Source organism: Aliiroseovarius zhejiangensis (genome assembly GCF_014656375.1).
GTDB classification, from domain to species: Bacteria; Pseudomonadota; Alphaproteobacteria; order Rhodobacterales; family Rhodobacteraceae; genus Aliiroseovarius; species Aliiroseovarius zhejiangensis.
In genome coordinates, this window is sequence record NZ_BNCH01000007.1 from 1 (window position 1) to 54723 (window position 54723).

Here is a 54723-nt window from a genome sequence, read left to right on the forward strand (position 1 = left end):
GCTCCACACGACCGGTCACAACCGTGCCACGGCCCGAGATCGAGAACACGTCCTCGATCGGCAAGAGGAACGCACCGTCAACCGGACGGGCCGGCGTCGGGATGAACTCGTCCACAGCCGCCATCAGCTCGCGGATCTTGTCTTCGCCGATATTGGCGTCACGGCCTTCCAGAGCGGCCAGGGCCGACCCTGCGATGATCGGAATGTCGTCGCCGGGATAGCCGTATTCGGTCAGCAGTTCGCGGACTTCCATTTCCACCAGCTCAAGCAGCTCTTCGTCGTCCACCTGGTCAACCTTGTTCATGAACACGACCATGGTCGGAATACCAACCTGGCGGCCCAGAAGGATGTGCTCGCGGGTCTGCGGCATCGGGCCGTCAGCGGCGTTCACAACCAGGATCGCGCCGTCCATCTGCGCCGCACCGGTGATCATGTTCTTCACATAGTCAGCGTGGCCGGGGCAGTCGACATGCGCATAGTGGCGCGCGTCGGTTTCATATTCCACATGCGCCGTCGAGATCGTGATCCCACGCGCTTTCTCTTCCGGTGCGCCGTCAATCTGGTCATACGCCTGGAAATCACCGAAATACTTGGTGATCGCAGCGGTCAGCGTCGTCTTGCCGTGGTCAACGTGGCCAATCGTGCCGATGTTGACGTGCGGTTTGGAGCGTTCAAACTTTTCCTTAGCCATGTGCCATAAGCCTTGTATCTGATGGGGTTGCGCCGAACCCGGATTTATTATCGCGCGCTCACTACTCGGTCGCGCCGGGAAAATCAAGGCTTGCGTGACCCGGATCGCGCGGAAAGCCAAGATTGTTTCATTTGGGAATGTCCGCCCCGGGAAACGCGCCGCGACCTTCCTCTAGTCTCCGTCAGGCCAGGCCTTCTTGTCTGGCAGGTTCGTGTCGGGTTGCACGGCCGCTCCGTTCTGGCACACCGTTTGCAACGACCGCCAGGCTTCCGGCTCCAGCACCGCGCCATAGCTTCGCCCTTCGACAACAGCGTCCTGCGCCGCCGCGATCCGTTTGCCCATCTGCGGATGCGACATGAAATGCGCCACGATCCCTTCCGCATCGCCATGTTCCGCCAGCAGACGTTCAAACATCGTGCCCAGCGCAGCAGGCGATACACCCGCCTTGTCCAGCAACTCATGGGCATAAACATCTGCCGCAGCTTCGGCGGACTGACTGTAGGAGGCATTGATCAGTTGGTTGGCCAGAAACAGCGCAATCGTCCCTCCGGCGAAATCACCGAACAGAAGGCCCAACACACCCAGCGACCCCGCCGAGCGAAGCGCGTCACGGGTCGGGTCGCGATTGACCACATGGCCGATTTCATGCGCCAGCACGGCGGCAATCTCTTCAGCGTTTTCGGCCTGCTCGATCAAGCCCCGGAAAAAGACGACGCGCCCGCCAGGCAGGGCAAAGGCGTTGACCATATCATGATCCAGAATGTGGATTTGCACGTCATATGGCAGGTCCGAGGCTGGGTTCAGCTTGTCATACATTGCCTGCATCGCCGCAGTGCCCGCCGGGGCGTCGCAGATCGGCGTGCCGACCAGCCCCGTTTCGTCCAGCGCCATGCGGATCTGTTCAAATGTGGTGTCCCCCAGCGCCTTCTCGCCCTCGGGCGGCAGCATCACGGCCAGTTGGGCTGCCATCATCGGGACCAGCACGAAGATGATCGCTGCGACGGATACGACCGCCCCACCGGCCCAGGCCATCAATTTGGGAAATGTGATCACCCGGTCACGTTTCCCAAGACGTGGCGCGCGGGCGCGCAGTTGCGATTGCAGGGTCTTGTCGCGCAGATAGAGCCGCGAAAGCCTGTCGCCAGAACGGCTGATCACCAGTGTTTCCGTGTCGGCCTGATCGGGTTCGGCCCGCACGTCAGCCCAAGGCCAGATCAACATTTGTTCATCGGGCAGGGAAAGTTCGACCCCTTCGGTTTGCAAGCGCACCGCAACACGGGTCAGGACCGCGCGGTCGCCTGCAACGAAATCCGCGAATACGACGGGGGACGTTGGTGCGCCGGTCATATCGCGGCCCCCACATCCAAGGCTTCGGCGAAGCCCTCTGCTTCGGCAAATTCATCCCGGTCGCGTTGGGTGATCTGGTGCAGGTCATCGGCATTCACGATCCGCGTCACCTCGGCGAAATGTGCGGTGATGGGCAGGGTGATCCAGGCATGTGTCATCGCACGATAGCTCAGGAAGATCGCGAAATAGATCAGGATCATGATCGGGGCGCCTGCGGCCATCATCGCTTCGATCTGATCCGGGTTCTCAAGGTCAAAACTCCCGCCACCGCCGCCGACTGCAGCCAGAACCAGACCCGTGGCGACAAGCACCAATCCGGTGAACACGAGATAAATCAGGAACCAGCCCAGCGCATATATGCCGATGATGGTCCAGGGTCGGGGTGTTGTGCGAAACCGCATGTCGCCCAGTTCTTTGGCTTCTGTCAGTCGCTTGAAGCTGTCGGCCCGCCAATAGGCCAGGCCATAGATGCCCCATGGCACGGTCAGCAGAAACGCCGCGAGCCAGGCCGGGTTGTCAAAGGCGGCGGCCATGCCACCAGCCACCGCTGACAGGACCAGCGGGTAATAGACGTGCTTCATGGATCCAAACAACATCCCGCGCCGCCCACCCTGCACGAACTGCTGGTTGCCGAAATAGGTGTGGTTGGTCTTGTATTTCTCAAGCCAAAGCGTGGTCAGTGGCCAAGCCAGCCCGAGCGTCGCAATGGCAAGACCCCAATGTACCATCGCCCGCCACGCATAACCCCAAGCCCCCGGTTCCAACCCGAACCGGATGCCGCGCCAGCGGGTGCGGGCCAGAATGTATCTGCGCGCGCGGTACTGCGCGAAAAAGATGATGGGGGCGAGACCCGCAAGGCTGAGCAGATAGGCCGCGACATTTCCCTGCAACCAGGCAAAGCTGATATACATCAGGATCAGGTTCACCACGCCGATATAAAACGCCATGAACACAACGGCGACCAAGAAGCCAAGCAGCTTTTCCAACGGGTCGCCCACATATTCCAGCGGGATGCCTCCGGGGCGAATGGCGCTCCAATAATACCGCCGCAAGCGTGTTTTGGCCCAGAAGCGATAGAAGCCAAGCGTCAGGATGGTCAGAAGACCGGTTCGCAGCGCCAATCCCAACATCGGACCTTTGCGCCCGGAATACATGATGTTCAGATCAGTGAGCGGCATCGGTCAGTCAAATTTGTTGTCACGCGGGAAACCATGCGGCGGGGCCTTGCCCACGCCTGCCCGCTTGCCCAGCCAAGGCGACATGTCTGCCTCGGTCCGGGTGCGGTCGCCCGTGGCGGGCCATGACAGACCGGCCTCCCAATCGAAGGTCTTGAGGTCAGATAATCCGCCATCCAGTTCAAGCACACCCTGCTTGCCGCGTGCGCTGTTGTATTTCTGAAGCCGCACACCTTTGCCGCGCGTCATCTCGTTGATCTCGGCCACCGGGAAGACAAGCAGCTTGCGGTTCTCGGATACAATCGCGACATGATCGCCTTCGACCGGCTTGCAAATCTTGGCGCGGGCATCGCCCACGTTCAGCACCTGTTTGCCATTCTTGGTCTGCGCCAGAACGTCATCTTCGCCCACGATAAACCCGTTGCCCGCTGTCGAGGCCACCAGCAAGCGCCGTCCCGGCTGGTGAATGAACAGGTCCACGATCTCGGCCTCGTTCGGCAGATCCACCATCAGGCGCAGGGGTTCGCCCATACCGCGCCCGCCGGGCAGGTTGGCCGCCGACAGCGTGAAGAACTTGCCGTTCGAATCGAAGACCAGCAGCTTGTCGGTGGTTTCAGCGTGGAAGATGAAGCGGGGGCCGTCGCCATCGCGGAACTTCAGTTCGCGCGTCAGGTCGATATGGCCTGACATGGCGCGTATCCACCCCATTTGCGAGCAGACCACGGTGATCGGTTCTTTCTCGATCATCGCTTCCAGCGGCACGTCCTCGACCTCGCCCGCCTCGGCGAACTGGGTGCGCCGGGCGCCGCCTTCGTAATCCTTGCCAAACAGCTTCTTGGTTTCTTTCAACTGCTCGGAAATGCGCGCCCATTGCAGGCTTTCACTGTCCAAAAGATCCTCAAGCCCCGCGCGTTCTTCCATCAACTCGTCGCGTTCGCGGACCAGTTCGATTTCTTCCAAGCGGCGCAGACTGCGCAGGCGCATGTTGAGGATCGCATCGACCTGCACTTCGGACAGTTCGCCCTCGCCGGGGGGCGGGCTGACATAGTCAGACTCGCTCATCGCGCGGACGTGGTCACGGCCCCAATCCTCGCGCATCAGGGCGGGTTTGGGGTCGTCGTCATAGCGAATAATGTCGATCACGCGATCAAGGTTCAGAAAGGCGACAATGAAGCCTTCCAATACCTCAAGCCGGTGGTCGATCTTTTCCATCCGGTGGGTCGAGCGGCGCAGCAGCACGTCACGGCGATGGTCAAGAAAGGCGCGCAGCACCTCTTTCATCGAACAGACCTTCGGCGTCACCCCGTCTATCAGCACGTTCATGTTCAGGCTGAACCGTGTCTCAAGGTCCGAGTTGCGGAACATCAGGTTCATCAGAAGCTCGGCATCCACATTCTTGGATTTCGGCTCCAGCACGATGCGGATATCGTCGGCGCTTTCGTCGCGAATATCGCCAAGGATCGGGACCTTCTTGGTCTGGATCAACTCGGCGATCTTTTCGATCAGCTTCGACTTTTGAACCTGATACGGAATCTCGGTTACAACGACCTGCCACTGGCCACGGCCCAGATCCTCGATCTCCCATTTGCAGCGCAGACGGAAAGACCCGCGCCCGGTGCGATAAGCCTGCGCGATGTTTTCACGCGGCTCGACAATTACGCCGCCGGTTGGGAAATCCGGGCCGGGCACATAGTTCAGAAGCGTGTCGTCTCGCGCATCGGGCACCTTGATCAGATGCAGGCAGGCGTCGATCAGCTCGGCAATGTTGTGCGGCGGAATATTGGTGGCCATGCCGACGGCAATCCCGGACGAGCCATTGGCCAGCAGATTCGGAAACTCGGCGGGCAGAACCACCGGTTCCGTCAGGCGCCCGTCATAGTTGTCACGAAAATCGACCGCGTTTTCGTCCAGCCCTTGCAACATGGCCTCGGCCACGAAGGTCATCCGCGCTTCTGTGTATCTGCTGGCGGCTGGATTATCACCGTCGATATTGCCAAAGTTCCCCTGCCCATCGACCAGCGGATAACGCACCGCGAAATCCTGCGCCAGACGCGCCATCGCGTCATAGATCGCAGCGTCCCCGTGGGGGTGGAAATCCCCCATCGTGTCACCAGAAATCTTGGCGGATTTCAAAAACTTGCCACCAGATGCCAGCTTCAGCCGCGACATCGCGTAAAGGATGCGGCGGTGCACCGGTTTCAGACCATCGCGCGCGTCCGGCAAAGCCCGGTGCATGATGGTCGACAGGGCATAGGTCAGGTAACGATCCCCGATCGCCCGGCGCAACGGCTCGGACAAGGTTGGGGAGTTTTCGTTGCTGTCATCGGTCAATTCGTTCATAATCGTTGTGTATCGAGTGCTGTCGGAAGGGTAAAGCTGCTGCGGGAAAGGTTGACGAACTTTCCCCTGATATTTTTGCAAGACACGGTGTTCATTTTAACACCAAGCTGACGAACTCCTGCTTATACGTTGTCTGCAAGGGCTGACATACGGAACCAAGACAAGGGTCGTGCGTTAAGCGATTGAACAGAAGATCAAAAAGATCTCGCCAAGGGTAAATGGTTTAAAGGGGATTTAAGATGGGGATTATCAAACTAAGCTGCCTGACACTCGGGGCGCTCGGCGTGGCGATGCTGCATTTCGGCCGCGATGACGGTCTGCCCGTTGACCGGATCGGGCGCGAACCAACCATTGCGCAGGACACGATCGTGCCGGTGTCAGCCGCACTCGACCCGGGGATCGCAGGCTCGCCTGAAATTGCCGAAGGTGAAATTATCGCAACCGCAAATGCAACCCCGGCGGCTCAAGCGCCGAAAGCGGCGGCACCTGCGCGCCTTGTGGCGGTGCCAGTTATGCTGGCAAGCGCATCGACGCCACAAACGCCTGCGGAACTTGCCGAAGCTCAGGCGCGAAAGATGGCGTCAAACATCACAACCGCAACCCCGGCTGCGGCCAGCCTGACTACCGACGCCTTTCCTACGGTCTTTGTCAGCGGCACAACCGTGAACATGCGCGCCGGGCCGTCGACCAAACATGGTGTCGTGGCAAAATTGACCTACGGGACCGAGGTTTATGACATGGGCACAACCGCCAGCGGGTGGAGCCAGATCAAAGTGTTGGACACCGGAGCGCGGGGTTTCATGGCAACGCGTTTTCTGGTGTCGCAGCTTTAACCGTCCGGCAAATGCCTGAAATCAGCCCCGAATGACGCGGCCGACCACAGGTACGCGTCATTTTCCGTTGACCCCATCGCGCCAGACCGCCTTAGTGCTGCCTGCGCGAAACAGGGATCACCACATGACCACACCAACAAAATCCATCCTGATCACCGGGTGCTCGTCGGGTATCGGCTATGACGCGGCGCACGCGTTGGCCAAACGCGGCTGGCGGGTCTTTGCGACCTGCCGGAAAGACGCTGACTGCGAACGACTGCGTGCCGAAGGGCTGGAAAGCGTCGTCCTGGATCACGCGGATGCTGCCAGCATGGACGCCGCCATGGCCGAGGTTCTGAACCGCACCGGTGGCACACTGGGCGCGCTGTTCAACAACGGGGCGTTTGCGATTCCCGGTGCTGTCGAAGACCTGCCCACCGATGCTCTGCGGTCGATTTTTGAGACGAACCTGTTTGGTTATCACCACCTGACTCGCCTTGCCCTGCCGGTGATGCGGGCGCAGGGACATGGGCGGGTGGTCAACAACTCGTCCGTTCTGGGGTTTGCGGCCATGCCGTGGCGCGGGGCGTATGTGGCGTCAAAATTCGCGTTGGAGGGCCTGACCGACACGCTGCGGCTTGAGATGCGAAGCACCAACATCAAGGTGATCCTGATCGAGCCCGGCCCGATCACCACGAAAATCCGCCAGAACGCACAACCGCATTTCGAACGCTGGATCGACTGGGAAAACAGCCCGCGCCGCAACCTCTATGCCAAACTGCGCGAGCGGCTTTATGACGACAGCGGCACGCCCGACCGGTTCGAACTGCCGCCATCGGCGGTCACTGATAAGCTGATCCATGCGCTGGAAAGCCAGAATCCAAAGCCGCGCTACTACGTCACCACGGCGACCCGTATCGCAGGGATTGCCCGGCGGGTTCTGTCGACCCGGGTGGGGGATCGCCTGACGCCCAACGGCTAAGCGCGGCCGATTGCCCCTCGCCTTTTTGGCGTCACGGCGCTATCTCATCAGGAACTTAACCCGAGGATATTTCATGTTCGACGACCCGTTATTTCTGATTGTTGCCGTTGCCTGCGGTGCCGTGGTCATCATCCTGATGCTGGGCATCGGATCGTTTGGCATCGGTGGCGAGACGTCGCGGAAATACTCGAACAAGATGATGCGGTGGCGGGTTGCGGCGCAGGCCATCGCCATTGCACTGATCCTTCTGTTTGTCTGGCTGCGCGGAGGAAATGGCTGATGGTAGTTCTGAACAAGATTTACACCCGTACCGGGGATAAGGGCGAAACCGCTTTGGGCGACGGATCGCGCGTGGCCAAGCATTCAGCCCGCGTGGATGCCTATGGCACCGTGGACGAAACCAATGCCACGATCGGTTTGGCGCGGCTGCACGCCGAGGGGGACACAGACGCCGCCCTTGCCCGCATCCAGAACGATCTGTTCGATCTGGGCGCTGATCTATGCCGCCCTGAAATGGCCAAGGATGCCGAGGCCGAATACCCACCCCTGCGCATGGCGCAGGAGCAGGTCGACCGGCTGGAGGCCGAGATCGACGCGATGAACAAGGCGCTGGAACCGTTGCGCAGTTTCATCCTGCCCGGCGGGTCCGCCCTGGCGGCGCATCTGCACCTGTCGCGCACGGTCAGCCGCCGCGCCGAACGTCTGGCCACCGAACTGGCCGCGCAGGAGCATGTGAACCCGGTGGCGGTGAAATACCTGAACCGCCTGTCCGACTGGTGCTTTGTCGCAGCCCGCGTGGCCAATGACGACGGCAAGGCCGACGTGCTTTGGGTGCCGGGCGCCAACCGATAGACCCGCCGCAACACCGGTGACATGCCACATATCGGAAACATTCTCGTAACGAATCCCCGTCAAAAGCAAAAAACGCGGCGTCCTTTGGACAGAACGTGACGATTTTGCGCTGTTTTCAGCGCCCTTGACCCGGTAAACGGGTGTGGAACTGAGACCGCCCCATTCGGGGCCTAATTGGGAGAGACACGCCAATGAAGGTGCTTGTGCCTGTGAAGCGCGTGATCGACTACAACGTGAAAGTTCGTGTGAAAGCGGACGGATCAGGTGTCGATCTTGCAAACGTGAAAATGTCGATGAACCCCTTCGACGAAATCGCCGTCGAAGAGGCGATCCGCCTGAAGGAAGCTGGCAAGGCGGACGAAATCGTCGTCGTGTCGATCGGCGTGAAGCAATCTCAGGAAACCCTGCGCACCGCGCTGGCGATGGGGGCGGACCGCGCGATTCTGGTGGTGGCCGCCGAAGACGTGCACACCGACATCGAACCGCTGGCGGTGGCCAAGATTCTGGCGAAGGTCGTGGAAGAAGAAAAACCCGACATCGTTCTGGCGGGCAAGCAAGCCATCGACAACGACATGAACGCCACCGGTCAGATGCTGGCGGCCCTGCTGGGCTGGTCGCAAGGCACCTTTGCGTCGGAACTGAATATCGAGGGCGACAACGCCGTTGTGACCCGCGAAGTTGATGGCGGTCTGCAAACGATCAAGGTCTCGATGCCAACGATCGTCACTGTCGATCTGCGCTTGAACGAACCGCGCTATGCGTCCCTTCCGAACATCATGAAAGCGAAGAAAAAGCCGCTGGACGAAAAGACCGCCGCCGATTACGGCGTCGATACCGCCCCGCGCCTTGAGATCGTCAAGACCGAAGAACCAGCCGCCCGTGCGGCCGGGATCATCGTCGGCTCGGTCGACGAGTTGGTAGAGAAACTTAAAGAAGCGGGGGCTGTATAATGGCTGTTCTTCTTCTCGCAGAAGTCAACAATGGCGAATTGGCGATGGACGCCACCGCCAAGGCTGTCACCGCTGCCAAGGCGCTGGGTGACGTGACGGTTCTGGCCGCGGGCGCTTCGGCTGCCGCGGCTGGTGAAGCTGCCGCCAAGATCGACGGTGTGTCCAAGGTGTTGGTCGCCGAAGACCCCTCGCTGGGCCACCGATTGGCGGAATCAACCGCTGCGTTGATCGTGTCGCTGGCTGACGATTACGAACACATCGTGGCCCCGGCCACCACTGACGCCAAGAACGTGATGCCCCGCGTGGCCGCCCTTCTCGACGTGATGGTGATCTCGGACGCGTCCGGTGTGGTGGATGCCAACACCTTCGAACGCCCGATCTATGCCGGCAACGCCGTGCAGACCGTGAAGTCGTCGGATGCCAAGAAGGTCGTGACCTTCCGCACATCGACCTTTGATGCCGCTGGCGAAGGCGGGTCGGCTTCGGTCGAAACTGTGTCTGCCGCCGACAATCCCGGCCTGTCCGAATGGGTCGAAGACAAGGTTGCCGAAAGCGACCGGCCCGAGCTGACCTCGGCCGGTGTGGTCGTGTCCGGCGGGCGCGGCGTTGGCTCGGAAGAGGATTTCGCCCTGATCGAGAAACTGGCCGACAAGCTGGGCGCTGCCGTTGGTGCGTCGCGCGCGGCGGTCGATTCGGGCTATGCCCCGAACGACTGGCAGGTGGGCCAGACCGGCAAGGTCGTCGCTCCGGACCTGTATATCGCCGTCGGCATTTCGGGCGCCATCCAGCACTTGGCTGGCATGAAGGATTCGAAAATCATCGTCGCGATCAACAAGGACGAGGAAGCCCCGATCTTCCAGGTGGCCGATTTCGGTCTGGTCGCCGACCTGTTCGAGGCCGTTCCGGCGCTGACAGAAAAGCTCTGACGCCCAAAGATATACTACAGATCAAGGCCCGCCACCGTAGCGGGCCTTTTTCATGCGCGCATCAAAGCAACCGGTCGATCGCACAATGCAACGCGCGGCTTGCATTCCGGTGCGCGACACAGCCCAACATGTCGCGCGTGGCCGGTCCATCCATATCGGCATAGACCAGCCCACTTTGCCCGTCCTGCTTCTGCCGGGGGGTTACGGCAACCTCGACCGTTTCCGCGACAAAGGGCGCGATGGCCTGCATCATCTCTTGATCGATAAACAGGGGATCGGATCCGCTGATACCATCGACACCGCCCGACCGGATCGGGTGGTCGGCCAGCCACAACAGCACGATGTCACAATCCAGCCGGGCGATCAGCAGCTTCATCCGCGCCACCCAGGCGGTGCGCAGTTCTTCCACCACATGCCTAAACCGCTCGGCCGATACGTCGTGCAGCGCGGTCAGTAGGTGGCGGGTAAAATTGAACTCCGTCAGATCGACGTCGCCATACAGTTCTTTCAGCAGGTTTGAGCCGCGCAAGAACCTGTCATTCCGCCTTGGATGCACGGAATAGAACCGGTTGGACATGTTGTGCGCGCCCGGCACCTGCAACACTGTGACCCTGGCGCGATTGGCAAGAGTCAGCAGCCCGTGATCATGCAGAAACGCGTCCACTCCGGCATTCTGGCAGCCGAAATTGATGACCTGCATCCCCATCTCAAGCCCCAGCAGATCCGGATAGGGATGTTCGTGATACTTTCCGAATGTCTCGGTCCCGCCGAGCACGGCGACATAGGGCGCCGCCAGTTTCCGCTTCGGCCCGCGAAACAGGATTTTGGACGTGCCATATCTGCACAAATGATACTCCAACGGGCTTTTGCCCAAGGTGTCGTAAGCCATTCCACCCACTCCGTTCTTGTTCACCCGACCCGATGATTCGCATGAAGTGGTTTGGATTTGGCTAATCTTCAAATGCAGGTAATTTTCTTAGCGGCTGCTTAACCCTTGCACCCCTGCCGCACCGCCGCATAGTCTGTTGCAAGACAAGGAAAGGGATCAGATGAGCATCGAGACAATCGGCATCGTGGGTGCCGGGCAGATGGGCAACGGCATCGCGCATGTGATGGCGCTGGCCGGGTATGACGTGCGCCTGAACGATATCAGTCAGGACAGTCTGGATGCTGCCATGGCGCGCATCGCAAAGAACATGGAACGGCAGGTCGCGCGTGAGGCGATCACGCCTGAAGACCGCGACACGGCGCTGGGGCGGATTTCGACCACGCTGCAGTTGCCAGAGATCGGTGCAACCGACCTGATCATCGAAGCGGCGACGGAAAACGAAGCCCTGAAGAAGAAGATTTTCGATGGGCTTCTGCCGCATCTGAAACCGGATACGATCCTGACCTCTAACACCTCGTCCATCTCGATCACACGGCTGGCCAGCGGCACCGACCGGCCCGAACGGTTCATGGGCTTTCACTTCATGAACCCGGTGCCGGTGATGCAACTGGTCGAGCTGATCCGCGGCATTGCCACGGACGAAGCCACCTTCAAGGCCTGTCACGGCGTCGTCGAACGCCTGGGCAAGACCGCCGCCAGCGCCGAGGATTTCCCCGCCTTCATCGTCAACCGTATCCTGATGCCGATGATCAACGAAGCCGTTTACACGCTCTATGAAGGGGTGGGATCGGTGCAAAGCATCGACACCTCATTGAAGCTGGGCGCCAACCACCCGATGGGGCCGCTGGAACTGGCCGATTTCATCGGGCTGGACACTTGTCTGGCGATCATGAACGTGCTGCATGACGGGTTGGCGGATACGAAATACCGCCCCTGCCCGCTTCTTACCAAGTATGTCGAAGCTGGCTGGCTGGGGCGTAAATCGAAACGCGGTTTTTATGACTATCGTGGCGAGGTGCCCGTTCCGACACGGTGACGCCACTAGTCGCGAGGTTTGCCCAATGCCAGCGTATGATCGCGCAACCACCCCATGAAACCACGCGGATCTGTGTGCAACCGCTCCATTTCCGCGTCCGACAGCACCGGCCCGATCACCGGCTTCTGCGGGCGGTTACAACTGCGCACGATCTCGTGCAGCAGCAATGCCTGGCGCATGGTGGCCGACAGCCGGTTGGCCATCTGATACCAGCGCGAATTTGCGCCGGGGAAATAGATCGGCACCACCTTGGCGCCGGATCGCCGGATCAGCTGCGCCGTAAAAACATTCCACTCGCGTTCGATCGCCGGCCCGAACAGCGTATCGGACGATGCGACCACGCCGGATGGAAACAGGGTCACAAGCCCCCCGGCCTTTAGATGCGCCATGGTCTGCGCGCGCATTTCGACCATCTTTTGCTGCGCGTCGGGGTCATGGGGAAATGGCACCGGGATCATGTAGGATGACGCAACCTCGTCCAACCCATCCAGAACCGAACGGCTCAGGATCCGATAGTCCTGACGGCGACGGCCGATCAGCTCGGCCAGAACCATCCCATCCACCAGACCGTGCGGGTGATTGGCGACTGCGATCACGGGGCCGTCCGCCGGGATTTGCTTTAGCTGCTCGTCGGGCGTTTCAACCCGAATGCCCATCACGTCCAGACAAGCCCCCCAGAACGCCTGACCCTTCGGGGCACCGCGCCGTTCCAGTTTGCGCACCATCCGCAGGATCGAGATCTTGCCCGTCAGCCATTCCACCACGCGGATGACATAGGACTGGATCGGGTTGTTCAGGGAATTGGCATAGGTCAGGTTGCGACGGTCATATTGATCATGCGACAGGTCGCCCTGGCTTTGTCCGGCCATATCGCTGTCAGTGTTGTTCACAACATCTTGTCCCATATCAGCCTGCAGCACGTGCCTTACATGCCTTCGCCGAACTTGTCTTCGACCAACTCGGTCAGGGCCGCCATCAACTCGGCCGCCTGCGGGCCCGAGGTTTCGACATGGATCTTGGTGCCCTGAGATGCCGCCAGCATCAAAAGCCCCATGATCGAATCCCCTTCGGCGTCAATGCCATCCTTGGACACGCGCGCGGTCGCATCATGGTTTTCCACAGTGTCAACGAACTTGGCCGAGGCGCGCGCGTGCAGGCCCTTGACGTTGATGATCTCCAATTCGCGGCTTGTGCTCATACACTACACCCCCTGTATACCATCAATACAGTCGATGTATTTCCGGCCCGCCGCAAGTGCCTTGCTTGTGGACATGTCAATCGGCAAATGTCGGGTCTTGGCCAGCTTCACCAGCATGGGCAAATTGGCGCCGTACAGGATCTTGCGGTCAGCCTTGCTGCAGGCTGGCAGCGACAGGTTGGCGGGCGATCCGCCGAACATATCGACCACGACCACGACACCGTCGCCCTTGTCGACGGCATCAGCCGCGGCTGAGATTTCCGATTGCTTGCTGGCCCGGTCGCAATCCGCCGCGGTCGAGATGGCACGCACGCCCGGTTGCTTGCCGACGACATGTTCGACAGCGGCAAGATATTCATTCGCAAGCCCGCCATGCGCGACGATCACGATGCCGATCACGCTCTTACCCCAATTGTTTCGACGCCGGCCCCGTTTCGGCACGGCGTTCCATTTCTCGGTGTCTAATTGACACCTGCCACCCCTTGTTTGCAAGGGTCTTCGCCAGTCTTTCCGTAAGGGCAACAGAGCGGTGTTGCCCTCCGGTACATCCAAACCCGATGGCCAGATGCGATTTCCCCTCGTCCCCATAGGCAGGGATTAGAAAATCCACCAGTTCGGAGACTCGGGTGAAGAACTCGTCGAACCGCGGATCCTTGGCGACATAGTCCGCAACCGCATCATCACGCCCGTCCAGCGACCTGAGTGTCGGTTCCCAGTGCGGGTTGCGCAGGAACCGTGCGTCCAACACCATATCAAGCCCGCGCGGCACACCGCGCTTGTAGGAAAAGGAATGGACCGATACCGCCAGGTTTTCAGCACCTGACTGCGACAGCCATTGCATCAGCTCTTCTTTCAGCTCATGCGGCGACAGATCCGAGGTGTCGATCAGCACATCCGCCCGCCCCCGGATGGGCACCAGCAGCTCGATTTCGCGGGTGATGCCGTGATCCGGGGTTTCGGCGGGCGCCAGCGGGTGGCGACGCCGCGTTTCCGAATAGCGGCGGATCAACACATCGCGCGAGCAATCCAGATACAGAAGCTCGACATCATGGCGATCATCTTCCCGCAGATCCTCGATCACCTGCAACATCATCTCGGTCGAGAAATCGCGGTTGCGCACATCCACGCCCAGCGCCAACGGGTGATCCAGAACAGGTCCGCCCAGAACCCGGCTGATCAGCGACAGCGGCAGGTTGTCGATGACCTCGTAGCCGATATCCTCCAGCACACGAATGGCCGTCGTGCGCCCGGCACCCGAGGGACCGGTGACCAGAACAACCTTTTGTCCCGTGTTGGTGTTGTCGTCTGTCATCATCTTCGCCTAGCTTGTCCCGTCATGCCTGCCGGATTTCAACAGGTGGTATAGCGCACATGCGAAGTAAGGTGCATCAACCCGTAAAACAAGGTCGATTTCGTATCCGCCAATGTTTGTGAGACGTCGTGAAGGGGGAAGGCGATCCACCTCGTCCTTTGACAGATCAACGACCAGTTGAAGGTGCGCCGATGCCTTCCACGGCACATTGATCAGCCCGATGCCCCGCGCCTCGATCACCCCTTGCAGGCGGTCGGGCGCCATGACCACAGGACCATCTTCGCCAACCCTCACCCGACTGTAATCATCCGCGACCAGGCTGGCGCCCAATCCGATCAACTCCAGCGCCAGTGACGATTTTCCAGACCCCGAGGGGCCGACGATCATCGCCGCGGCATCACCAACGGCAATCGTCGTAGCATGATAGCCAAGCGGATCGGGCCGGTCGCTTTGGGTCACACCGGAAGGCCAACCACGAAGCGCGCGCCCAGCGGGTCCGAGGTCACATCCGCATCGGTAGGCCGGATGTTCTCGGCCCAGATCACGCCGCCATGGGCTTCGACAATCTGCTTCGAGATCGCAAGCCCCAGACCCGAGTTGTTGCCGAACTGGTTCTCCGGCCGCTCGGAGTAAAACCGCTTGAAGATCTTGTTCAGCGCCTGTTCCGGGATGCCAGGGCCAGTATCCTCGACCACCACCAGCACCCGGTTTTCACGACGGCGCGCCCAGACACGGATCGCATCCCCTTCGTCGCAGAAGCTCAGCGCATTGGTGATCAGGTTCACGAACACCTGTGCCAACCGGGCTTCCAACCCGCGAATGTAAATCGGGTCAGGCGGCAGGTCGGTGATGAACTCAACCCCCTTGTCGCTGCCTTCGTTGCCCAGATAGTCGGTCAGGTTGCGCAGCATCTTCAGAAGGTTGAACTCTTCCTCTTCTTCCTTCACCAATTCGCTGTCCAGCCGCGAGGCGTTCGAGATGTCGCTGACCAACCGGTCCAGCCGCCGCACGTCATGGTCGATCACGTCCAGCAACTTGTTCCGGTGTTCGTCTTTCTTGGCCAGGCGCAAGGTGCCGATGGCGGACCGCAGGCTGGCCAGCGGGTTCTTGATCTCGTGCGCCACGTCGGCGGCAAACTGTTCGTTGGAATCGATCCGGTCATACAGCGCCGCAACCATTCCGCGCAGAGCCCCTGACAGGCGGCCGATCTCATCCGGTCGCGCGGTCAGATCCGGGATGCGAACGCGCCCGGTGCGAACGCTGTTGTGATCCTTGTCCCGCCCCAGTTCGGCGGCGGCGGCCAGATCGGACAGCGGGTTGGCAATGGTCGAGGCCAGAACGAGGCTCAGCCCGATCGACACAAGGATCGCGATCACGAACATCTGCAGCAATTGCTCGCGCTCGGCCCGCACCAGCAGATCAAGCTCACCCGCGGCGCTGGTAATCGCCACGACGCCGGCCGGGACGCCATTTTGCAGGATCGGGGTTGCGACGGAAAACACCGTGCCGCCGTTTTCATCGACGCCGTTCGACACGCGCGTCGCGCCGTTCATCGCGCCGGGATACAAGGTGCGGGCCATCACTTCGGTGTCCAAGGGGATAGATTGCCCGTCTCCCTTGGCCACGATGCCCGACACGCCTTCCCACACCGCGTTCAGAAGATCGGTGATGATGGTCGACCCGACCTCGTGCCCCATGCCGTCGACCGGAGTCGGTTCGGCGCTTGGCACCCCGACCGAGCGTGCCAGCAGCGCCTCGTTCGCATCGAACACGAACACCTCCAGCCCCGCCGGAAGCTGCAAGTCAGACAGTGTCTCGGCAAAGTCAGGCTGTGCAGGTTGGGCAAGTTGAGAGGTGGCAGGGGTCACATCGGGGGCCGTATCGCCCCCCTCGGACGGCTCCGGCACGGTTGCCGCCTGAATTTCGCTGGCCTGTTCCAGCTGGGCTTCGAACACATCCGCGATCAACTCGGCCTCGACCACCAACCCGCGTTCGCGTTGGATCAGAAGGCTGTCGCGAAACGGGTTCAGATACAGAACCCCGGCCACCAGAACCACCAGACCAAGCAGGTTGAACGTGATGATCTTTCGCGCCAGTGGCGACCGGTTGATCGAAATCAGCCCGCGCTGCGCCCGCTTGTCGCGCAGCTCGAAATCCATCTCGCCAGTCGGCGAGACCCAATCTTCACCCAGAACAAGATCGCTTCGGGTTGTGGCCTTGGTGTCCTTCACCTTTTTCACCATCTTGTCCAACGCACGCGGCGTTATACCTCGTTATACCGGTACCCGATGCCATAGAGCGTTTCGATGGCCGAGAAATCGTCATCCGCGGTCCGCATCTTCTTGCGCAACCGCTTGATGTGGCTGTCGATGGTGCGGTCATCCACATAAACCTGATCGTCATAGGCCACATCCATCAACTGGTCGCGGCTTTTGACAAAACCGGGGCGTTGGGCAAGAGCCTGAAGCAACAGGAACTCGGTCACTGTCAGAGACACGTCCTTGCCCTTCCAGGTGACAGCATGGCGCAGCGGGTCCATCGTCAGATCACCGCGCACCAGCGATTTGCTTTCCTCAACCTCGCCCGCGTCATCCTTGGCGATGACCTCCTGCCGTCGCAGAAGCGCGCGAATGCGTTCGACCAGCAACCGCTGACTGAAGGGCTTGGTCACGTAATCGTCGGCCCCCATGCGCAGGCCCAGAACCTCGTCGATCTCATCATCTTTCGAGGTCAGGAAAATCACCGGCATCGTTTTGGTTTTTTGCCGCAGGCGCTGCAACAGGTCCATCCCGTCCATCCGAGGCATCTTGATGTCCAGCACGGCCATGTCGGGCAGGCGCTGCATGAACGCGTCCAGCGCGCTTTGTCCATCGTTATAGGTTTCAACTTCGAAGCCCTCGGCCTCGAGAGTAATGGCGACGGAGGTCAGGATATTCCTGTCATCGTCCACCAACGCGATTCTCGACATAGGGGTCTCCTTACACTGCTCGTTGTTATTTTGTTTTTCGCCATTGTCCTGTTTTCAGTGTTGCGAATCAATAACGAACTGCGAATCGCGGCTGCAGGTACGCGCCCGCCGCGCGAAATGATCAGAATGCTGGCGAATTTACCGCACATTCCCGCATTCCCATGCGCAACATGATTGCGCAAACAGACGCTTGGTTGCGCTAACTGCGCCAAAGCGACCTGTTCCATCTGAAAGTCACCATGCTATAGCGCGAACATCGGCCCTCGTTCACATGAGGGTTGGCGCGCGTGGTGGATGCCGCGCGCTTGCATGTGAAACCTATATACGCCGGGCCAGACAGGCCGGCGACAGGAGCGAGATATGACCACTGGACGGGTGAACCCAGAACGCCGCTTGGAAGATCAAGGCATCAAGGGGCTGGGCAATGTCTATTACAACTTGATGGAGCCGGACCTGATCGAAGCCGCACTGGCGCGCGGCGAAGGACGTTTGGGTCAGGGTGGCGCCTTCCTGGTCACGACCGGCAAGCACACGGGCCGCTCTCCCAAGGACAAGTTCGTCGTCAAAACCCCGAATGTCGAGCCGCATATCTGGTGGGACAACAACCCGCCAATGGACCCGGCCAAGTTCGATGTTCTGTATGAAGACATGCTGGAGCATATGAAGGGCGGCGACTACTATGTTCAGGATCTGTTCGGTGGCGCCGATCCCGCCTATCGGCTGGACGTGCGGCTGGTGACGGAACTGGCCTGGCACAGCCTGTTCATCCGCCACATGCTGCGCCGCCCTGATCGTGAAGAGCTGGACGATTTCGACCCTGAATTTACCGTCATCAACTGCCCGACCTTCAAGGCCGACGCCGAACGTCACGGCTGCCGGTCGGAAACAGTCATCGCGCTGAACTTCGACCGCAAGCTGATCTTGATTGGCGGCACCGAATACGCGGGCGAAAACAAGAAATCCGTGTTCACGCTGCTGAATTATATCCTGCCGGAAAAAGGCGTGATGCCGATGCATTGCTCGGCCAACCACGCAAAAGCCAACCCGGTCGACACGGCGATTTTCTTCGGCCTGTCAGGCACCGGCAAAACCACCCTGTCCGCCGACCCCGAGCGCACGTTGATCGGGGATGACGAACACGGCTGGTCGGACACCGGCACCTTCAACTTCGAAGGTGGCTGCTATGCCAAGACCATCAACCTGTCAGCCGAGGCCGAGCCGGAAATCTATGCGACCACGACCAAGTTCGCGACGGTCATCGAAAACATGGTCTATGACGAAGAGACCAAGGAACTGGATTTCGAGGATGACAGCCTGACCGCGAACATGCGCTGCGCCTATCCGCTGCACTATATCGCCAACGCGTCGAAATCGGCTATCGGCGGCCACCCGAAGAATATCATCATGCTGACTTGCGATGCGTTCGGCGTCCTGCCCCCCATCGCGCGGCTGACCCCGGCGCAGGCGATGTATCACTTCCTGTCTGGCTTCACCTCGAAGGTCGCTGGCACCGAAAAGGGCGTGACCGAGCCCGAGCCCACATTCTCGACCTGTTTCGGCGCCCCCTTCATGCCGCGCCGCCCGGCCGAGTACGGCGCGCTGCTGCGGGACAAGATCGCCAAGCATGGCGCAACCTGCTGGCTGGTCAACACCGGCTGGACCGGCGGCGCCTATGGCACCGGTTCGCGGATGCCGATCCGTGCCACGCGTGCGCTCTTGACCGCTGCGCTGGACGGATCGCTGGCCAACTCGCAATTCCGCAAGGACGACAATTTCGGGTTCGAAGTGCCCGTGACGGTCGAAGGCGTGCCGGACCTGCTTCTGAACCCGCGCCGCACCTGGCAGGACGCCGCCGCCTATGATGCGCAGGCGCAGAAACTGGTCGATATGTTTGCCAAGAACTTCGTTCAGTATGAAAGCGATATCGACGACGACGTGAAGGCCGTGGCCATCGGCTGATCCGCGACCACAACGACATGCAAGCGCGCCTCGGTATCCGGGGCGCGTTTTGCATTCGGCCTAGCCCCACAGCCCTCGGCGGATCAGGTTCAACCCGGCAATCGTCAATACGATCAGCGTCACCCGCTTGAACGTCGCTTGCGGCATCCTGTCATGCAGAACGCCGCCCAGTGCCATCCCGATCAGCGCCGGGATCAGCATCAGGACCGACATCGGCAGCGTCTGCGCGTTCAGCACGCCGGATTTCACATGCGCTGCAAACAGCGCCACCGCCCCAACCCCATAGATCACCCCTTGCACCCGCATCTGCTCGGCCTTCGGCGTGTCGATCGCCGTCAGATAGGCGATGGTGGGCGGCCCCCAGACGCCGGACAAACCACCCGACAGACCCGCAAAGGCGCCGATCAGGCTTTCATCCCGCTTGCGGTGCCTTGCGTGCAGTGTGGGTTTCCAACCGCTCAGCTGCATCAGGCAGAACGCCACGACCGGCACGCCGATCAGGATGAACAATGCCGCCTGCGACAACACGGTCACAAGCTGCGCACTGAGGGTCAGGCAGATCAGAAGCGCGATCAGAAAGACGCGAAACTTGTCCACAGCCTTCCACGCCGCCCTCAACCCCTGTCGGAACGCCTGGTATCCGTTGGTGACCACGGTCGGCACGATCAGCGCGGCCAGGGCTTGATCGGCTGGCAACATCGTGGCCAAGCCGGAAATCATGATCAGTGGCATGCCGAAGCCGACCGCGCCCTTTACGAACCCGGCAAAGACCGCGACAAGTGCCGCCAGAAGCACCGTCAACTGCGTCAGTTCAGAAACTAGTCCCATACCGGTTTGATCCTGTTTTCCCTGTTCTACCCAAGCCGGAGGGAGCGCGCATTAGGCAATTTTGCGCGTCACTTTTGTTCGTTTTCGATGTTTCTGACGTATTTTTATTGCGCTGCATCTGCAAAAGGATTACTTCTCTGCACATGCGAAAGACCCGGCCGAATCCCGGCTTCGACCAAGACAGGAGACAGCGATGACAGGCGCTCTGATTGACAATCTTTTGACCCTCACCGCCGACGCGCTGGCACCTGTGGAAACGGTGTTCGACACCGCCAAGGCATCAGTGCGCAATATGGTGGCGGAAGGTGATCGCATCTCGGGCACCAAACTGGAAGAGCACCAGGCCGCGGCCCACGCCCTGTCATGGCTTGCCACCTATACCGAGAGCCTGCGCCAGATGAATGCCTGGGCTGGTCGTCTGAATGACGATGGGAAGCTGGGCGAGATGGAAAAGCTGATCCTGCAAATCGCCTTCGGGGAATATCTTGCCCAGATCAAGGGTGGGATCATGATGAGCCAGAATGAAATGGCGCGTCTGTCGGACATGGGCATTGACGGCACCGCGCTTGACACCGATGCGATTGACACCTTGATCGCGGCGGGCAACAGCCAAGCCGCCCGCACCCGTCTGGTTGCACTGATGCGCGACAATGCCGGTCACGCAACGTTTGGGGCCACCGGGCTGGACGAAGAGCTTGAGATGATCCGCGAACAGTTCCGTCGATATTCCGACGAGCGCGTGGCACCGAACGCCCATGATTGGCACCTGAAGGATGACTACATCCCGATGGAGATCCTTGAAGAACTGGCCGAGATGGGCGTGTTCGGCCTGACCATCCCCGAAGAATACGGCGGGCTGGGCCTGTCGAAAGCGTCGATGGTGGTGGTGTCCGAAGAACTCAGCCGCGGCTATATCGGGGTCGGCTCGCTGGGCACGCGGTCCGAGATTGCGGCCGAGTTGATCCTGGCGGGTGGCACCGACGCACAGAAAGAACACTGGCTGCCGAAAATCTCGTCCGCTGAAATTTTACCAACGGCAGTGTTTACCGAACCCAACACAGGCTCCGACCTTGGCAGCTTGCGCACCCGCGCCGTGAAGACCGCCGATGGCAACTATGAGATCACAGGCAACAAGACCTGGATCACCCACGCCGCGCGGACCCATGTGATGACTCTGCTGGCGCGCACCGACCCCAACTCGACCGACCACCGTGGCCTGTCGATGTTCCTTGCCGAAAAGCAGCCCGGTGACGACGACAACCCCTTCCCCACCGAAGGCATGACCGGCGGCGAGATCGAGGTGCTGGGCTATCGCGGCATGAAAGAGTTCGAACTGGGCTTTGACGGGTTCAAGGTAAAGGGTGAAAACCTGCTGGGTGGCGAGGAAGGTCAGGGCTTCAAGCAGTTGATGAAGACCTTCGAAGCCGCCCGCATCCAAACCGCCGCCCGCGCGATTGGCGTGGCCCAGAATGCGCTTGAGATCGGCATGCAATATGCAGAAGACCGCAAGCAATTCGGCAAGTCGCTCATCAACTTCCCGCGCGTGGCCAACAAGCTGGCGATGATGGCGGTGGAAATCATGGTGGCGCGGCAGCTCACCTATTTCTCGGCGTGGGAAAAAGACCACGATCAGCGTTGCGATCTGGAAGCAGGGATGGCAAAGCTGCTGGGCGCACGTGTCGCATGGGCTTGCGCGGACAATGCGTTGCAAATTCACGGTGGCAACGGGTTTGCACTGGAATACCAGATCAGCCGCGTGTTGTGCGACGCCCGTATACTGAACATTTTTGAAGGCGCGGCCGAAATTCAGGCCCAGGTGATCGCACGCCGCCTGCTGGGGTGACACGGAACTGGTCGCAGCGTCGCCCCGGACGGGGCAGAATGCCGCAACACCTACCGCTTGAACACGACCATACGGCAGCGTATGTAACCGGTGCGACTCACGCACCCATACGTCACCGTATGCAATCTGTCGGAGCATCCCATGCCAGAAAAGAAACCCCGCCTGAAAGCCGACGACTGGATCCGGGCAGGGCTTGCCGCCTTGGTCTCGGACGGGCCGCAGGCGCTGAAAGCGGAAGTTCTGGCCAGACGGCTGAACACCACGAAAGGGTCGTTCTACTGGCACTTCAAGGATGTCCCCGAGTTTCACCAACGATTGCTTGCACGCTGGGAAGAGCTTGCCATTGCGGCGATCTCGCACGCCCTGTCGGACGCCGATGATCCCGTGCAGCGCCTGTACCACCTTGGTCACATGGCCGCCGCGTCACAGCAGGGTGAAGGTGAAGATCGAGCTGAAACCGCAATCCGCGCCTGGGCATATGGATATGATCTGGCATCCGACGCCGTGCTTCGCGTCGATCAAAGGCGGATCGAGTTGCTTGGGGAAACCCTGACTGCACTGGACCTGACCAACCCCGATTTCGCCCGGATCATCCACAGCGCCATCGTCGGGATGTCTGCGCTTTCCGCCACCGACATGACCGGCAACAAGAACGCGATGTCCACGCTGATGGCGGCAATTCTTGCCCTCCGGGATGCTTAATCGCGTTGGCATGACGCAACTTCAGGCGTAAGTTACGCGCATGAAACAGACACTTCTCATCACCGCCGCGATTGCCGCACTCGCCTTGGCCGGGTGCAAGGACGAAACGATTTCAGGCTATGCTGACCGCAAGGTTGTCTGGAAACTGCTTGAGATTGATCGAAAACCCTTCGACGCGGATGCGACGATCGCCTTCCCGAAACATAGTCAAATCGTGGGCCAGGCGCCCTGCAACAGCTATACCAGCGAGCAGAAAGCCCCCTATCCCTGGTTCGAAATCGGCCCGATTGCTGCAACTCGCAAAGCCTGCGATGCAATGGACGAGGAAAGCCGGTTCTTCACCGCCCTCACCCAGATGCGCGAGATCGAGGCCCAGGGCGACATGCTCATCATGTCGAACGAGGCCGGGCGTCAGATGGTGTTCCTGGCCCAACGCTGATCGCGGCGCGTCACTCGCCCCGGGCGTCGCGCTTCAGCCGGTCGATCAGCCGTGCGCGTTGTTCCGGCAGGGGTTTGTCGCCCAGCGAATGCGCCAGCCAGTTGGTCAGGAAATATCCGGTCGTCTGCAACCCCGCCAGAACCTGCATCGGCGCACCGGTGCCGACCCCCAAAAGCTCGGGCGGCAGGGGCAGCAGGCGGTCGGCCCACGCTCCGGCCGCGTCGGCGGACACGGCACGCCCGGTTTTGGGCGACACATAGGCAAGATCATCCATCGACCCGGTGACCGCACAGACAGAAAGGTCCAGCCCGAAACCAAGGTCATCCAGCAAGGCCAGCTCCCATTTCAGATAGGCCGTCGGCCACGCCTCGTTCACACCCAGAAGGTCCAGCATCGCCTGCGTGCGTTGATAAAGCCGGGGATGCGGCTCACGCTCGGGCAGTGAGAAGGTCAGAAGCGACGTGATCGCATTCAGACCGGCCAGCGCGGTGCGATCTGACAAAACCGTTGCGCGGCTACGCAGGGGTTCGACGGTATAGCTGCCGATATGCTCTTCCAACCGCGCCCGCCAGGCGACATCCAGTTGCGCACCGGGTTGCAGGATGGGGGCGATCTTGCGGCTCGTCCCGCCCCGCACAACACCTGCATGGCGCCCGTGGGCTTCGGTGAACACGTCAATGATCACCGAGGTTTCGCCATGCTTTCGCACGGACAAAAGCGCGCCCTGATCCCGCCAATCCATGCCCGTCACCCTCCTTGGGTCAGACTAGCCCTGATGATGCGAATGGCAATGGCGTCAATCGGACAATCCCGGCTCGTCCAGCAAATGGCGGCCCTGTCGATCCTCAACCTCAATCACCCAGAGGTCCGGGTCGAAGCCTTTCTGCCGGTCAAGCGCCGCGTCCACATCCGCCTCGTCCCCCTCGGCAAGCGCGACCCAGCGGCGCGCGCCGGTCATCAGGTCGAAACTGCGTTGATAGGCCACCGCCTGCCCGTCCAGCGTGTTCAGCTTGACCAGAACAGCCCCCGCCGTGGCGTCGCCCTTCTGTGTGATGAACGCCGGAATGTCAGACAGGCGCAACCGCGTCAGATAGGCTGCAACCCAAAGTTCAGCCGTCAGTCGGGTCAAGCGTTCCCGTCCTTGAAATCAAGGCCCATTTCCGAATACCGCTCTTTTTCATCCAGCCAGTTCGGGCGCACTTTCACCTGCAAGAACAGATGAATCTTGCGCCCCATGAATTCTTCCAACTCGGCGCGGGCGGATTGGCTGACGGCTTTGATCGTCTCGCCCTTCTTGCCCAGAATGATGCCCTTGTGGCCGTCGCGGGCGACATAGATCACCTGATCCACGCGGGCCGAGCCGTCCTTGCGTTCTTCCCAGTTCTCGGTTTCGACCGTCAGCTGATAGGGCAGTTCCTGATGCAGACGCAGGGTCAGCTTTTCGCGAGTCATTTCAGCCGCGATCATGCGCATCGGCAGATCGGCAATCTGATCCTCGGGGTAAAGCCACGGCCCTTCAGGCAATTGTTCCGCCAGCCATGCGCGCAAAGCCTGCACCCCGTGACCCTTTTCCGCCGAAATCATGAAGGTCTCGGCAAAATCATATCGGTCATTCAGGTCTTTCGCCAAGGCCAGCAGCACCTCGGCCTTCACCTTGTCGATCTTGTTGATGGCAAGGGCAAAAGTGCGGCCTTTGCCGATTTCTTCCAGCCCTTCAAGGATACGTTTGACACCTTCGGTCACGCCGCGATGCGCTTCGACCAGCAGAACAGTTATATCGGCATCCGCTGCCCCACCCCACGCGGCGGCGACCATGGCGCGGTCAAGGCGGCGGCGCGGTTGGAACAGGCCGGGCGTGTCCACGAACACGATCTGCGCGTTGCCTTCGATCGCCACCCCCCGAATGCGGGCGCGGGTCGTTTGAACCTTATGCGTCACGATCGAGACCTTGGCCCCGACCATCTGGTTCGTCAGCGTCGATTTCCCGGCATTGGGTTCGCCAATCAGGGCGACGAATCCGGCGCGTTGCGGTTGGTCTGTCATGTCTTGCTCTCCAACTGCTTCAGCAGGGCGCGGGCAGCCGATTGTTCGGCCACGCGTTTGGACGGGGCGGTGGCGGTGGCGGAATGCCCATTCGACAGCTCTGCCCGAATGGTGAACACCGGCGCGTGGTCCGGCCCTTCGCGTCCAGTTTCGACATAGGTCGGCGGGGGCATCTTGCGCGCCTGTGCCCATTCCTGCAATGCCGTCTTGGGGTCGCGCGCGTCCTCTTCCACGGTATCAATGCGGTCGCCCCACAGCGTCAGGATCATTTTGCGCGCCGCATTCAGCCCAGCATCAAGATAAACGGCGGCAATCACCGCCTCCATCGCGTCCCCCAGAAGCGCCTGCTTGCGTCGCCCGCCGGTCTTCATCTCGGATCGGCCCAGTTTCAGGACCGTGCCCAGGTCGACCTGCCGTGCCACATCGGCGCAGGTTTCCTTGCGCACCAGCGCGTTGTAGCGCGGCGCCAGCGTGCCTTCGGGTGCGTCCGGGTCAGCCCGCAGCAGCGTTTCGGACATCACAAGGCCAAGCACCCGATCGCCCAGAAACTCAAGCCGTTGGTTGTCAGGGCGGGTGGCTGAGGATATCGACCCGTGGGTCAGCGCACGGACCAGCAGCTCGGGGTCTTTGAACCTGTGCCCGATACGACCTTCGAAGGCCTGAAGATCACCAGACAGCTTCACTCGATCTCCTTAAAGAACCGATCCGACCGCCATGTCCAGAAATAAAACAGCCGCTTGCCCGCCGCCGAGAACATGATGCGATCGGCGCGCCCCAGCAGGTATTCGGCAGGCACGAAGCCTACGCCACCCGCATTCGGGCTGACCCGACTGTCGGTCGAGTTGTCACGGTTGTCGCCCATGAAGAAATACTCGCCATCCGGCACGGTGAACACATTGGTGTTGTCCAGCCGCGTGTTGCGCACATTCAGGACCGAGTGGCTGACACCATTGGGCAGCGTTTCAATCGCCTTTTCCTTGATGCACGTGCCGCCCTGCCCGACGGGGCTGTTGGCACATTGCGGGAAGGTGGCAAAGCGGCCCTGCGCTTGTTTGATCTCCTCATACGTGCCGTCGGGCACCTGCTTGGCCTCTTCGCCGTTGATGAACAGGATGCCGTTCTTGATCTGGATCTTGTCACCCGGCAGGCCGATCAGACGTTTCACGTAGTCGGTGCCAAGCGACGGGTGGCGGAAGACCACGACATCGCCTCGCTCCGGCTCGGACCCGAACAAGCGGCCCGAAATCGGGCAGGACGAGAACGGGCAGGAATGGCGGGAATAGCCATAGGCCATCTTGTTCACGAACAGAAAATCACCGATCAAGAGCGTGTCTTTCATGGAGCCCGTGGGAATCCAGAACGGCTGGAAGAACAGGGTGCGGAAGACACCTGCGATGATCAGCGCCCAGAAGATCGTCTTGACCGTTTCCCAGATGCCGTCTTGTTTCTTTTCAGCCATGTCCATGTCTGCCTCTTTTCATCGGGCCGATCTGTGCCGGTCCATTAGGGATGAGTGGCGATATGAGCGGATGCGCGGGAAGTGTCAAGTTTCGCAGGGCCCGTCACGCAGATGCAGGCGTCTTTTCGATGGGCCGCGCTTCGATCACGACGAAAGCCTGCGCCCAAGGGTGATCGTCTGTCAGGGTGACGTGGATGATCGCCTCGTGCCCCGCCGGGGTCATCTCGGCCAACCGGTCGGCAGCCCAGCCGGTGACGGCCATGACGGGCTGCCCGGTGCGCAGGTTGCTGACCGCCATGTCGCGCCAGCTGATCCCCATGGCAAGCCCCGTGCCCAGCGCCTTGGAACACGCTTCCTTCGCGGCCCAACGCTTGGCCAGCGTGCCCGCCTCATCCCGGCGACGGGCGGCTTTGCGCAATTCGGTCTCGGTGAACACACGGTTGCGGAACCGGTCGCCGAAGCGTTCCAGCGTTCCGGCGATACGATCGATATTTGCAAGGTCCGTGCCGATGCCGAGGATCATAGGGGCCACTGATATGGATGCGCAGATGTCACCCGCGCGCCTCGTCCATCAGGCGACGCATTTCGGCCATGGCATCGGGCAAGCCGCGAAAGATCGCCTCGCCGATCAGGAAATGACCGATGTTCAGTTCGACAACTTCGGGCATCGCAGCAATGGGTTTTACGGTGTCATAGGTCAGCCCATGACCCGCGTGCACTTCCAGCCCCAGCGAATGCGCCAATGCCGCCCCTTCGCGCAGACGCGCAAGCTCGGCATCTCGATCCTCATACCGGCCTTCGGCGTGCAGATCACAGTAAGCACCGGTGTGCAGCTCTACCACCGCCGCCCCCACCCGCGCCGAGGCTTCGATCTGCACGGGGTCGGCCGCGACGAACAAGGACACACGACACCCGGCGTCCCGCAATGGGGCGATGTAGTCAGAGAGCTTTTCTGCCTGCGCCGCGACCTCCAACCCGCCTTCGGTGGTCAGTTCTTCACGCTTTTCGGGCACCAGACACACCGCATGGGGTTTGTGGCGCAGGGCAATGTCCAGCATCTCTCGCGTTGCTGCGCATTCGAAGTTCAGGGGCGCGGACAGTTCGGCCATCAAACGATCAATATCATCGTCCAGAATATGCCGCCGGTCTTCGCGCAGATGCGCCGTGATCCCGTCTGCACCCGCCTTTTCGGCCACAAGGGCGGCGCGCACCGGGTCGGGATAAGCGGACCCCCGCGCGTTTCTGACCGTCGCCACGTGGTCGATATTCACACCCAGGCGCAGTTTTCCCGTCTGGTTGGCCATGTCGCGTCCCTCCGTCGATGCAATCTGTCGGCGTGCCAAGTCTTACGGTTTTTCCGCCGCTTCGCCACCCTTGTCTCGTCCGGCTTTCAGGCGTTTTTCGTACCGTTCTTTCAACTTCTTGATCCGCCGCCGCTGATAGGCATGAATGACCGGGTTGGACAGCGCATAGCCGATGGTGCCCGCCACGATGCCGGGAATGATGCAACCCACCAGATAGGGCAGGAAAACGCGATGAAAAAACTCGGACAGGCTGGACCAATCCACCACATGCCCGGTGAAGGGCGATTTTATGTTGCTCCAGAACTCCGTGGTGGCGGCGGCGAACTGCGACACGATTTCGGGAAGATGGATGTTCGAGGACTGCCCCAGAATCGCATTGCCAAGGTTCACCGACAATTCAGCGATCAGCGGGAATGTCAGCGGGTTGCCGACAAAGGTTGCCAGCAATGATGCCAGAACATTGCCCCGGATGATCCAGGACAGGATCGCGGCGGTCAGAAAATGCAGACCGAAAAACGGCGTGAACGAGGCGAAGATCCCCGCTGCAATCCCGCGCGAAATCCGGTGCGCCGGATCGGGCAGACGTCGAATGCGGTGTATCACATATTGCGATGCCCGATACCAACCGCCCCGTGGATAGAAGAATTCCGCAATGATACGCAAGTATGAGCGCGGATTTCTCTTGAACACGGATCGTCCCTTTCGGCCGAAATTGGCGGGTTACGGTTTGCGGGCAATGTCCCTGTGCCGGTGAACATCGGCGACATCACTATCTGCCTCGAGTGTCAGCATGATGGCATGCAAATGTTCAATATCGCGCAAATCTACATCAACAAGGAGGCGGTAAAAATCGGGTTTCCGGTCCAGAAACTTCAGGTCCGAGATATTGGCTTTCTGCTCGCCGATCAACGAGCATATGCGACCCAGAACACCCGCATCGTTCGAAATGGTCATGTCGATGCTGACGGTATGAATGGCCGGGTGCTGGCCGGAATGCCAGTGCAGATCGACCCAGCGCGAACTGTCTTCGGCCACGTCGGCCAGAGCGTCACAGTCGATCGTGTGCACCATCACGCCCTTGCCGCGATAGGTGATCCCGACGATGCGTTCCCCCGGCACCGGTTGGCAACACTGGGCGCGGGCAAAATCCTGCCCCGTTTCCAGCCCCACAACCACCGAATCGCCATCCACCTCGGCTTCGGCTTCGACACTTTCGGGATACAGCGCCGCGACCACGTCGCGCGCCTGCAATTCAGCCGAACCTAGACGGGCCAGCAGTTCTTCGGCGTTTTTCAGGCGCAGTTGTTTGGCTGCGGTGGACAGTGCCTTGTCGGTGGCCTTGCGCCCGACATGCTCGAACGCCACGCGCGCCAATTCACGCCCCAGCCGCATGAAACGCTCGCGATCCACGCTGCGCAGGCTTTTGCGAATGGCGGCCTTGGCGCGACCTGTCACAACGATGTCGATCCAGGTGGCTTGCGGGCTTTGACCTTCGGCGGTCATGATCTCGACAGACTGGCCGTTCTTGATCCGGGTCCACAGCGGCACCCGGATGCCGTCGACCTTGGCGCCCACGCAACTGTCCCCGATCCGCGTATGGATCGCATAGGCGAAATCCAGAGGCGTCGCGCCACGCGGCAGCTTCACAACTTCACCCTTGGGCGTGAAACAGAACACCTGGTCCTGGTACATCTCCATCTTCACGTGTTCCAGGAACTCGTCATGGTCTTCGGCGGATTCAAACCGCTCGGTCAGCGCTGAAATCCACTTGGCCGGATCAACCGCGAAGGGGTTTTCGGCGCGCACCCCGTCTTTATAGGACCAATGCGCCGCAACGCCAGCTTCGGCCACGTCATGCATCGCATGCGTGCGGATCTGCACCTCGACTCGTTTGCCGTCGCGGCCTGACACCGTGGTGTGAATCGACCGATAGCCGTTGGATTTCGGCTGGCTGATGTAATCCTTGAACCGGCCCGGAATGGCCCGCCAGCGTTGATGGATCACGCCCAGAACGCGATAGCAGTCTGCTTCGCTGTCCGTGATGATCCGAAAGCCATAGGTGTCCGACAGGCGCGAAAAGCTCTGGTTCTTTTCCTGCATCTTGCGCCAGATCGAAAACGGCTTCTTGGCGCGCCCGAACACGTCCGCCGTTATCCCCGCCTTGTCCAGCTCCAGCCGGATATCCCCGGTGATCTTTTCGATCACATCGCCGCTTTCCTTCTGCAATCGCAGAAACCGCCGCATGATTGAATTCCGGGCCTCGGGGTTCAACACGCGAAACGCCAGATCTTCCAGTTCCTCGCGCATCCACTGCATCCCCATGCGGCCCGCCAGGGGGGCATAGATGTCCATGGTCTCGCGCGATTTCTGAACCTGCTTGTCGGGTCGCATGGCGCGGATCGTGCGCATGTTGTGAAGGCGGTCGGCCAGCTTGACCAGGATCACCCGCAGATCCTTGGACATCGCCATGAACAGCTTGCGGAAGTTCTCGGCCTGCTTGGTCTCGGACGAGCTGAGCTGAAGATTGGTCAGTTTGGTCACACCATCGACAAGCTCGGCCACCTCGACCCCGAAGGTCTTGGTCACGTCCGAATAGGTCGACCGGGTATCTTCGATCGTATCATGCAAAAGCGCGGTGATGATCGTGGCATCATCCAGCTGCATATCCGCCAAAATTTCGGCAACAGCAAAGGGATGGGTGAAATACGGCTCGCCAGAGTGGCGGGTCTGGCCATCATGCATCCGCGCGCCGTATTCATAGGCCGTGCGGATCAGGTCGGAATTGGATTTGGGATTGTAGCGGCGGATCCGTTCGATCAGCCCGTCAAGATCAAGATCGAGATCTGGAATGTCGTTCATCCGGTCCGCCACCCCACGGAAACAGGGGTCGTTTACCCCTGCCCTTGTGCTTCCATCAAGGCGCGCAGCAGCTTTTCTTCGGACAGGTCGTCTTCGGCCGGTTTGTCGGCGGCTTCCGCGCCCATCAACAAGGCCATGCTGTCTTCTTCCGGCTCATCAACCTCGATCTGGGTCTGATGGCTTTCGATCATGCGTTCGCGCAGCTCGTCGGCGGTTTGTGTCTCGTCCGCAATCTCGCGCAGAGCAACGACCGGGTTCTTGTCGTTGTCGCGATCCACGGTGATCTGGCCCCCGGCCGAGATTTCCCGGGCACGATGCGAGGCGAGCATCACAAGCTCGAACCTGTTCGGGACTTTATCTACGCAATCTTCAACCGTCACGCGGGCCATGATCAATCTCCATTCCTTGCAAGGGGATGTGAAACGCCTATCTAGGGCCGTTGCCCGCCGGTTACAAGCAAAAACAGGTGCCGATCAGGGATAGGGATAGGGCAAAACGCCCTTTTTATCGGCGTCGGGCAGTTCATCGACCATCTGCTTCACAACCATCTGCGTGATCGGGTGGCGCCATTGCGGGGCGACATCGGCAAGGGGAATCAGCACGAAGGCACGTTCATGCAGGCGCGGATGCGGCAGGATCAACTGGTCGGGGGCCTGTTTCATCTGCTCTGCCAGCGGCAGGGTCATCCAGCGTTTCAGAATGAAGATATCGGGCAGAATCTGATCGCCGCAGGCCAACAGGTCCAGATCCAGCGTGCGCGGCGCCCAACGGGACGGACGCTCGCGCCCGAACGCCTCTTCCACCTCATGCAAGACGGCCAGGATGTCTGCGGGAGGCAAATCGCTGTCGATTCCAACCACGGCATTCACAAAATCGGGACCGGCACCCGCAGGAAAGCAAGGCGTGCTATAATAGCGGCTCTTTCTGGTGATTCTAAGACCGAGTGCCGCCAGTTGTTCAACCGCGTCGTGTATGATCGTTGCGGATTCACGCAGACTTGACGTCGCGTTACTTCCCAATGAAACCAGCACTTTTGGACAGGTTGAATGCAGATTAATTGCTTGCGGCACGCCATTGTTTCCCTAGATTGCAAGATGTGTTTCTTCGTTGATTGATTTCTTCATTACCACTCACGGAATTATTCGGCGAAGCGAATTGGAAAGGAATTATTATGTTCTATCGGGACGAACGGCTTGCGCTGTTCATTGATGGTTCGAACCTTTATGCGGCCGCCAAATCGCTGGGCTTCGACATCGACTACAAACTTCTTCGCCAGGAATTCATGCGTCGGGGCAAACTGCTTCGTGCATTTTACTACACCGCCCTTCTGGAGAACGAGGAGTATTCGCCCATCCGCCCACTGGTGGATTGGCTGAACTATAACGGCTTCACCATGGTGACCAAGCCCGCGAAGGAATACACCGACTCAATGGGGCGGCGGAAGGTCAAGGGCAACATGGATATCGAACTGACCGTCGATGCGCTGGAGCTTGCCCCGCATATTGACCATGCCGTTCTCTTTTCGGGCGATGGCGATTTCCGCCCGCTGATCGAAGCGTTGCAGCGTCAGGGTGTGCGGGTATCGGTCGTGTCCACGATCCGCAGCCAACCCCCGATGATCGCGGATGAACTGCGTCGGCAGGCTGACAATTTCATCGAACTGGAAGAGCTGAAAGACGTGATCGGGCGTCCGCCCCGCGACTTTGATCGGCCCGAGCGGTCCGAGGAGTGATCGCGTCAACGTGTTCGTGATTGAAGGGCCGGGGCGCGATCCCGGCCCTTTTCATTTACAGCCGCTGCACCGCTTCCGACTGGACCTTGCCGCGTAAAATGCGTACCCCTCCCCACATCGGAGGATGCCATGACCAAGCCTGCCCTGACACTTTACCTTGCCGCGCCGAACGGGTTTTGCGCGGGCGTGGATCGCGCCATCAAGATCGTCGAAATGGCGATCGAGAAATGGGGCCCGCCCATCTATGTGCGTCACGAGATCGTGCATAACAAATTCGTCGTGGACGGGTTGCGCGCCAAGGGGGCCGTCTTTGTCGAGGAACTGGACGAGGTGCCGGACGACCGCCCGGTGATCTTCTCGGCCCACGGGGTCGCGAAGGCCGTGCCCGCGGAAGCGAACCGTCGCCAGATGGTCTATGTCGATGCCACATGCCCGCTGGTGTCAAAGGTCCATATCGAGGCCGAGCGCCATCATCAGAACGGCCTGCAAATGGTGATGATCGGCCATGCCGGTCACCCCGAGACCATCGGCACGATGGGGCAATTGCCGGAAGGCGAGGTGCTGCTGGTCGAAACCGCAGAGGATGTCGCCACCCTGACCCCGCGCGACCCCGAACGGCTGGCCTATATCACCCAGACTACCCTGTCGGTGGATGACACGGCGGGCATCGTTGCCGCGCTTCGCGCCCGCTTCCCGCAGATCATCGGACCGCACAAGGAAGACATCTGTTACGCGACCACCAACCGGCAAGAGGCCGTGAAAGCCGTCGCGCCCAAGGTCGATGCGCTTCTGGTGATCGGAGCCCCCAACAGCTCGAACTCCCGCCGGTTGGTCGAGGTGGCGCGTGCAAACGGGTGCCGCTATGCCATGCTGGTGCAGCGCGCAAGCGAGATTGACTGGCGCGCCATAGACGGCATCCGCACGGTCGGCCTGACCGCAGGGGCGTCCGCCCCGCAAGTGTTGGTGGACGAGGTGATCGACGCCTTCCGCGACCGTTACGACGTCACCGTTGAACGGGTGGAAACCGCACAAGAGAATGTCGAATTCAAGGTGCCCCGCGTCCTGCGCGAACCCGCATGACCGAAGACAAAAAGACGCTTTCTGTATATGACGCCGAGGCCGACGCTTATGAAAAGCGCGTGGCTGAAAAGTCGTCCCCCGGTCTGAACGCATTTCTGAAGCACTTACCGGCAAATTCTCATGTGCTTGATCTGGGCTGCGGGCCCGGCCTGTCCGCTGTCGCGATGCAGACCGCCGGTCACACTGTTGATGCCGTCGATGGATCAGCCGCAATGGTGGCACGCGCCTGTGCAAACGGCGTTCCCGCCCGACAGGCGCTGTTTTCCGACATCGACACAACCAACAGATATGACGGGATATGGGCCAATTTCAGCTTGCTGCACCTGCCCCGCTCAGAGTTCAAACCCACTCTGGCCCGGTTGCATATAACCCTTCGCGCCGGTGGGCTCTTTCACATTGGTATGAAACTGGGTGAAGGCGAGGGCCGCGACCGGCTGGAGCGTTTTTATACCTACTACCAGCCAGACGAACTTGAGGCTGCATTGACAGAAAGCGGGTTCACCCCCCTGTCTCGCACCCATGGTTCGGGGCGCGGGTTGGAAGGTTCGATTTCAGATTGGATGGTGGTGTTGGCCCATGGCTGAGTTCTTCGCATACACAGACGGCGCGTGTTCCGGCAATCCTGGCCCCGGCGGTTGGGGGGCCTTGTTGCAGGCCCATGAAAACGGTCGCGTGATCAAAGAGCGTGAGTTGAAGGGCGGCGCGGCCGAGACCACGAACAACCAGATGGAGCTGATGGCTGCCATCATGGCGCTGGAAACCCTTGGCAAACCCTGCGCGATCACGGTCGTGACCGACAGCGCCTATGTCAAGAACGGCGTGACAGGCTGGATTCACGGCTGGAAGCGGAACGGCTGGCGAACATCCTCGAAGAAGCAAGTGAAGAATGTCGAACTTTGGCAGCGTCTGGATGCAGCGCAGGCGCGTCATCAGGTGACGTGGAAATGGGTCAAGGGCCATGCGGGGCATCCGGAAAACGAGCGCGCCGACGAACTGGCCCGCGCCGGGATGGCCCCGTTCAAGAGCTGACCGGATCAGAATTCCAACCAGATCCCCGCCGCGATTTCATGTTTCACCGCGCCTTCCAGCGCAGAGCTCCATTCAAGTTGCAGATGCTTGCCCGACCGGTATTCCCACACCACCGAAGGGGTCAGGTCAACCTGAGCGCCAGCATCCATTCTGGTCACATCCAATGCCACCATGGTCATCAGGCGCGGTGTCGGCTTCACACCGATCTGGGCAAATGCGCTGTAATCCACCCGTTCCTCAAGGATCGAGACATTGGCCGCCAGTTCCATATCCAACCACCCCGGGCCAATCGCGGTATCGAACCCGCGCCCAAGGTGAAGCGATGGGACGGCTTGGGGGTCATCTTCGGTGCCTTCGACGGCGAAACCAATGGCCTTCCGCCATGGCCCGCCATCATCCGGTACATGCCAGCGCGCGAACGCCTTCATCCGCGCGATGTCCCTGACCGCCAAGGCGTAGTCCAGCTTGCCCCCAATGGTCCACCGATCCGACAGCCCGTATTCACCATAGATACTGACAGTGGGCGCATCTTCGGGCGTGTCCACGTCTTGCCGCACCTGACCTGAGACGAATCCTTCACCTTTTTCGCGCGGCCAGGCCCCTGCATGGACCGGATCGCCAGAGACGACCAGAAGGGCAAGAGCAAGGAGGACAAACCAATGATGCATGATCACCAGCCTGGCGGCGATTGGTTAATCAAAGATTAAGGAAACCCTGCAAAATAAGGACGTTTCGCCACGAAACCGGGTCGCGCCTATTTGCGCCGTCCACTGTACCACTGCCAGACCCAGATCAGGAACATCGCCCCGACGACGGCGCCGACAAAGCCAAACGCCATGCCGCCGAGCATCGCAATGGATCGCAGAACAAAACCCCCAATCAGTGCCCCGGCCACACCGATTGCAATCGTGGTCGGCACATCAGTGCGCAAATCCATGATCCGCGTCGCCAGAAACCCGGCGGCCGCTCCGAATATGATCAGCATGATAACCGGCATGGTTGGAATATGGGCGTGAACGGGCCGGATTGTAAGGGCTATTTCACCATCGCGGGCATGTCGAAACCGCGCAGGAATTCGTCGGCCTCCATCGCGCGTTTGCCGGGGCGTTGGGCGCGCAGCACCTCGACCGCGCCATCCCCGCAGGCGATGGTCAGCCCGTCCAGAACCTGACCCGGTGCGCCCGCGCCATCCGCGATGCGCGAAGCCAGCAGTTTCACCTGCGCGCCCCCCATATCGCATTTCGCACCTGGAAAGGGCGACAGTCCGCGGATCAGGCGATCCACCTCGATGGCCGGACGGGTCCAGTCGATCTGCGCCTCGGCCTTGTCGATTTTGTGGGCATAGGTCACGCCCTCGTCCGGTTGCGGCACGGGGATCAGGTCGGGCAAGCGGTCCAGCGCCTGCACGATCAGACGCGCACCCATCGCGGACAGGCGGTCGTGCAACCCGGCGGTGGTTTCCTCGGCGCCGATGGGTGTCACCTCACGCAGCAGCACAGGGCCAGTGTCCAACCCGGCCTCCATCTGCATGATGCAAACGCCGGTCTCGGCGTCGCCCGCCATGATCGCGCGATGAATGGGCGCGGCCCCGCGCCAGCGCGGCAGAAGTGAGGCATGGATGTTCAGACAGCCGTGCTTGGGCGCATCAAGCACCGCTTGCGGCAGGATCAGACCATAGGCCACGACGACGGCGATATCAGCATTTAGCGCAGCGAACGCCGCTTGTTCATCGGCTCCCTTCAGCGAGACTGGGTGGCGCACCTCCAAACCCAGTTCTTCGGCGCGAGCATGAACCGGACCGGGGCGGTCTTTCTTGCCGCGACCGGCGGGACGGGGCGGTTGGCAATAGACGGCGGCAATCTCGTGCCCGGCCTCCACCAGCGCCTCCAGCACCGGCACCGAGAAGTCGGGCGAGCCCATGAACACAAGTCTCATCGCGCCAGTTTCCTTGCTTTCTTGATCAGCATGTCGCGTTTCACCTTGGACAGATGGTCAAAATACATCCGCCCGTTCAGATGGTCGATCTGGTGTTGAACCGATGTGGCCCAGATGCCGACGAAATCCTGTTCCTGCTCTGCACCGTCTTCGTTAAGAAACCGTACCGTCACCGCGCGCGGGCGACTGATCACGGCCGAGACACCGGGCAGGTTGGGGCTGGCTTCTTCATGGTCGCGAAATTCGATCGAGCGGTGCAGGATTTCCGGGTTCGCCATCCTGACCGCCTTGCCGCGCTCGTCGGACGCATCCACCACCGCCAAGCGTTGCATGATACCAAGCTGCGGCGCGGCAAGACCAACGCCGGGCATGGCGTCCATGGCCTCGATCATCTCGTCCCAGATCGCGCGGGTGTCATCCGTCACCTCGGCCACCGGATCAGCCGCCGTGCGCAGGCATTTATGCGGATATCTCAGATACGGGCGGTGGGTCACATCCGCGCCATTTCACGTTTCAGCTTTTGCATTTTTCGCGTGATCATCTGCCGCTTGAGCGGCTTCAGATAGTCGATGAACAGCTTGCCGTTCAGGTGATCAATCTCGTGCTGCACGCAGGTTGCCCACAGCCCGTCAAAATCCCGCTCTTGCACGTTCCCGTCACGGTCGACCCAACGGACCGAGACCTCTTTCGGGCGTGTCACCTCGGCAAACTGCTCGGGGATCGACAGACAGCCTTCTTCATAGGTGTTCAATTCGTCTGAGGACAGGATGACCTCGGGATTGAACATGATCACTGGCTGCGGCGGCTCGTCTTCGTCACGCACGCAATCCATCACGATCAGCCGGGTCAAGACGCCGACCTGCGGCGCCGCCAGACCGATGCCCGGCGCGTCATACATGGTTTCCAGCATGTCGTCAGCCAGTTGGCGCAGGTCATCCGAAAGGTCAGGGACTGCGTCGGCAACCTTCTTGAGGCGCGGGTCGGGATGGATCAGGATCGGTTTAATGCTCATGCGGTGGATTTAGGCCATGGGTGGCCCTTGCGCAATGGGGGCGTGTCACGATGCCCCCAAACCTGTCGCCGCGCTGACGGCAACGCGACTTGCGCCTGCCGCCCAAAACGCTACCGTGCCACCAGAAAGGAGACCCCATGAGCTTCGACAAGATCATCGACCGCCGCGGCACCCATTCATCGAAATGGGACAAGATGGAGAAACTGTTTGGCGTCTCGCCAGACGACGGGCTGGCCATGTGGACCGCCGACAGCGATTATCCCACTGCACCCTGCGTCATCGACGCCGTAAAGCGCGCCGCCGACCATGGCGTCTTCGGCTATTCCTGGGAGTACCCGGAATACCGCAACGCGGTTGCATGGTGGATGAAGACCCGCCACGGATGGGAGGTAGACCCGGAATGGGTCCTGACCAGCCAAGGGTTGGGCAACTCAATTGCCTTGTGCCTGAATGTCTGGAGCGAACCGGGGGACGGGGTCGTGATTTTCACGCCCGTTTATCATGAGTTCGCGATAAAAGTTCGCAAGAACAACCGGCAGGTGGTGGAATGCCCTCTTGCCCTGAACGGCGACCGGTACGAGCTTGATCTGGACGACGCGCAGTCACGCCTGACGGGCAATGAAAAGGTTCTGCTCTGGTGTTCGCCACAGAACCCCTCGGGCCGGGTCTGGACCGAAGATGAACTGCGGGCCGTGGCCGCGTTTGCCGACCGCAACGGGTTGTTGCTGGTGGCCGATGAAATCCACCACGATCTGGTCTATCCCGGCAACACCTTCGTTCCGATGGCAGTTGCCGCGCCCGATGCAGTGTCGCGGATGGTGACACTGACGGCGGCGTCAAAGACCTTCAACATCGCGGGTCAGCGCACAGGAAACATGATCATTCCCGACGACAGGCTCCGGGCGGATATGTACAGCCAGTTGAACAAGCTTGACTATGCGCCGGGCATGATTGCCGTTGCGATGATCACCGCCGCTTATTCACCTGACGGCGCGAAATGGGTGGATGAGCAGATCGCCCATCTGGCGCGCAACAAGGCGCTGTTTGATGAAGGGATCAACAGCATTCCGGGCTTGTCCTCGATGCCCCTGCAAGCCACCTATCTGGCCTGGGTGGATTTTTCGGGCACCGGCATGTCACATGATGAGGTCACGGCGCGCATTCGTGATGATGCGAAAATCGCGGTCAACCCCGGCCCGGCCTTCGGCACCGGCGGCGACGGCTTCCAGCGGTTCAATCTGGCCACGCAAGGCGCGCGCGTCGAAGAGGCCGTCGCCCGCATGAAACGCGCCTTCAGCGACCTTCAATAGTATTTCAACCGGCAGAGAACCGCCCAGCGCGAATCCCTGCCGAAGTTCTGGCTTGATCCCATCACGCGCTTGGCACAGATGCGCGACATGACCCGATTGGCGCATTTCTTTTCCAGGCTCACCCTTCTGGCCCTTGTCGGGCTGTTGGGCTTCATCCTGTGGGACCGCTATACGCCGCCAGCACCGCCCGCAACGCTGGAGCCGATCATCGGTCAGATCGACCGCATCGTGATCGAGAAATCAGAGCGGCGGATGGTGGTGTTTCAGGGCGACACACCTGTACGCACCTATAACATCGCGCTGGGCTTCGCGCCCGAAGGTGACAAGGTGTTGGAAGGGGACGGCAAGACCCCGGAAGGTCTGTTCAAGATAGATCGCCGCAACGAGCAGAGCGCGTTTCACCTGTCGCTGGGGCTTGACTATCCGCTGCCCGAAGACAAGGCGCGCGCCCACGCCGACGGGGTTGATCCGGGCGGCGACATTTTCATTCACGGGCAACCGAACCGGCGCAAATCCCCGGACCCGATCCTGATGGACTGGACCAATGGTTGCATCGCTGTGTCCAACGCCGAAATCGAGGAATTGTGGGCCGTGACCCCCATCGGAACGCCGGTCGAGATCAGGCCCTGACCCCTGCGGTCACGAAGTCTGGATCTGCTCTTCGATCAGGGCGACCGGCGCGTTTTCTTCGCGGGCGAAATCCAGCGGGGCTTTGTCATGGGCTTCGGCCCGCCATTTGAACTCGTACTTCATCTGGCCGTTATCTTCTTCGGACGCGATGATCAGACACTGGTACAGGTGGCGCGACCCGTCATACAGGTCCACAAGCCCGCGCAGGTGGGGGGCGCGTTCGGCATCAAGGGCAAAGCCGCCGTCCCAGAAATCGAGGATCGGAAAGACCTCTTCGTTGAAGCGTATGCGCAGCCTGTTTTTCTTCTTGAGGTCCTTCTTGCGGGCGGCGTCCAGCCCTTCGCGCACCTCTTTCGGCAAGTATTCCAGCATGTTCCACCTCCAAAACCCGGCCCATGATGCCACGGAATGTGTAACGGTCAAGTGAAGGTTTTTGCGACGATCTGGCGGGTCGGATCACTCCGCGCCGGCGCTCAGCCCTTCGAACGCGTCCAAAGCCGCCTTGCGGGCGGTGGCATGATCCACCATCGGGGCGGGATAGGTGTCGCCCAATACGACGCCCGCGTCCTCCAGCACATCGTCCGGCGCCGTCCACGGCGCGGCCAGGTATTTGTCGGGAAGGCCCGCGATCTCGGGCACGTATTTGCGGATATAATCGCCGTTGGGGTCAAACTTTTCAGCCTGTGTCATCGGATTGAAAACCCGGAAATAGGGGGCCGCATCGGCACCACAGCCTGCCACCCACTGCCAACTGGCCGCGTTTGACGCCAGATCGCCATCCACCAGCGTATCCCAGAACCAGTCACGTCCCGCCCGCCAGTCGATTCGCAGATGTTTTACAAGAAACGAGGCCACCACCATGCGCACCCGGTTGTGCATGTAGCCGGTCTGCCAAAGCTCACGCATCCCCGCGTCAACGATGGGGTAACCGGTTTGCCCTTTCTGCCACGCGGTCAGGTCGTCCTTGTCATAGCGCCACGGGAAGTCGCGAAATTTGGGTTGGAACTCGCAATCCTCGAAATCGCGGTTGTGAAACAGAAGATAGGCTGCGAAGTCGCGCCAGCCCAGTTCGGCGCGAAATTTCTCAGCATCGCGGCCCGACATCTGGCCCAGATGCTCGGCCCGGTCCAGCGCCGCCCAGACCTGGCGCGGGCTGATATTGCCCGATTGCAGATAGGGCGACAGGCGCGAGGTATGCGGCTCTGCCGGGAAATCGCGCCCCTTGGCATAACCCTGTGCGCCCTCTTCCAGAAAGGCATCCAGCCGCGCCCATGCACCGGCTTCACCGGGTTGCCACAAGGGTTCAAACCCCTTCGCCCAGTTGGGCGCGGTCGGCAGCAGGTCGACTTCATCCAGCGGCACCGAGGGAAGATGAGCGCCGAAGTTGATCTTCTTGGGAGTTGGCAGAGGATCACCCAAACCGGTCGCGCGGATGTCTTCGCGGCAGGCGCGCCAGAAAGGCGAAAACACCTTGAACGGCGTGCCGGATTTGGTGGTGACCCGCCATGGCTCCAACAAATATCTGCCAGGGTGACTGTGCACGGTGCAGCCCTGTGCGGTCAGATCGGCCTTCAACGTCGTGTCGGCTGCGACCTCATCGGGGGTGTATCGACGGCTCCAATAGATATGTTTGGCGCCGGTTTCATCGCGCAGCCTCGTCAGTTCGTCGAATGAGGTGCCGTGGCGCAGCACCAGTTGCCCGCCAAGATCCGCCACCTGTTCTGACAATGCCGCCAGGGCATGATGCAGCCACCACTTGCGCGCGCCGCCCGGTGGATAGGGCGCATCCGGGTCCAGAATGAACGCGCAGGTCAGGCGATGACCGGCCTGCACCGCAGCGGTTAGCGCGGGGTGATCTGACAGTCGCAGATCGTCTCGGAACAACAATAGTGCCGCGTCGTTTTCGCTCATCCCGTCACCTAGCATGTCCTCACATCATGGGACCTATACGCATCACGACGCCATGCGGATCAGGTATTGTGGTCTTCCACCAGATCGACGCCAACCACCGGGCGCAGAACATGGGGCACCGCCGGGTCATAAAGCGCGCTGTCCTTGAAATCGCGACCGCGATCCAGCGCGGGACCGACGAGGATCAGCGCGGTGCGGGTGATTTTCTCGGCCCGCACTTTCTTGCGGATGTCAGCGATGGTGCCACGAATGAACATTTCGTCCGGCCAGCCAACGCGGTAGGCGACGACCACCGGGCAATCTTCGCCATAATACGGCGTCAGCACCCGTTCGATTTCCCGCATATTGCGCACGGCCAGGTGAATGGCCAGCGTCGCACCGGTCTTGGCGAAGTTCTCAAGGCTCTCGCCCTCGGGCATCGAAGTCGACTGCATCGACATGCGGGTCAGCACAATCGACTGGGCAATTTCAGGGATGGTGAGTTCCTGCCCCAGAGCGGCGGCGGCGGCGGCATAGGCGGGCACGCCGGGGATGACCTGATAGTCGATCCCGTCCGCGTTCAGACGGCGGATTTGCTCGGCAATTGCACCATAAAGCGACGGATCACCCGAATGCACCCGCGCCACGTCTTCGCCGCGTTTGTGGGCGGCAAGGATTTCGGCGTGGGTATCATCGAGCGTCATGGGCGCGGTGTCCATGACCTTGGCCCCTTCGGGCGCGCAGGCCACCACCTGCGGCGGCACCAAGGACCCTGCGTAAAGGCAAACCGGGCATTCGCCGATCACACGCTGGGCTTTCAGGGTCAGCAATTCGGGGTCACCGGGGCCTGCGCCAATGAAATAAACGGTCATGACAGATCTCCGTCGATGCGGCGGGCATAGCCGCGCGGGGTGAACATACGCGGGCCATCGCCCAATTGGGCGAGGCGCGAGTTACTCGATCCGACCAGCACCACGGTCAGCATGTCGACCTCATCGACCTCCAGCTCGTCCAGCCGGCGATAGCGGATGTTCTCAGTGGGGCGACCCAGATTGGAGGCCAGCATAACAGGCGTATCCGCCGGTCGGTGTTTGAGTAGAATGTCACGTGCTTCGGCCAACAGCGTGCGGCGTTTCATCGACACCGGGTTATAAAAGGCGATCACGAAATCCCCTTCGGCGGCAGCATGAAGGCGCTTCACGATGTCTTCGCGGTGGGTCAGCAGATCGGAGAGCGAAATCGCGCAGAAATCATGGCCCAATGGCGCACCAGCCCGCGCAGCAGCCCCTTGCAGCGCCGACACACCGGGGGTGGACACCACTTCGACGCGGCGGGCGGCATCGGTGACACCCTTCTCTTCTTCCGACCGATCCAACAGCTCATAGACCAGCGCGCCCATCGCATAGATGCCCGCATCCCCCGAACAGACCAGCGCCACGTTCTTGCCTTTGCCCGCCTGTTCCAGCGCGTAACGGCAACGATCTTCTTCGCCACCCAGCGGGAAATCAGAGCGGGTTTTGCCCGCCGCCAAAGGCCCGATCAGGTCGATGTAAAGGCCGTACCCCACCAGTTCCTCGGCTTCCTGCAACAGGTGGCTCGCTTCGGGTGTGCGCCATGTGTGCTGGCCCGGCCCGATCGAGACGATCGAGAGCTTGCCGCGCGCGCGACCCGGCATTTCGGTGATCGGATCGGGGGCGCGGGCAATGGCGCAGGTGGTGTTGGCGGTTTTGACCTTTGGCACGACCAGTTCGGCGTCGGGACCGGCAGCGGCCAGCGCGGCCCCTTCGGACACACCATGACAACCAACTTCTTCGAATACCACGTCAGACGGATTTGCCAGACGCGCGGTTTGCGCTTCCAAATCGGCGGCAGAGAACACACGGAACGGCACACCCAGACGGCGGGCCAGTTGGGTCATCGCCAGCTCGTCCGCCTTCAAATCCAGTGAGGTCACACAGGCAATCGCTTCGGGCGCGATATTGGCGGCGGTCAGCTGTTCGGACACGTTCTGCCACAGCTCTTCGGGGTCCGCGTTGCGCGCACAGCCCACGCCCAGCGCAAAGCGCTGCGGGTGGTAGGCCAGACGGGTTGGGCCGGTCTCGACGGGCGCTTCGCTCACGGCCAGTTCGACCGCGCCGCCCGTATCCTCGATATCAAAGATATTCTCACCCGTGACCGAGACCCCGGCACCTGACAAGAGTTCCGCCATCGCCTCTTTCGCGTCTTCGGGATTGGCAAGGCGATAGCCCAAGGGGGGTTCGTCCAGCGCCACCCCCAGCGACACATCGCCCGCCGTGGTGACGGCAGCGGTCGCACCGATTTCTTCCGCGACCCGGCTGGCCAGACGGTTCGCACCGCGATGCCCGCCTAACAAAGGCACCACAACCGATCCATCATCCGAGACAGAGACCACGGGCGGCTCGGTGGTTTTGTCCGCCAGAAGCGGCGCAACCGCGCGGATCAGAATGCCGGACGCACAGACACCAACCACGGGTGTGCCAGCTGCAAACAGCATCCGCACGTGATCCAGCGCATTTGGAAAGAAAGCATCTGCCGCAGAGACGCGTCCCTCACGACCGTGCACCTGCGCATCCAACAGCTTGGCGACCCGATGGGCCAGTTTCTCGCCTGATTTGTTCAGACACACGACAACAGGCGTCACAGCCATGGATCATTTCCTTTCGCAAGAAGGATCATCGAAAAATAAGGGGCTTTGGGGGGTGCATCGGCCAAGGGCAGAACGACCTCCTCCGGCAGCGAGGCACGTTCGATATAGGTGGCTTTGTCGACCAGTCCCAAATCTTCGATCACACCACGTATCTTGCGAAGGTGGCGCCCCACCTTCATGATCGCCACACTTTCGGCCCCTTCGATACGGGCGCGCAACTCGTCTTCGGGCAACGGACCGGGCAAGACGGTCAGCCGTTCGTTGCGTGCCACCAAGGGGCTGCGAGCGCGGGCAGCGCAAGCGGTGACCGAGGTGACGCCCGGCACGATCTCGGTCCGGAACCGATCGGCCAGGCGGGCGAACAGATACATGAAGGAACCATAGAAAAACGGGTCGCCTTCGCACAGCACCACCACGTCATCCCCGGCTTCCAGCCGCGCGGCGATCTTGGCGGCACCCGCGTCATACGCTTTTTGTGCAGGGGCACGCTCGACGGTCATCGGGATGTCCATTGCGATCTCGTCCGCGCTGTCCGCGATCAGATGCGCAGCAATCGAGCGGGCAAAGCTGTCGCCGCCTTCCAGCGTCGGGAAGGCGACCACTTTGGCAGATCCAATCAGCCGCGCCGCCCGAAGCGTCATCAGGTCGGGGTCGCCCGGCCCAAGGCCCACACCGTAAAGTGTTCCGCTCATCTTTTGATCAGGCTCCACTGTGTGACGGGGCGCAGCGGTTTCCAGCCGGAATGGGGCCCGAGTGGCTCGGCGCGTTCAACGGACAGCTTCACCAGTTGACCCCCATGTTTTTGATGCAGGGCGGTCAGGCACATCTCGCTTTCAATTGTGACAGCGTTGGCCACCAGTCGCCCCAACGGTTTCAGCTCGGACCAGGCGGCATCGAAAACTGCTTCCGACAAGCCGCCGCCGATGAAGATCGCATCGGGTGCCTCCAACCCGACCAGAGCATCGGGCACTTTCCCTTCGACCAGGTCCAACTTCGGCACGCCCAGCGCCAGCGCATTTGCCGCCGCCATGGCGCGACGATCCGCGCGCGGTTCGACACCGATGGCGCGGGCATAGCGTGCGCCACGCATCCATTCGATCGCAATCGAGCCGCATCCGGTGCCGATGTCCCACAGCAACGCCCCACGCATCGGCATGAGTTTGGCCAGCGTGACCGCGCGGACCTCTTGCTTGGTCATGGTGCCGTCGCTTTGGAACAGATCATCCGCCAGCCCCGGAACGCGCGGCAACAGCGCGGCATCGGGGGCGGCGACGCATTCCACGGCCAGCGTGTTGAACTCCGGCACATCGTGATTCCAGTTTTCGGCAATGCCGTCGAACCGCGCCTCGTCCTTGCCACCCATATGGGCCAGCACGGTCATGCGGGATTTGCCAAAGCCACGCTCGGTCAAGAACCGCGCGATCTGACCCGGCGTTTCTGCCCCGGTGGTCAGAACAAGAAGCCGGATGTCGGGCTGGATGAAGGCGATCATCTGCTCGACCGGGCGACCATGCACGGTCAGTGTTTCCAGATCAGCCATCGACCATCCCATGCGCGCAGCGGCCAGTTGGAATGCGCCCACCTGTGGGTGATAGACGATCTGCGTCGAGTCGATATGACGACCGATTTTGGCCCCGACCGAATACCAAAGCGGATCGCCCGTCGCCAGAACAACAACACGCTTGCCCGCGCGACTGATCAGTTCGTCAATCAGGCTGTCGAAGGGCGACGGCCAGGCCAGACGCTCGGCATCGCCTTCGATCAGGTCATGGTGACGGGTGCCGCCGACGATCACTTCGGCGGCGTCGACAACGGCGCGGGTGGCGGGGGTCAGACCATCAAGTCCATCCTCTCCAATCCCGACGATATGGAGCCACGGGGTATTCATGTTGTTTCCTCCGGCAATCCGGCGGCCAGCGCGTTGACCGCGGCCGATGCGATGGCTGATCCGCCGCGCCGCCCGCGCAACGCGACAAATTCGCAACCGCGCGGGTTGTTCGCCAGTTCCGCCTTGCTTTCGGCGGCACCCACGAACCCGACCGGGAATCCAAGGATCACAGCGGGTTTTGGGGCACCTGCGTCGATCAGTTCCAGCAGGTGGAACAGGGCCGTGGGGGCGTTCCCCACGGCGACCACGGCGCCGTCCAGCCGGTCCAGCCACAGCTCGACCGCAGCGGCAGAGCGTGTGTTGCCAATCTTCTTTGCAAGGCCCGGAACCGACGGATCGTTCAACGTGACGATCACGTCATTCTCCGCAGGCAGATAGCGGCGAATGATACCCGCCCCGACCATTTCGCAATCGCAAAACACCGGTGCACCGGCCATCAGAGCGGCGTGACCGACCTCATAAGCGTTTGGCGAAAAGGCCAGACGATCCGCCACCTCGACCATGCCGCAGGCGTGGATCACGCGGGTCGCAAGCGCCGCCATACCGCCGGGAAACCGATCCAGCCGTGCTTCCTTGCGCAGGGTCGCGAAGGACTGCGCATAGATGGCGCCCGGATCGCGTTCATACCTGAGCGCGGGGCGCGTGGGTGCGGCCCCGTTGGGGCCCGAGGAGCGGCCACCTTCGCTCATTTTGAGCGCGCCGATTCTGGTCCGTGCGGGTGTTTTGCATGGGGGTATTCGGCATGCACGTGATCATGGTGATGATCGTGATGGTGATGGTGATGGTGGTGGTGATCATGGGGGTGGCCATGGCCATGATGATCATGGTCGTGGTGATGGTGGTGCCCCATATGCAGGCGGCATTCGCCGGTGCAGAAGGTGTCGCAGAACGAACAATCCGCCACGTTCGACCCTGGTGCAGACGCCCCCTGCCCTTCGACATGGTGGTGGTGGCTTTCCTGAATGGCGCCGACTTCGGCTTCAAACCCCAACACCTCGACCCGGTATTTGCACATCACGCAAGTCGGGGGTGGCACATCGGCATAGGCCGGATGCTTGGCGCGTTCTTCGACCGGAATGGTGCGGTCCTCATCACCCTCCAGCGCCAGAACCTGCGTGCGATATCCACAGGTGCCGCAGTTGGGTGGCGGCACGGTGCCAAGCTGTTCGGTGATCCGTTCAGCGAAGGTCTCCAACACCTTGGGGTGGTCGTTCAGATACCCGGCCTTCACGAATTCAATCTCGGGATGGGAAGCCGCGACCTTGTCGGTGAAGCCATAAATCCGGTCGATCAGGATGCCCGAGAACAGGAAATAAGGGAACACCACGACCCGCTTGTAGCCCAGCCTGACCACGTGGTTCAGGCACGGTTCGACCAGAGGGAAGGTCACACCGGAATACCCGACCTCAAGCCAGCCGAAGCCCATGCCCTCCTGTAGCAGGCGCGCCACCTTGGCGACGTTGCCATTGGCATCGGGGTCCGAGGCGCCGCGCCCGATCACCACAAGGCATGTTTCCTCAAGCGGCACGTCACCATGTTCGGCATTGGCACGTTCGACAGCCTCGCGCACGCGATCCCCGGCGGCAGCGATCATCTTGGGGTCCACCCCCAACTCGCGGCCATAGCTGACCTCGATCCCATGCTTCTTGGCATAGGTGTTCAGGACAGTCGGGATGTCATTTTTCGTGTGCATCGCAGCGAACAGCATCCCGGGCACGGCCAGAATGCGATCACACCCCGCCTCGCGCAGACGGTCCAGCCCGTCGCGGATCACCGGGTTGGCAAACTCCAGATAGCCATAGTCGGTCATCCAGTCCTTGGGCAGCAAAGCAGGCAGCTTTTCGGCCAGCACGGCGAACTGATCCACCGCGTCCTGGCTGCGCGAGCCGTGGCCGCAGATCATCACACCAATCTTCGACATGGTCTATGCCTCCTGCAATTCGTCTTCGTCGGAAGTATCATCGGCGGCTTCTCCTGCATCGTCGGCTTGCGACGCTTTCGCCCCCTTCAGCGCAGCCCAAAGCCCGATAGCGGCCGCCAGCCCGATCAGGATCATGCCGCCGACGTGACCATGTCCGGCAATCTCTCCGATATGGCCGGGATGGGCGATGGCGGGGCCAGCCAAAAGGCCAAAGGCAAGAAGTATCAGTCGGGTCATGCAGACATCCTTTCACGCAGAATCTGGGCGCAAAGAGGCTGTCCCTTGTCATCGACGACGCTGTGTCCGATCCCCGTTGCGGGTCGATCTTCGACAGCCAACCTCTCTGGCCCGATGGGCTTCGTCGTCCAACCGTATAGGGCGGGGTACGGGGGATCGCAACGGGAAAGGCGGCAGGATTGCGGGCAGGGGCGACCAATGACCTCAAGATCGCCAGAGCTGTGTGCCTGACGTCAGCCGCCGGTGCAGCCGCGTATATCAACGCCGCGCCCGGCCGCTAAAACGGTCATCCGCAGGTCAGAGCGGTTCAGCAGGATCGATTTGCCGCTGCCGGGCACAAGATCGGCCACGGTGATCAGGGCGTTTCCCTGCCGCTTCGTCATGCGCGGCGACACCCAGACCGAGGGGTCGGCGGTTTCCACCACGACCACCTCGTTCGGGCCAAGCTTGGGCAAATCCATTCTGACGGTGACGCGCAGCCCATCTTTCGTCGGCTCCACATCGCAAACCGCGCGGCGCAACCCGGCCTCGTCCGCGGTATCGGGTCGTTGGCGCAGCGCCTGCTTGATCGGTGCCTTCGACCCCGCCCCTTGCGCGGGCAGTTCAACGGCAATCTTCGCGTCCATCGGCATACAGACATCAAGGCACACGCCCAGATTGACATTGCCGGACAGCGAAATAGGCTTGTCCGCCATCTTGGGAACAAGGGTCATGGGCAACACAAGCTCGTGTGCGTAACCGATGGATTGCACCCCGCCCGAGGTGAAGACATCCGGCACCGGCCAGTGAAACTGCACGGCAGACAGGTTCCCCGACCCCTGCCAGTTCAGGCTTGGGGGTATCCCCGCCTCGCCCGGCGCGCGCCAATAGGTTTTCCAACCCTCCGCCAGCCGGATGCGCAGCGCGGCGACGTGATGCCCGCTTGCATCCCGCCAACCGGGCAGAACGTCGATCTTGACCACGTCTTCAGGTGCAGGCGGCATTCCGCTGCCGGAAAACGCAGGCGCGGCAAAGGACGCAAGCGCGACAACAGCAGCAGATATGGCGGATTTCAGCTTCATGCCCCGATACATAAGCGCAGAGCCTTCAATGTGAAATCACATTTCAGGGAGAGAACGTTACCATTTTCCACCCATTGCATCTTGCCTTTCCCCACGGGCGGCGGTTTTCTGAACATATGAGCACGGATGACAGCATCTCTGACCCGAAGCCGATGGACCTGAGCGGCAAACTTCTGATCGCCATGCCGGGCATGGGCGATCCGCGGTTTGAACACTCGGTCGTTTTCATGTGCGCTCATTCGCCCGAAGGCGCGATGGGGTTGATCATCAACAAACCTGCCCCCGACGTGTCGCTGGGGGATGTGCTGGCGCAGCTGGACATCAATGCAGGCGCAACGACCAAGGCCGCGCATGTCTTTTTCGGCGGCCCGGTCGAAGGTGGGCGCGGGTTTGTGCTGCATACGGCGGAATATGACAACGATGCCTCGACCCTGAAAGTGGACGACGCGTTTTCGATGACCGCAACGCGTGATATTCTGGAAGCCATGGCCAACGGTGAAGGCCCGGAAAACGCCTTGGCCGCGCTTGGCTATGCGGGCTGGTCGCCGGGGCAGTTGGAGGCCGAGATTCAGCAAAACGCCTGGCTGACCTGCGACGCCGAGAAAGCCATCGTCTTTGCCGATGACAGCGACGGGAAATGGAAGGCGGCGTTGGCCAAGCTGGGGGTTGATCCGCTGCTTCTGTCAGCAGAAGGCGGTCACGCCTGATCGCCTGCTAAGGCGTTTCGCGATAAACCTGAATCACAGCTTGTCGCGAAACGCAGTGTACCGCTCATATGTTGCGCGCGTTTCGCCTTAAGTGATGTCTCAAGTTTCAGGCGAAACGCTTTAGTCACGTGGCGCCGCAGCCCGGCGCAGGCGATCATTGATCGCGCGACCCATCCCATGATCGGGAATCGGGGACACGGCAATTGGGCTGTCCCCTTCGGCGTCCAATTGGTGCAGATATCTGAACAGGTTTGCCGCCGCCTCGACCAGATCACCCGATGGTGACAAGTTCAGATCGGCGTCCACGTGACCAAATCCCAACAGGCGCTCACCGGGGCGGGTGGTTTCGGCGTTCAGGCGCAACTCTGCTTCCGGCGCATAATGTGACGATAGCTGCCCCGGCGCGGTGATCCCTGCACTGGTCTGCCGCGCGGCGATGGGGCCGCCTAGCGCAGATTCAATCGCCTCGACGGGCAGCCCGCCGGGGCGCAGCAGGACCGGGGCGGGCTCGAACCCGACGATTGTGCTTTCCAACCCGACCTCGCAGGGGCCACCGTCCAGCACAGCCTCGATCCGGCCGGACAGGCCGTCCATCACATGTTGCGCGGTCGAGGGGCTGATGCGGCCCGATGGGTTGGCCGAGGGCGCGGCGACGGGAACGCCGGCAGCTTCAAGCAACGCGTGACCCAGGGGATGTGCCGGCACCCGCACCGCCACTGTGGGAAGGCCTGCAGACACCAAGGCCGACAGGGGACCGCCAGGTTTCAGGGGCAGCACCAAGGTCAATGGGCCGGGCCAGAACGCCTGCGCCAGATCCTGCGCCGCGCCCTCAAGCACCGCGATGTCGCGCACCGCTTCGAGCGTTGGTACATGCACGATCAGCGGGTTAAAACGAGGGCGCCCCTTGGCCGCGAAGATGCGGGCGACCGCATGATCGTTGGTGGCATCCGCGCCAAGGCCATAAACCGTCTCGGTCGGGAAGGACACAAGGGCACCGGCACGCAGCAGTTCGGCTGCCCGCGCGACACCGCCCGCGTCACCCGGCAGGGTTTCCGTGTTCAGATCATCCTTGGTCATGACGCTGCGTTTTCCTTTGCCACCCCCCCGACCTTCGGTAATGGGGGAATAGAGGCCCAGTTAATGGCCAAACGCCCAGATGCCAAGAGATTTGCCAAGGATCGACCATGACCTATCGCGCGACAACCGACGATTTCCAGTTCCTGCTGGACCATGTCATCGGCTATAACCAACTGCCCGAAACCGAGCTGTTCGAGGATGCGACCCCCGATGTGGCCATGGCCGTTCTGACCGAAGCGGGCAAGATGTGCGAGGATATTCTGGCGCCCTTGAACCGCAACGGCGACCTGACGCCTGCCAAGCTGGAAAACGGTGTGGTGCGGACGTCGCCGGGGTTTGCGGATGGCTATAAGGCGATTGCCGAAGGCGGCTGGATCGGCATGGCCGCAGACCCCGAATATGGCGGCATGGGCCTGCCGCTGACCCTGCAAACGGCGGTGAATGACATGATGTCGGCCAGTTGCCTGTCGTTGCAACTGTGCCCGTTGATGACGCAGGGCCAGATCGAAGCGCTGGAGCATCACGCCTCGGACACGCTGAAAGACCTGTATCTGCCCAAGCTGATCAGCGGCGAATGGGCGGGCACGATGAACCTGACCGAACCGCAGGCGGGGTCCGATGTGGGGGCGCTGTCCACCAAGGCCGAGGACAATGGCGACGGCACCTATGCGATCACCGGGCAGAAGATCTTTATCTCGTGGGGCGACAACGACATCACGGACAATGTCTGCCACCTTGTGCTGGCCCGTCTACCCGATGGGGCGCCCGGCACAAAGGGGATCAGCCTGTTTCTGGTGCCGAAACTGATCCCGGACGCCGACGGAAATCCGGGCGAGCCGAACAGCCTGCGCGTCGTCAGCCTTGAACACAAGATGGGTCTGCACGGCAGCCCCACCGCTGTGATGTCCTTTGAAGGGGCGAAGGGTTGGCTGGTTGGTGAGCCACACAAAGGCATGGCCGCCATGTTCACCATGATGAACAACGCCCGCATGGGCGTGGGTGTGCAGGGCTATGGCGTCGGTGAACGCGCGTATCAAGAGGCGCTGGCCTATGCGATGGAACGCAAGCAGGGGCGCTCTCCGTTGGGCGACGCAGGCACAGGCACAATCATCGACTTTGCCGATGTGCGCCGGATGCTGACCCAGATGCGGGCAGAGCTGTTCGCGGCGCGGTCGATGGCGCTGTCGCTGGCACTTGCCATTGATATGGCGCGCGCGACGGGGGACGACGACTGGACAGCGCGCGCCGCGCTTTTGACCCCCATCGTCAAGGCCTATGGCACCGAGGTTGGCATCCTTGTCAGCCAGCTTGGCGTGCAGGTCCATGGCGGCATGGGGTATATCGAGGAAACCGGCGCCGCCCAGCATTCGCGCGACGTGCGTGTGACCGCGATCTATGAAGGCACCAACGGCATTCAGGCGATGGACCTTGTGGGGCGCAAGCTGATGGACGGGGGCGAGGCCGCCTTCCGCCTGCTGGACGAGATCGAAAGCCAGGCCGAAGCCGCCCGTGCCGAGTTTCCGAACATGACCGAAGCCGTCTGGTCGGCGGCGGAAGACCTGCGTGAAACCACCGAATGGATGGTCGAACAGTCGGATATGCAGGATCGTTTTGCCGGGGCCGTTCCGTTCTTGATGGGCTTTGCCCGTGTGTTGGGGGCGCATTACCACCTGCGCGCTGCGATTGCCGAAGGTGGCAAAGGGCCACGGTCTGCGCTGGCCCGGTTCCACATCAACCGTCTGCTGCCGGAACACACCGCGCAGTTTGCGCAGGCGCGCGCGGGTGCGGCGGGGCTTTATGCGCTCAGCCCGGAAGATCTGGCCTCGTGAACAAACCGGTCGCAAGCCCGCTGCGCTTTCCCTTCCCCGACGCCCCCGGCGACGGCGAGGCGGTCGAGGTGGCGCAAGGCGTGCTTTGGATGCGCCTGCCCTTGCCGATGGCGCTGGATCACGTCAACGTCTTTGCCTTTGACGACCCCGACGGCTGGACCATCGTGGACACGGGCTTTGACACCAACAAGACACGCCGCATTTGGGATAAGTTGTTGGCCGGTCCATTGGGCGGCAAACCCATCGCGCGTGTGATCGTGACCCACCATCACCCCGACCATGTGGGGCTGGCGGGGTGGTTTCAGCGTGACCACGGGGCTGAACTTGTGACCACCCGCACCGCTTGGCTGTTTGCCCGGATGCTTCTGCTGGATGAACAAATGGTGCCGGTGGACGAAACGCTTGCCTTTTGGCGCGCGGCGGGCATGGCGCGCGAGGTGTATGAGAAACGGCTCAAGGAGCGCCCGTTCAACTATGCCGACATTGTCGCCGACATGCCGCTGGGCTTCACACGCATCAAAGAGGGCAGCCGCCTTCACTTTGGCGGGCGCGATTGGGACGTGCGGATCGGCAATGGCCACGCACCGGAACATGCGACGCTGTGGTCCACCGATGGCGCGCTGGTGATTGGCGGCGACCAGCTTCTGGCCACGATCAGCCCCAATCTTGGCGTCTATGCTACTGAACCCGAGGCCGACCCGGTCGGTGACTGGCTGGAAGCCTGCGAACGCCTTTCGCAATATGCAACCCCGGACCAACTTGTCCTGCCCGGCCACAAACTGCCCTTCACCGGGTTGCCGACGCGGATGCGCCAACTTATCGCCAACCACCACGGCGCGCTGGACCGGCTGGAGGCGTTTCTGGAAACGCCCCATGTGGCTGGTGATTGCTTCCCCCCGCTGTTCAAGCGCGAGATCTCAGGGGGTGAATACGGGCTGGCGCTGGTCGAGGCGGTCGGTCATTTGAACCATCTGCTGCATGAAGGGCGCGTCACGCGCACCCGCCGCGCAGATGGCGCGTGGCTTTGGCAAAAAGCCTAGCTGCGCCCGCGCGGCACCACCTCATACCCCGGTTCTTCGGGCTCATCATCCACCATCTCGGCGGGGAAGCCGGGGGCGGTGATGTCCAGCCCTGTCGCCTCTTCCAGCCTGCGAATGATGTCATCTGATTGCGCGCGGTCGCCATAGCGCGCGATGCCGTCATTGAAAATCTCGACCATCAAGGGCGAGATTTCCAGCGGCACGCCCGCCCGGTCGGCAATCGCCTGAAACAAGCCAATATCCTTTTTCACAAGGTCCATGGTGAAGGAAATATCGCGCGATCCGTTCAGGATCACCTGACTTTCCGTTTCATGCACGAACGACGTGCCAGACGAGATTTTGATCGCCTCATAGGTGGTCGCAAGATCAAGCCCGGCGGCTTTCATCGTCACCAACGCCTCGCAACAGGTCAGCAGGTTGGCGGTGGCCAGATAATTCGTCATCACCTTCAGAACCGAGGCCGAGCCAAGCGGGCCAGTGTGCAGAACCCGGCGACCCATGGTGGTCAGAAGCGGCAACACCCGTTCAAACGTCGCCCGGTCACAGCCCGCAAAGATCGAGATATTGCCCGTATCCGCCCGATGGCATCCGCCCGACACCGGGCAGTCGACCGCCGCGCCACCGCGCGCGATCACCTCGGCGCCCAGGCGTTTGACCTCGGCCTCGTCGGTGGTGGACATTTCCAGCCAGATTTTGCCGGGTCGCACGTGCTCCAACATCTGGCCGACGACAGCAGCGGACGCCGCTGGCGATGGCAGACAGG

General features: G+C 61.2%; 61 protein-coding genes (1 of these 61 only partly in view). 20 read left to right on the forward strand and 41 right to left on the reverse strand.

Annotation, left to right across the window (positions count from 1 at the left end; genetic code table 11):
• The 4 genes from IE188_RS13635 to IE188_RS13650 all read right to left on the reverse strand — a co-directional run.
• Nucleotides 1–691: GTP-binding protein (locus tag IE188_RS13635; protein ID WP_191287073.1), on the reverse strand; the 691-nt coding region annotated here is incomplete at its 3' end.
• A 171-nt stretch (nucleotides 692–862) separates the two neighbouring features.
• The gene (locus IE188_RS13640; RefSeq protein ID WP_191287074.1) at nucleotides 863–2038 is read right to left on the reverse strand and encodes a M48 family metallopeptidase; all 1176 of its coding nucleotides are present in this window, start codon (nucleotides 2036–2038) and stop codon (nucleotides 863–865) included.
• Nucleotides 2035–3216, reverse strand: coding sequence for a DUF898 family protein (locus IE188_RS13645; RefSeq protein WP_191287075.1), 1182 nt, complete (start codon nucleotides 3214–3216; stop codon nucleotides 2035–2037). The genes IE188_RS13640 and IE188_RS13645 overlap by 4 nt, the downstream gene beginning before the upstream one ends.
• Before the next feature lie 3 nt (nucleotides 3217–3219).
• Nucleotides 3220–5553, reverse strand: a complete 2334-nt coding sequence (locus tag IE188_RS13650) for a DNA topoisomerase IV subunit A (protein ID WP_191287076.1) — start codon at nucleotides 5551–5553, stop codon at nucleotides 3220–3222.
• 239 nt (nucleotides 5554–5792) lie between these two features.
• Here IE188_RS13650 and IE188_RS13655 point away from each other — a divergent pair, with 239 nt between their 5' ends.
• The 6 genes from IE188_RS13655 to IE188_RS13680 all read left to right on the forward strand — a co-directional run bounded on the left by IE188_RS13655 (nucleotide 5793) and on the right by IE188_RS13680 (nucleotide 10075).
• Nucleotides 5793–6386, forward strand: coding sequence for an SH3 domain-containing protein (locus tag IE188_RS13655; RefSeq protein WP_191287077.1), 594 nt, complete (start codon nucleotides 5793–5795; stop codon nucleotides 6384–6386).
• 124 nt (nucleotides 6387–6510) lie between these two features.
• Nucleotides 6511–7347 (forward strand): SDR family NAD(P)-dependent oxidoreductase, encoded by an 837-nt coding sequence (locus IE188_RS13660; RefSeq protein WP_191287078.1) that lies wholly within the window; start codon nucleotides 6511–6513, stop codon nucleotides 7345–7347.
• 73 nt (nucleotides 7348–7420) lie between these two features.
• A complete protein-coding gene (locus IE188_RS13665) occupies nucleotides 7421–7627 on the forward strand; it encodes a twin transmembrane helix small protein (RefSeq protein ID WP_191287079.1) in 207 nt (68 codons plus the stop codon).
• The gene (locus IE188_RS13670) at nucleotides 7627–8199 is read left to right on the forward strand and encodes a cob(I)yrinic acid a,c-diamide adenosyltransferase (RefSeq protein ID WP_191287080.1); all 573 of its coding nucleotides are present in this window, start codon (nucleotides 7627–7629) and stop codon (nucleotides 8197–8199) included. The genes IE188_RS13665 and IE188_RS13670 overlap by 1 nt, the downstream gene beginning before the upstream one ends.
• Nucleotides 8200–8390: 191 nt before the next feature.
• Entirely contained in the window at nucleotides 8391–9149 is a 759-nt protein-coding gene (locus tag IE188_RS13675; protein WP_191287081.1) for an electron transfer flavoprotein subunit beta/FixA family protein, read from the forward strand.
• Nucleotides 9149–10075, forward strand: coding sequence for an electron transfer flavoprotein subunit alpha/FixB family protein (locus IE188_RS13680; RefSeq protein ID WP_191287082.1), 927 nt, complete (start codon nucleotides 9149–9151; stop codon nucleotides 10073–10075). Before IE188_RS13675 ends, IE188_RS13680 begins: the two co-directional genes overlap by 1 nt.
• Before the next feature lie 61 nt (nucleotides 10076–10136).
• Here the strand turns inward: IE188_RS13680 and IE188_RS13685 are convergent, their stop codons facing one another.
• Nucleotides 10137–10964, reverse strand: coding sequence for a DUF6473 family protein (locus tag IE188_RS13685; protein ID WP_191287083.1), 828 nt, complete (start codon nucleotides 10962–10964; stop codon nucleotides 10137–10139).
• A 160-nt stretch (nucleotides 10965–11124) separates the two neighbouring features.
• Between IE188_RS13685 and IE188_RS13690 the strand changes: the two genes are divergently transcribed.
• Entirely contained in the window at nucleotides 11125–12000 is an 876-nt protein-coding gene (locus IE188_RS13690; RefSeq protein ID WP_191287084.1) for a 3-hydroxybutyryl-CoA dehydrogenase, read from the forward strand.
• Nucleotides 12001–12005: 5 nt separating this feature from the next.
• Here IE188_RS13690 and IE188_RS13695 read toward each other — a convergent pair whose 3' ends face one another.
• The 7 genes from IE188_RS13695 to IE188_RS13725 are packed head-to-tail and all read right to left on the reverse strand — an operon-like array spanning nucleotide 12006 to nucleotide 17478.
• Nucleotides 12006–12869, reverse strand: a complete 864-nt coding sequence (locus tag IE188_RS13695; RefSeq protein ID WP_229836859.1) for a lysophospholipid acyltransferase family protein — start codon at nucleotides 12867–12869, stop codon at nucleotides 12006–12008.
• A 56-nt stretch (nucleotides 12870–12925) separates the two neighbouring features.
• Nucleotides 12926–13198, reverse strand: coding sequence for an HPr family phosphocarrier protein (locus IE188_RS13700; RefSeq protein ID WP_091428078.1), 273 nt, complete (start codon nucleotides 13196–13198; stop codon nucleotides 12926–12928).
• Nucleotides 13199–13201: 3 nt separating this feature from the next.
• The gene (locus tag IE188_RS13705; RefSeq protein ID WP_191287086.1) at nucleotides 13202–13597 is read right to left on the reverse strand and encodes a PTS sugar transporter subunit IIA; all 396 of its coding nucleotides are present in this window, start codon (nucleotides 13595–13597) and stop codon (nucleotides 13202–13204) included.
• Between the two features lie 4 nt (nucleotides 13598–13601).
• Nucleotides 13602–14510, reverse strand: a complete 909-nt coding sequence (gene rapZ / locus IE188_RS13710; protein ID WP_191287087.1) for an RNase adapter RapZ — start codon at nucleotides 14508–14510, stop codon at nucleotides 13602–13604.
• 9 nt (nucleotides 14511–14519) lie between these two features.
• Nucleotides 14520–14969: an HPr kinase/phosphorylase gene (locus IE188_RS13715; RefSeq protein ID WP_191287088.1), complete on the reverse strand. Its 450-nt coding sequence runs from the start codon at nucleotides 14967–14969 to the stop codon at nucleotides 14520–14522.
• Nucleotides 14966–16753 carry a sensor histidine kinase gene (locus IE188_RS13720; RefSeq protein ID WP_191287089.1) on the reverse strand — a complete coding sequence of 596 codons (1788 nt, stop codon included), beginning with the start codon at nucleotides 16751–16753 and terminating at the stop codon, nucleotides 14966–14968. Before IE188_RS13720 ends, IE188_RS13715 begins: the two co-directional genes overlap by 4 nt.
• 20 nt (nucleotides 16754–16773) lie before the next feature.
• Nucleotides 16774–17478: a response regulator transcription factor gene (locus tag IE188_RS13725; RefSeq protein WP_191287090.1), complete on the reverse strand. Its 705-nt coding sequence runs from the start codon at nucleotides 17476–17478 to the stop codon at nucleotides 16774–16776.
• Between the two features lie 360 nt (nucleotides 17479–17838).
• Between IE188_RS13725 and IE188_RS13730 the strand changes: the two genes are divergently transcribed.
• Nucleotides 17839–19437: a phosphoenolpyruvate carboxykinase gene (locus IE188_RS13730; protein WP_191287091.1), complete on the forward strand. Its 1599-nt coding sequence runs from the start codon at nucleotides 17839–17841 to the stop codon at nucleotides 19435–19437.
• Between the two features lie 60 nt (nucleotides 19438–19497).
• Here IE188_RS13730 and IE188_RS13735 read toward each other — a convergent pair whose 3' ends face one another.
• Nucleotides 19498–20265, reverse strand: a complete 768-nt coding sequence (locus tag IE188_RS13735; protein WP_191287092.1) for a sulfite exporter TauE/SafE family protein — start codon at nucleotides 20263–20265, stop codon at nucleotides 19498–19500.
• Nucleotides 20266–20458: 193 nt separating this feature from the next.
• On the opposite strand from IE188_RS13735, the gene IE188_RS13740 reads away from it, so the two are divergent.
• From IE188_RS13740 to IE188_RS13750, 3 genes are all read left to right on the forward strand, one after another.
• Complete coding sequence (locus tag IE188_RS13740; RefSeq protein WP_191287093.1) at nucleotides 20459–22108, forward strand: acyl-CoA dehydrogenase family protein; 1650 nt, start codon at nucleotides 20459–20461, stop codon at nucleotides 22106–22108.
• Nucleotides 22109–22249: 141 nt separating this feature from the next.
• On the forward strand, nucleotides 22250–22810 hold the full coding sequence (locus tag IE188_RS13745; RefSeq protein WP_191287094.1) for a TetR/AcrR family transcriptional regulator: 561 nt from the start codon (nucleotides 22250–22252) through the stop codon (nucleotides 22808–22810).
• A 40-nt stretch (nucleotides 22811–22850) separates the two neighbouring features.
• Nucleotides 22851–23249 carry an META domain-containing protein gene (locus tag IE188_RS13750; protein WP_191287095.1) on the forward strand — a complete coding sequence of 133 codons (399 nt, stop codon included), beginning with the start codon at nucleotides 22851–22853 and terminating at the stop codon, nucleotides 23247–23249.
• Nucleotides 23250–23259: 10 nt separating this feature from the next.
• Here the strand turns inward: IE188_RS13750 and recO are convergent, their stop codons facing one another.
• The 11 genes from recO to folK all read right to left on the reverse strand — a co-directional run bounded on the left by recO (nucleotide 23260) and on the right by folK (nucleotide 31984).
• Nucleotides 23260–23991: a DNA repair protein RecO gene (gene recO, locus IE188_RS13755; protein WP_191287096.1), complete on the reverse strand. Its 732-nt coding sequence runs from the start codon at nucleotides 23989–23991 to the stop codon at nucleotides 23260–23262.
• Nucleotides 23992–24045: 54 nt separating this feature from the next.
• Entirely contained in the window at nucleotides 24046–24378 is a 333-nt protein-coding gene (locus IE188_RS13760; protein ID WP_191287097.1) for a DUF1491 family protein, read from the reverse strand.
• Nucleotides 24375–25292 carry a GTPase Era gene (gene era, locus IE188_RS13765; protein WP_191287098.1) on the reverse strand — a complete coding sequence of 306 codons (918 nt, stop codon included), beginning with the start codon at nucleotides 25290–25292 and terminating at the stop codon, nucleotides 24375–24377. Before era ends, IE188_RS13760 begins: the two co-directional genes overlap by 4 nt.
• On the reverse strand, nucleotides 25289–25975 hold the full coding sequence (gene rnc, locus IE188_RS13770; protein WP_191287099.1) for a ribonuclease III: 687 nt from the start codon (nucleotides 25973–25975) through the stop codon (nucleotides 25289–25291). Before rnc ends, era begins: the two co-directional genes overlap by 4 nt.
• The gene (gene lepB, locus IE188_RS13775; RefSeq protein ID WP_191287100.1) at nucleotides 25972–26757 is read right to left on the reverse strand and encodes a signal peptidase I; all 786 of its coding nucleotides are present in this window, start codon (nucleotides 26755–26757) and stop codon (nucleotides 25972–25974) included. The genes rnc and lepB overlap by 4 nt, the downstream gene beginning before the upstream one ends.
• Nucleotides 26758–26854: 97 nt before the next feature.
• Complete coding sequence (acpS, locus tag IE188_RS13780; protein ID WP_191287101.1) at nucleotides 26855–27274, reverse strand: holo-ACP synthase; 420 nt, start codon at nucleotides 27272–27274, stop codon at nucleotides 26855–26857.
• A 28-nt stretch (nucleotides 27275–27302) separates the two neighbouring features.
• Nucleotides 27303–28055, reverse strand: coding sequence for a pyridoxine 5'-phosphate synthase (locus IE188_RS13785; RefSeq protein WP_191287102.1), 753 nt, complete (start codon nucleotides 28053–28055; stop codon nucleotides 27303–27305).
• Between the two features lie 42 nt (nucleotides 28056–28097).
• Complete coding sequence (locus tag IE188_RS13790; RefSeq protein WP_191287103.1) at nucleotides 28098–28745, reverse strand: DUF2062 domain-containing protein; 648 nt, start codon at nucleotides 28743–28745, stop codon at nucleotides 28098–28100.
• Between the two features lie 30 nt (nucleotides 28746–28775).
• The gene (locus tag IE188_RS13795) at nucleotides 28776–30914 is read right to left on the reverse strand and encodes a RelA/SpoT family protein (RefSeq protein ID WP_191287104.1); all 2139 of its coding nucleotides are present in this window, start codon (nucleotides 30912–30914) and stop codon (nucleotides 28776–28778) included.
• Nucleotides 30915–30946: 32 nt separating this feature from the next.
• Entirely contained in the window at nucleotides 30947–31303 is a 357-nt protein-coding gene (rpoZ, locus tag IE188_RS13800) for a DNA-directed RNA polymerase subunit omega (RefSeq protein ID WP_091428052.1), read from the reverse strand.
• An 84-nt stretch (nucleotides 31304–31387) separates the two neighbouring features.
• Nucleotides 31388–31984 carry a 2-amino-4-hydroxy-6-hydroxymethyldihydropteridine diphosphokinase gene (gene folK, locus IE188_RS13805; protein ID WP_308442457.1) on the reverse strand — a complete coding sequence of 199 codons (597 nt, stop codon included), beginning with the start codon at nucleotides 31982–31984 and terminating at the stop codon, nucleotides 31388–31390.
• Between the two features lie 101 nt (nucleotides 31985–32085).
• On the opposite strand from folK, the gene IE188_RS13810 reads away from it, so the two are divergent.
• The 4 genes from IE188_RS13810 (at nucleotide 32086) to rnhA (ending at nucleotide 34755) form a co-directional block, all read left to right on the forward strand.
• Nucleotides 32086–32646 carry a LabA-like NYN domain-containing protein gene (locus tag IE188_RS13810; RefSeq protein WP_191287105.1) on the forward strand — a complete coding sequence of 187 codons (561 nt, stop codon included), beginning with the start codon at nucleotides 32086–32088 and terminating at the stop codon, nucleotides 32644–32646.
• Nucleotides 32647–32775: 129 nt separating this feature from the next.
• Nucleotides 32776–33726, forward strand: a complete 951-nt coding sequence (gene ispH, locus IE188_RS13815) for a 4-hydroxy-3-methylbut-2-enyl diphosphate reductase (RefSeq protein ID WP_191287106.1) — start codon at nucleotides 32776–32778, stop codon at nucleotides 33724–33726.
• Nucleotides 33723–34310: a class I SAM-dependent DNA methyltransferase gene (locus IE188_RS13820; protein ID WP_191287107.1), complete on the forward strand. Its 588-nt coding sequence runs from the start codon at nucleotides 33723–33725 to the stop codon at nucleotides 34308–34310. Before ispH ends, IE188_RS13820 begins: the two co-directional genes overlap by 4 nt.
• Nucleotides 34303–34755 carry a ribonuclease HI gene (rnhA, locus tag IE188_RS13825; RefSeq protein ID WP_191287108.1) on the forward strand — a complete coding sequence of 151 codons (453 nt, stop codon included), beginning with the start codon at nucleotides 34303–34305 and terminating at the stop codon, nucleotides 34753–34755. Before IE188_RS13820 ends, rnhA begins: the two co-directional genes overlap by 8 nt.
• Before the next feature lie 5 nt (nucleotides 34756–34760).
• Here the strand turns inward: rnhA and IE188_RS13830 are convergent, their stop codons facing one another.
• The 5 genes from IE188_RS13830 to def (IE188_RS13850) form a co-directional block, all read right to left on the reverse strand.
• On the reverse strand, nucleotides 34761–35423 hold the full coding sequence (locus IE188_RS13830) for a hypothetical protein (protein ID WP_191287109.1): 663 nt from the start codon (nucleotides 35421–35423) through the stop codon (nucleotides 34761–34763).
• A gap of 86 nt (nucleotides 35424–35509) precedes the next feature.
• Nucleotides 35510–35740, reverse strand: a complete 231-nt coding sequence (locus tag IE188_RS13835) for a GlsB/YeaQ/YmgE family stress response membrane protein (RefSeq protein ID WP_308442458.1) — start codon at nucleotides 35738–35740, stop codon at nucleotides 35510–35512.
• Nucleotides 35741–35790: 50 nt separating this feature from the next.
• Nucleotides 35791–36690 carry a methionyl-tRNA formyltransferase gene (gene fmt / locus IE188_RS13840; protein ID WP_191287111.1) on the reverse strand — a complete coding sequence of 300 codons (900 nt, stop codon included), beginning with the start codon at nucleotides 36688–36690 and terminating at the stop codon, nucleotides 35791–35793.
• Nucleotides 36687–37184, reverse strand: a complete 498-nt coding sequence (gene def / locus IE188_RS13845) for a peptide deformylase (RefSeq protein WP_191287112.1) — start codon at nucleotides 37182–37184, stop codon at nucleotides 36687–36689. The genes fmt and def (IE188_RS13845) overlap by 4 nt, the downstream gene beginning before the upstream one ends.
• A complete protein-coding gene (def, locus tag IE188_RS13850) occupies nucleotides 37181–37702 on the reverse strand; it encodes a peptide deformylase (protein ID WP_191287113.1) in 522 nt (173 codons plus the stop codon). The genes def (IE188_RS13845) and def (IE188_RS13850) overlap by 4 nt, the downstream gene beginning before the upstream one ends.
• A 137-nt stretch (nucleotides 37703–37839) precedes the next feature.
• On the opposite strand from def (IE188_RS13850), the gene IE188_RS13855 reads away from it, so the two are divergent.
• Complete coding sequence (locus IE188_RS13855) at nucleotides 37840–39012, forward strand: MalY/PatB family protein (protein WP_191287114.1); 1173 nt, start codon at nucleotides 37840–37842, stop codon at nucleotides 39010–39012.
• Nucleotides 39013–39099: 87 nt separating this feature from the next.
• The gene (locus IE188_RS13860) at nucleotides 39100–39642 is read left to right on the forward strand and encodes a L,D-transpeptidase family protein (protein ID WP_191287115.1); all 543 of its coding nucleotides are present in this window, start codon (nucleotides 39100–39102) and stop codon (nucleotides 39640–39642) included.
• A gap of 9 nt (nucleotides 39643–39651) precedes the next feature.
• On the opposite strand, the gene IE188_RS13865 is transcribed toward IE188_RS13860, so the two are convergent.
• The 10 genes from IE188_RS13865 to IE188_RS13910 form a co-directional block, all read right to left on the reverse strand.
• Nucleotides 39652–40014, reverse strand: a complete 363-nt coding sequence (locus IE188_RS13865; protein WP_191287116.1) for a hypothetical protein — start codon at nucleotides 40012–40014, stop codon at nucleotides 39652–39654.
• Nucleotides 40015–40098: 84 nt separating this feature from the next.
• Nucleotides 40099–41553: a cryptochrome/photolyase family protein gene (locus tag IE188_RS13870; RefSeq protein WP_191287117.1), complete on the reverse strand. Its 1455-nt coding sequence runs from the start codon at nucleotides 41551–41553 to the stop codon at nucleotides 40099–40101.
• 59 nt (nucleotides 41554–41612) lie between these two features.
• Nucleotides 41613–42404, reverse strand: coding sequence for a precorrin-4 C(11)-methyltransferase (gene cobM, locus IE188_RS13875; protein WP_191287118.1), 792 nt, complete (start codon nucleotides 42402–42404; stop codon nucleotides 41613–41615).
• Nucleotides 42401–44200: a precorrin-3B C(17)-methyltransferase gene (gene cobJ, locus IE188_RS13880; protein WP_191287119.1), complete on the reverse strand. Its 1800-nt coding sequence runs from the start codon at nucleotides 44198–44200 to the stop codon at nucleotides 42401–42403. Before cobJ ends, cobM begins: the two co-directional genes overlap by 4 nt.
• On the reverse strand, nucleotides 44191–44892 hold the full coding sequence (gene cobI, locus IE188_RS13885) for a precorrin-2 C(20)-methyltransferase (RefSeq protein WP_191287120.1): 702 nt from the start codon (nucleotides 44890–44892) through the stop codon (nucleotides 44191–44193). Before cobI ends, cobJ begins: the two co-directional genes overlap by 10 nt.
• Entirely contained in the window at nucleotides 44889–46088 is a 1200-nt protein-coding gene (gene cbiE, locus IE188_RS13890; protein ID WP_191287121.1) for a precorrin-6y C5,15-methyltransferase (decarboxylating) subunit CbiE, read from the reverse strand. The genes cobI and cbiE overlap by 4 nt, the downstream gene beginning before the upstream one ends.
• Entirely contained in the window at nucleotides 46085–46777 is a 693-nt protein-coding gene (locus tag IE188_RS13895) for a precorrin-8X methylmutase (protein WP_191287122.1), read from the reverse strand. Before IE188_RS13895 ends, cbiE begins: the two co-directional genes overlap by 4 nt.
• A complete protein-coding gene (locus tag IE188_RS13900) occupies nucleotides 46774–48009 on the reverse strand; it encodes a sirohydrochlorin chelatase (RefSeq protein ID WP_191287123.1) in 1236 nt (411 codons plus the stop codon). Before IE188_RS13900 ends, IE188_RS13895 begins: the two co-directional genes overlap by 4 nt.
• 3 nt (nucleotides 48010–48012) lie before the next feature.
• On the reverse strand, nucleotides 48013–48246 hold the full coding sequence (locus IE188_RS13905; protein WP_191287124.1) for a DUF6732 family protein: 234 nt from the start codon (nucleotides 48244–48246) through the stop codon (nucleotides 48013–48015).
• Nucleotides 48247–48479: 233 nt separating this feature from the next.
• Entirely contained in the window at nucleotides 48480–49307 is an 828-nt protein-coding gene (locus tag IE188_RS13910; protein WP_229836837.1) for a protein-disulfide reductase DsbD domain-containing protein, read from the reverse strand.
• Nucleotides 49308–49423: 116 nt separating this feature from the next.
• Here IE188_RS13910 and IE188_RS13915 point away from each other — a divergent pair, with 116 nt between their 5' ends.
• Nucleotides 49424–50014 carry a YqgE/AlgH family protein gene (locus IE188_RS13915; protein WP_229836841.1) on the forward strand — a complete coding sequence of 197 codons (591 nt, stop codon included), beginning with the start codon at nucleotides 49424–49426 and terminating at the stop codon, nucleotides 50012–50014.
• A gap of 120 nt (nucleotides 50015–50134) precedes the next feature.
• Here IE188_RS13915 and IE188_RS13920 read toward each other — a convergent pair whose 3' ends face one another.
• Nucleotides 50135–51091: an L-threonylcarbamoyladenylate synthase gene (locus IE188_RS13920; RefSeq protein WP_191287126.1), complete on the reverse strand. Its 957-nt coding sequence runs from the start codon at nucleotides 51089–51091 to the stop codon at nucleotides 50135–50137.
• A gap of 107 nt (nucleotides 51092–51198) precedes the next feature.
• On the opposite strand from IE188_RS13920, the gene IE188_RS13925 reads away from it, so the two are divergent.
• Both IE188_RS13925 and IE188_RS13930 read left to right on the forward strand, forming a co-directional pair.
• On the forward strand, nucleotides 51199–52920 hold the full coding sequence (locus tag IE188_RS13925) for an acyl-CoA dehydrogenase (RefSeq protein ID WP_191287127.1): 1722 nt from the start codon (nucleotides 51199–51201) through the stop codon (nucleotides 52918–52920).
• Nucleotides 52917–53960, forward strand: coding sequence for an MBL fold metallo-hydrolase (locus tag IE188_RS13930; protein WP_229836843.1), 1044 nt, complete (start codon nucleotides 52917–52919; stop codon nucleotides 53958–53960). Before IE188_RS13925 ends, IE188_RS13930 begins: the two co-directional genes overlap by 4 nt.
• Here the strand turns inward: IE188_RS13930 and IE188_RS13935 are convergent.
• Nucleotides 53957–54723: the 3' portion of an NAD(P)-dependent oxidoreductase gene (locus IE188_RS13935; RefSeq protein WP_191287128.1), read on the reverse strand. It continues 184 nt past the right edge of the window; the window shows 767 of its 951 coding nt (coding positions 185–951); its start codon lies beyond the right edge, outside the window — the gene reads right to left on this strand; its stop codon occupies nucleotides 53957–53959. The genes IE188_RS13930 and IE188_RS13935 overlap by 4 nt on opposite strands.

Excerpts from the sequence above, each read along its gene's own strand:
- IE188_RS13910 (WP_229836837.1), bottom strand. The coding sequence starts at position 49,307 with ATGAAGCTGAAATCCGCCATATCTGCTGCTGTTGTCGCGCTTGCGTCC.
- IE188_RS13670 (WP_191287080.1), top strand. The coding sequence starts at position 7,627 with ATGGTAGTTCTGAACAAGATTTACACCCGTACCGGGGATAAGGGCGAA.
- IE188_RS13735 (WP_191287092.1), bottom strand. The coding sequence starts at position 20,265 with ATGGGACTAGTTTCTGAACTGACGCAGTTGACGGTGCTTCTGGCGGCA.
- IE188_RS13810 (WP_191287105.1), top strand. The coding sequence starts at position 32,086 with ATGTTCTATCGGGACGAACGGCTTGCGCTGTTCATTGATGGTTCGAAC.
- cobJ (WP_191287119.1), bottom strand. The coding sequence starts at position 44,200 with ATGGCTGTGACGCCTGTTGTCGTGTGTCTGAACAAATCAGGCGAGAAA.
- IE188_RS13750 (WP_191287095.1), top strand. The coding sequence starts at position 22,851 with ATGAAACAGACACTTCTCATCACCGCCGCGATTGCCGCACTCGCCTTG.
- IE188_RS13870 (WP_191287117.1), bottom strand. The coding sequence starts at position 41,553 with ATGAGCGAAAACGACGCGGCACTATTGTTGTTCCGAGACGATCTGCGA.
- IE188_RS13820 (WP_191287107.1), top strand. The coding sequence starts at position 33,723 with ATGACCGAAGACAAAAAGACGCTTTCTGTATATGACGCCGAGGCCGAC.
- rpoZ (WP_091428052.1), bottom strand. The coding sequence starts at position 31,303 with ATGGCCCGCGTGACGGTTGAAGATTGCGTAGATAAAGTCCCGAACAGG.
- IE188_RS13835 (WP_308442458.1), bottom strand. The coding sequence starts at position 35,740 with ATGCTGATCATATTCGGAGCGGCCGCCGGGTTTCTGGCGACGCGGATC.
- IE188_RS13920 (WP_191287126.1), bottom strand. The coding sequence starts at position 51,091 with ATGACCAAGGATGATCTGAACACGGAAACCCTGCCGGGTGACGCGGGC.
- acpS (WP_191287101.1), bottom strand. The coding sequence starts at position 27,274 with ATGATCCTCGGCATCGGCACGGACCTTGCAAATATCGATCGTATCGCC.
- IE188_RS13690 (WP_191287084.1), top strand. The coding sequence starts at position 11,125 with ATGAGCATCGAGACAATCGGCATCGTGGGTGCCGGGCAGATGGGCAAC.
- IE188_RS13925 (WP_191287127.1), top strand. The coding sequence starts at position 51,199 with ATGACCTATCGCGCGACAACCGACGATTTCCAGTTCCTGCTGGACCAT.
- lepB (WP_191287100.1), bottom strand. The coding sequence starts at position 26,757 with ATGGACATGGCTGAAAAGAAACAAGACGGCATCTGGGAAACGGTCAAG.
- cobI (WP_191287120.1), bottom strand. The coding sequence starts at position 44,892 with ATGAGCGGAACACTTTACGGTGTGGGCCTTGGGCCGGGCGACCCCGAC.
- IE188_RS13900 (WP_191287123.1), bottom strand. The coding sequence starts at position 48,009 with ATGTCGAAGATTGGTGTGATGATCTGCGGCCACGGCTCGCGCAGCCAG.
- rapZ (WP_191287087.1), bottom strand. The coding sequence starts at position 14,510 with ATGACAGACGACAACACCAACACGGGACAAAAGGTTGTTCTGGTCACC.
- IE188_RS13640 (WP_191287074.1), bottom strand. The coding sequence starts at position 2,038 with ATGACCGGCGCACCAACGTCCCCCGTCGTATTCGCGGATTTCGTTGCA.
- IE188_RS13830 (WP_191287109.1), bottom strand. The coding sequence starts at position 35,423 with ATGCATCATTGGTTTGTCCTCCTTGCTCTTGCCCTTCTGGTCGTCTCT.
- IE188_RS13680 (WP_191287082.1), top strand. The coding sequence starts at position 9,149 with ATGGCTGTTCTTCTTCTCGCAGAAGTCAACAATGGCGAATTGGCGATG.
- recO (WP_191287096.1), bottom strand. The coding sequence starts at position 23,991 with ATGGATTGGCGGGATCAGGGCGCGCTTTTGTCCGTGCGAAAGCATGGC.
- IE188_RS13725 (WP_191287090.1), bottom strand. The coding sequence starts at position 17,478 with ATGTCGAGAATCGCGTTGGTGGACGATGACAGGAATATCCTGACCTCC.
- IE188_RS13915 (WP_229836841.1), top strand. The coding sequence starts at position 49,424 with ATGAGCACGGATGACAGCATCTCTGACCCGAAGCCGATGGACCTGAGC.
- IE188_RS13660 (WP_191287078.1), top strand. The coding sequence starts at position 6,511 with ATGACCACACCAACAAAATCCATCCTGATCACCGGGTGCTCGTCGGGT.
- IE188_RS13655 (WP_191287077.1), top strand. The coding sequence starts at position 5,793 with ATGGGGATTATCAAACTAAGCTGCCTGACACTCGGGGCGCTCGGCGTG.
- IE188_RS13700 (WP_091428078.1), bottom strand. The coding sequence starts at position 13,198 with ATGAGCACAAGCCGCGAATTGGAGATCATCAACGTCAAGGGCCTGCAC.
- cobM (WP_191287118.1), bottom strand. The coding sequence starts at position 42,404 with ATGACCGTTTATTTCATTGGCGCAGGCCCCGGTGACCCCGAATTGCTG.
- fmt (WP_191287111.1), bottom strand. The coding sequence starts at position 36,690 with ATGAGACTTGTGTTCATGGGCTCGCCCGACTTCTCGGTGCCGGTGCTG.
- IE188_RS13795 (WP_191287104.1), bottom strand. The coding sequence starts at position 30,914 with ATGAACGACATTCCAGATCTCGATCTTGATCTTGACGGGCTGATCGAA.
- IE188_RS13905 (WP_191287124.1), bottom strand. The coding sequence starts at position 48,246 with ATGACCCGACTGATACTTCTTGCCTTTGGCCTTTTGGCTGGCCCCGCC.
- IE188_RS13740 (WP_191287093.1), top strand. The coding sequence starts at position 20,459 with ATGACAGGCGCTCTGATTGACAATCTTTTGACCCTCACCGCCGACGCG.
- IE188_RS13665 (WP_191287079.1), top strand. The coding sequence starts at position 7,421 with ATGTTCGACGACCCGTTATTTCTGATTGTTGCCGTTGCCTGCGGTGCC.
- IE188_RS13675 (WP_191287081.1), top strand. The coding sequence starts at position 8,391 with ATGAAGGTGCTTGTGCCTGTGAAGCGCGTGATCGACTACAACGTGAAA.
- def (WP_191287113.1), bottom strand. The coding sequence starts at position 37,702 with ATGAGCATTAAACCGATCCTGATCCATCCCGACCCGCGCCTCAAGAAG.
- IE188_RS13785 (WP_191287102.1), bottom strand. The coding sequence starts at position 28,055 with ATGGCCAACCAGACGGGAAAACTGCGCCTGGGTGTGAATATCGACCAC.
- era (WP_191287098.1), bottom strand. The coding sequence starts at position 25,292 with ATGACAGACCAACCGCAACGCGCCGGATTCGTCGCCCTGATTGGCGAA.
- IE188_RS13855 (WP_191287114.1), top strand. The coding sequence starts at position 37,840 with ATGAGCTTCGACAAGATCATCGACCGCCGCGGCACCCATTCATCGAAA.
- IE188_RS13865 (WP_191287116.1), bottom strand. The coding sequence starts at position 40,014 with ATGCTGGAATACTTGCCGAAAGAGGTGCGCGAAGGGCTGGACGCCGCC.
- IE188_RS13860 (WP_191287115.1), top strand. The coding sequence starts at position 39,100 with ATGACCCGATTGGCGCATTTCTTTTCCAGGCTCACCCTTCTGGCCCTT.
- cbiE (WP_191287121.1), bottom strand. The coding sequence starts at position 46,088 with ATGAATACCCCGTGGCTCCATATCGTCGGGATTGGAGAGGATGGACTT.
- IE188_RS13720 (WP_191287089.1), bottom strand. The coding sequence starts at position 16,753 with ATGGTGAAAAAGGTGAAGGACACCAAGGCCACAACCCGAAGCGATCTT.
- IE188_RS13745 (WP_191287094.1), top strand. The coding sequence starts at position 22,250 with ATGCCAGAAAAGAAACCCCGCCTGAAAGCCGACGACTGGATCCGGGCA.
- ispH (WP_191287106.1), top strand. The coding sequence starts at position 32,776 with ATGACCAAGCCTGCCCTGACACTTTACCTTGCCGCGCCGAACGGGTTT.
- IE188_RS13685 (WP_191287083.1), bottom strand. The coding sequence starts at position 10,964 with ATGGCTTACGACACCTTGGGCAAAAGCCCGTTGGAGTATCATTTGTGC.
- rnhA (WP_191287108.1), top strand. The coding sequence starts at position 34,303 with ATGGCTGAGTTCTTCGCATACACAGACGGCGCGTGTTCCGGCAATCCT.
- IE188_RS13895 (WP_191287122.1), bottom strand. The coding sequence starts at position 46,777 with ATGAGCGAAGGTGGCCGCTCCTCGGGCCCCAACGGGGCCGCACCCACG.
- IE188_RS13730 (WP_191287091.1), top strand. The coding sequence starts at position 17,839 with ATGACCACTGGACGGGTGAACCCAGAACGCCGCTTGGAAGATCAAGGC.
- IE188_RS13650 (WP_191287076.1), bottom strand. The coding sequence starts at position 5,553 with ATGAACGAATTGACCGATGACAGCAACGAAAACTCCCCAACCTTGTCC.
- IE188_RS13695 (WP_229836859.1), bottom strand. The coding sequence starts at position 12,869 with ATGGCCGGACAAAGCCAGGGCGACCTGTCGCATGATCAATATGACCGT.
- IE188_RS13645 (WP_191287075.1), bottom strand. The coding sequence starts at position 3,216 with ATGCCGCTCACTGATCTGAACATCATGTATTCCGGGCGCAAAGGTCCG.